The sequence below is a fragment of the Mesorhizobium sp. M0870 genome, assembly GCF_040319775.1.
Classification (GTDB): domain Bacteria; phylum Pseudomonadota; class Alphaproteobacteria; order Rhizobiales; family Rhizobiaceae; genus Mesorhizobium.
On sequence record NZ_JAMYOI010000040.1, the window covers coordinates 1 to 52,515 of the forward strand.

The 52,515-nt window shown below is 63.4% G+C and carries 34 protein-coding genes and 1 pseudogene; 8 read left to right on the forward strand and 27 right to left on the reverse strand.

From position 1 onward, the window contains the following. A partial coding sequence (locus NKH97_RS30200; RefSeq protein WP_502897104.1) for an Ig-like domain-containing protein occupies nt 1-2,146 on the reverse strand: 2,146 nt, incomplete at its 3' end. Between the two features lie 324 nt (nt 2,147-2,470). On the opposite strand from NKH97_RS30200, the gene NKH97_RS30205 reads away from it, so the two are divergent. Further along, the gene (locus NKH97_RS30205; protein WP_352441935.1) at nt 2,471-3,403 is read left to right on the forward strand and encodes a transglutaminase-like cysteine peptidase; all 933 of its coding nucleotides are present in this window, start codon (nt 2,471-2,473) and stop codon (nt 3,401-3,403) included. Between the two features lie 23 nt (nt 3,404-3,426). Here NKH97_RS30205 and NKH97_RS30210 read toward each other — a convergent pair whose 3' ends face one another. The 12 genes from NKH97_RS30210 to NKH97_RS30265 all read right to left on the reverse strand — a co-directional run bounded on the left by NKH97_RS30210 (nt 3,427) and on the right by NKH97_RS30265 (nt 18,490). Then, nucleotides 3,427-4,065: a ribbon-helix-helix domain-containing protein gene (locus NKH97_RS30210; RefSeq protein WP_128304952.1), complete on the reverse strand. Its 639-nt coding sequence runs from the start codon at nt 4,063-4,065 to the stop codon at nt 3,427-3,429. Next, nucleotides 4,055-5,344, reverse strand: coding sequence for an HlyD family type I secretion periplasmic adaptor subunit (locus tag NKH97_RS30215; RefSeq protein WP_352441934.1), 1,290 nt, complete (start codon nt 5,342-5,344; stop codon nt 4,055-4,057). Before NKH97_RS30215 ends, NKH97_RS30210 begins: the two co-directional genes overlap by 11 nt. A 42-nt stretch (nt 5,345-5,386) precedes the next feature. Continuing rightward, nucleotides 5,387-7,519 (reverse strand): type I secretion system permease/ATPase, encoded by a 2,133-nt coding sequence (locus NKH97_RS30220; RefSeq protein WP_023809953.1) that lies wholly within the window; start codon nt 7,517-7,519, stop codon nt 5,387-5,389. A gap of 39 nt (nt 7,520-7,558) precedes the next feature. Continuing rightward, a complete protein-coding gene (locus tag NKH97_RS30225; RefSeq protein ID WP_128304949.1) occupies nt 7,559-9,007 on the reverse strand; it encodes a TolC family protein in 1,449 nt (482 codons plus the stop codon). 419 nt (nt 9,008-9,426) lie between these two features. Next, nucleotides 9,427-9,990 (reverse strand): invasion associated locus B family protein, encoded by a 564-nt coding sequence (locus tag NKH97_RS30230; protein ID WP_196815310.1) that lies wholly within the window; start codon nt 9,988-9,990, stop codon nt 9,427-9,429. After that, entirely contained in the window at nt 9,960-10,421 is a 462-nt protein-coding gene (locus NKH97_RS30235) for a DUF4189 domain-containing protein (RefSeq protein ID WP_023809956.1), read from the reverse strand. Before NKH97_RS30235 ends, NKH97_RS30230 begins: the two co-directional genes overlap by 31 nt. 38 nt (nt 10,422-10,459) lie before the next feature. Continuing rightward, nucleotides 10,460-11,128, reverse strand: a complete 669-nt coding sequence (locus NKH97_RS30240; protein WP_023809957.1) for a hypothetical protein — start codon at nt 11,126-11,128, stop codon at nt 10,460-10,462. Nucleotides 11,129-11,141: 13 nt separating this feature from the next. Then, nucleotides 11,142-11,699, reverse strand: a complete 558-nt coding sequence (locus tag NKH97_RS30245; RefSeq protein ID WP_023809958.1) for an invasion associated locus B family protein — start codon at nt 11,697-11,699, stop codon at nt 11,142-11,144. Nucleotides 11,700-11,706: 7 nt separating this feature from the next. After that, entirely contained in the window at nt 11,707-16,386 is a 4,680-nt protein-coding gene (locus NKH97_RS30250) for a YadA-like family protein (protein WP_502897105.1), read from the reverse strand. 268 nt (nt 16,387-16,654) lie between these two features. Further along, nucleotides 16,655-17,170 (reverse strand): helix-turn-helix transcriptional regulator, encoded by a 516-nt coding sequence (locus NKH97_RS30255; protein ID WP_352441928.1) that lies wholly within the window; start codon nt 17,168-17,170, stop codon nt 16,655-16,657. Nucleotides 17,171-17,360: 190 nt separating this feature from the next. Beyond that, on the reverse strand, nt 17,361-17,633 hold the full coding sequence (locus NKH97_RS30260) for an AraC family transcriptional regulator (RefSeq protein WP_023809960.1): 273 nt from the start codon (nt 17,631-17,633) through the stop codon (nt 17,361-17,363). Between the two features lie 653 nt (nt 17,634-18,286). Beyond that, nucleotides 18,287-18,490 (reverse strand): hypothetical protein, encoded by a 204-nt coding sequence (locus NKH97_RS30265; RefSeq protein WP_352775862.1) that lies wholly within the window; start codon nt 18,488-18,490, stop codon nt 18,287-18,289. Nucleotides 18,491-18,795: 305 nt separating this feature from the next. Between NKH97_RS30265 and NKH97_RS30270 the strand changes: the two genes are divergently transcribed. The 3 genes from NKH97_RS30270 to NKH97_RS30280 all read left to right on the forward strand — a co-directional run bounded on the left by NKH97_RS30270 (nt 18,796) and on the right by NKH97_RS30280 (nt 21,616). Continuing rightward, on the forward strand, nt 18,796-20,259 hold the full coding sequence (locus tag NKH97_RS30270; RefSeq protein WP_352441926.1) for a phospholipase D-like domain-containing protein: 1,464 nt from the start codon (nt 18,796-18,798) through the stop codon (nt 20,257-20,259). 110 nt (nt 20,260-20,369) lie between these two features. Continuing rightward, complete coding sequence (locus NKH97_RS30275) at nt 20,370-21,218, forward strand: endonuclease/exonuclease/phosphatase family protein (protein WP_352722599.1); 849 nt, start codon at nt 20,370-20,372, stop codon at nt 21,216-21,218. A gap of 62 nt (nt 21,219-21,280) precedes the next feature. Next, nucleotides 21,281-21,616, forward strand: a complete 336-nt coding sequence (locus tag NKH97_RS30280; protein WP_128304944.1) for a hypothetical protein — start codon at nt 21,281-21,283, stop codon at nt 21,614-21,616. 288 nt (nt 21,617-21,904) lie between these two features. Here NKH97_RS30280 and NKH97_RS30285 read toward each other — a convergent pair whose 3' ends face one another. Both NKH97_RS30285 and NKH97_RS30290 read right to left on the reverse strand, forming a co-directional pair. Further along, nucleotides 21,905-28,585 (reverse strand): MBG domain-containing protein, encoded by a 6,681-nt coding sequence (locus NKH97_RS30285; protein ID WP_352799481.1) that lies wholly within the window; start codon nt 28,583-28,585, stop codon nt 21,905-21,907. A 10-nt stretch (nt 28,586-28,595) separates the two neighbouring features. Next, nucleotides 28,596-30,386, reverse strand: coding sequence for a ShlB/FhaC/HecB family hemolysin secretion/activation protein (locus NKH97_RS30290; protein ID WP_352631620.1), 1,791 nt, complete (start codon nt 30,384-30,386; stop codon nt 28,596-28,598). A gap of 367 nt (nt 30,387-30,753) precedes the next feature. On the opposite strand from NKH97_RS30290, the gene NKH97_RS30295 reads away from it, so the two are divergent. Both NKH97_RS30295 and NKH97_RS30300 read left to right on the forward strand, forming a co-directional pair. Further along, nucleotides 30,754-31,617, forward strand: coding sequence for a hypothetical protein (locus NKH97_RS30295; RefSeq protein ID WP_164893012.1), 864 nt, complete (start codon nt 30,754-30,756; stop codon nt 31,615-31,617). 151 nt (nt 31,618-31,768) lie between these two features. Further along, nucleotides 31,769-32,634 (forward strand): annotated as a pseudogene (locus NKH97_RS30300) (hypothetical protein). Between the two features lie 44 nt (nt 32,635-32,678). On the opposite strand, the gene amaB reads toward NKH97_RS30300, so the two are convergent. The 5 genes from amaB to NKH97_RS30325 form a co-directional block, all read right to left on the reverse strand. After that, nucleotides 32,679-34,193 (reverse strand): L-piperidine-6-carboxylate dehydrogenase, encoded by a 1,515-nt coding sequence (gene amaB / locus NKH97_RS30305; protein ID WP_502895910.1) that lies wholly within the window; start codon nt 34,191-34,193, stop codon nt 32,679-32,681. Between the two features lie 230 nt (nt 34,194-34,423). Next, nucleotides 34,424-35,698 carry an RNA polymerase sigma factor gene (locus NKH97_RS30310; protein WP_352613207.1) on the reverse strand — a complete coding sequence of 425 codons (1,275 nt, stop codon included), beginning with the start codon at nt 35,696-35,698 and terminating at the stop codon, nt 34,424-34,426. Further along, a complete protein-coding gene (locus NKH97_RS30315) occupies nt 35,695-36,069 on the reverse strand; it encodes a YciI family protein (RefSeq protein ID WP_023809971.1) in 375 nt (124 codons plus the stop codon). Before NKH97_RS30315 ends, NKH97_RS30310 begins: the two co-directional genes overlap by 4 nt. Before the next feature lie 107 nt (nt 36,070-36,176). Continuing rightward, nucleotides 36,177-37,283, reverse strand: coding sequence for a DNA topoisomerase IB (locus NKH97_RS30320; protein ID WP_023809972.1), 1,107 nt, complete (start codon nt 37,281-37,283; stop codon nt 36,177-36,179). Nucleotides 37,284-37,382: 99 nt separating this feature from the next. Beyond that, nucleotides 37,383-38,312 carry a glycosyltransferase family 2 protein gene (locus NKH97_RS30325; protein ID WP_352799490.1) on the reverse strand — a complete coding sequence of 310 codons (930 nt, stop codon included), beginning with the start codon at nt 38,310-38,312 and terminating at the stop codon, nt 37,383-37,385. On the opposite strand from NKH97_RS30325, the gene NKH97_RS30330 reads away from it, so the two are divergent. Next, complete coding sequence (locus tag NKH97_RS30330) at nt 38,230-38,406, forward strand: hypothetical protein (RefSeq protein WP_352799492.1); 177 nt, start codon at nt 38,230-38,232, stop codon at nt 38,404-38,406. The genes NKH97_RS30325 and NKH97_RS30330 overlap by 83 nt on opposite strands. A 56-nt stretch (nt 38,407-38,462) precedes the next feature. Here the strand turns inward: NKH97_RS30330 and NKH97_RS30335 are convergent, their stop codons facing one another. The 4 genes from NKH97_RS30335 to NKH97_RS30350 all read right to left on the reverse strand — a co-directional run bounded on the left by NKH97_RS30335 (nt 38,463) and on the right by NKH97_RS30350 (nt 46,436). Next, nucleotides 38,463-39,347, reverse strand: a complete 885-nt coding sequence (locus NKH97_RS30335) for a transglutaminase family protein (protein WP_128304937.1) — start codon at nt 39,345-39,347, stop codon at nt 38,463-38,465. 3 nt (nt 39,348-39,350) lie between these two features. Then, a complete protein-coding gene (locus NKH97_RS30340) occupies nt 39,351-41,762 on the reverse strand; it encodes a circularly permuted type 2 ATP-grasp protein (RefSeq protein WP_352736226.1) in 2,412 nt (803 codons plus the stop codon). A gap of 6 nt (nt 41,763-41,768) precedes the next feature. Next, complete coding sequence (locus NKH97_RS30345) at nt 41,769-45,128, reverse strand: transglutaminase family protein (protein ID WP_352799484.1); 3,360 nt, start codon at nt 45,126-45,128, stop codon at nt 41,769-41,771. A 111-nt stretch (nt 45,129-45,239) separates the two neighbouring features. Then, nucleotides 45,240-46,436: an acyl-CoA dehydrogenase gene (locus tag NKH97_RS30350; protein ID WP_023809977.1), complete on the reverse strand. Its 1,197-nt coding sequence runs from the start codon at nt 46,434-46,436 to the stop codon at nt 45,240-45,242. A 137-nt stretch (nt 46,437-46,573) separates the two neighbouring features. Between NKH97_RS30350 and NKH97_RS30355 the strand changes: the two genes are divergently transcribed. Further along, nucleotides 46,574-47,485 carry a LysR family transcriptional regulator gene (locus NKH97_RS30355; RefSeq protein WP_128304936.1) on the forward strand — a complete coding sequence of 304 codons (912 nt, stop codon included), beginning with the start codon at nt 46,574-46,576 and terminating at the stop codon, nt 47,483-47,485. Here NKH97_RS30355 and NKH97_RS30360 read toward each other — a convergent pair whose 3' ends face one another. From NKH97_RS30360 to NKH97_RS30370, 3 genes are all read right to left on the reverse strand, one after another. Continuing rightward, nucleotides 47,486-49,810, reverse strand: coding sequence for a Tex family protein (locus NKH97_RS30360; protein ID WP_352613213.1), 2,325 nt, complete (start codon nt 49,808-49,810; stop codon nt 47,486-47,488). Between the two features lie 128 nt (nt 49,811-49,938). Continuing rightward, nucleotides 49,939-51,120, reverse strand: a complete 1,182-nt coding sequence (locus tag NKH97_RS30365) for a serine hydrolase domain-containing protein (protein WP_352613214.1) — start codon at nt 51,118-51,120, stop codon at nt 49,939-49,941. 36 nt (nt 51,121-51,156) lie between these two features. After that, nucleotides 51,157-52,353 (reverse strand): serine hydrolase domain-containing protein, encoded by a 1,197-nt coding sequence (locus NKH97_RS30370; protein ID WP_352799487.1) that lies wholly within the window; start codon nt 52,351-52,353, stop codon nt 51,157-51,159. Between the last annotated feature and the right edge of the window lie 162 nt (nt 52,354-52,515).

A 52,515-nucleotide genomic window follows, 5' to 3' on the forward strand; every position in this document is an offset into this window, starting at 1 on the left:
CCGTCGCGCCGGCCGGCGGGACCACGTTGGGCAGGCCGTCATAGCTGTAGCTGCCGTTGGCGTTCAGTGTCAGCGTGCCGTAAGTGCCGGGAATGCCGGCGCCAAGCCCGCCGCTCACAGGAACCGCGGTGTTGCTCCCGGCGGCCACGCCGACAACCCCGCCGCCCGCCGCCGCGCCGTCGGCGCCGAACACGTCGTCCGTGCCGTCCGTCAGCACGTTGCCGCTCACGATGCCGCCCTCGACAACGCTGTTGGTGTCGGCATGTGCCGTCGGAATGTCGTCGATAATTTTCACGGAGAGCGTGGCGTTGGCGCTCTGCAGATCCTGGTCGGTCAGCGTGACGGTGAAGTTCTCGAAGAGGTTGTTGGTGCCCTGGATGGGGTCATGCCCCTCGTTGTCGAGCAGTGTGTAGGTGTAGCTCACCTCACCGGTGGCGGCATTGTAGCCTGTCACCGTCAGCGTGTTGCCGAGCGTCGTCGTGAACGAGCCGCCCGTGAACACGCCATCGGTGATGAAGGCGTTGCCGTCGATCGCCAGCGAGTGGATGCCGTCGGGCGAGGAGACGGTGAAGGTGCCGGCGCCGGCCTCGGCCGTGCTTGCCGGATCGGACCCAGGCCCGCCCGGCGTGCCGATATTCAACGCCGCCTCGTTGACGACGACGTCGCCGCCGGTGGCCTCCGGCGTCAGGTCGGTGATCACAGGCGTCGAGTTGCCGATCGAAATCGTCAGCGTGGTATGCGAGGTGTCGCCGTCGCCATCCTTGATCGTGTAGGTGAACACGTCGTTGACGCCGCCGGGCGTGCCGGCAGCGCGCACATAGCTGTAGGAGCCGTCCGCCAGCAGTGTCAGCGTGCCGTAGCTGCCCTGGATCGGCGCGTTCAGCGTGGCCGCATTGTCGACATCGGTATTGGTGTTGCCGGCCTGCACGCCAACCACAGTCGCGCCATCGGCGCCCTTGGTGTCGGCAACGCCGTCCGTCGCGTTGGCGTCGCCGGCATCGGTTCCGCCAGCCAGTACATTGCCTGTCGCCGGGCCGAACTGGCCGGCCGCGATGCTGTCGGTGTCGGCGTGCGCCGTTGGCACATCGTCGACGATGGCGACGGCGAAGGTGGTGCTGGCAGTATCGCCGTCGACATCCGTGACAGTGATGGTGAAATTCTCAGGAACCGTGTCGGTGCTAGGATCATAGCCGGGTGTCTGATCCGTATGGGAAACCGATTCGGTCACCGTATAATTGTATTCGATGGCACCGGTGCTCGGATTGAAGGAGACGATCGTCAGGTAACCGTACTGCCCTGGGATGTGCTGATCGACGCCGGTGACGGTGACACCGTTGATGACGATCGAGCCAATTCCATCCGGCGCGTCGATGCTGATCGTTCCAGTGCTGGACGTTTCTTTGTCGGTCGGCGCTTCGCTACCCGGAGTTTGCGCCCCACCGCCATCGAGGCCAGTTTCACTAGCCGCTTCGGTCGGGGCAAGCAGTGACGTGGCCGTCACTGAAACCTGCCTGTCGACGATCGAGGGAAACAGCTCGCGCCGCTCCAGAAGCCCGAACTGCAGAGCCGTCGGGGGCAACAGGGCCGACAGGTCGAACCCGTCGCCGATGCCGCCGGGGGGAACCGAGAAATCTCCGCCTGCGCTTGAATTCGAACCGCCCGGGCCGGCCGACATGGAGCCGTCGGCGCCGAAGGCGACATCGACATGGCTGGCTTCGAGTGCCGCCAGCAAAGCAACGCGCGGCACCTCGACGTCGCCGATGATGAAGGTCGGCACGTTCAGGGCGCCATCCTTGACCACGATTACCGAGCCGTCGGCCTGTTCGAGCAGAAGGTTTTGGCCATCGACCTTGATGTTGTCGATGGAGGCGTTGGCGGGAAGCCTCACCACATGGCTGGCGTCGGCTACGTATTCGTGCGGCGCAGCTGCCGGCGGTGCCTTTGCTTCCGCGGGGGCTTCTGGCTTGACAGGCGCTCCGCCGCCGACATCGACCGGCACCGGTTCGGACGCTGCCGGCGCGGGCTGCGTCGAATTTGCCTGTGCGACCCGGATCTCCGCCGGCGACGCCTGATCGGCGTGTTCATTGGACGCGGAATGCTCGTTCAAGGAAGCCGAAAAGCTGTCCAACTCGATATTGTTCGTCATGGCTGAAACCCCTCCGATATTTACCGGATAGAGACAGCGGCCACTTCTACTTTGCAACTGCCCCCTAATCTATTTCATATATTATGATATGCATTGCCCGGCATTTTTTACACGTGGTAAACCGCAACAATATAACCTGATATATGTTGGTTTCTGGAGGTCTGGTTGACGGATGACTAGTCGGCATCTTTTTGGTGAACCAAAGTATAAATTTGAATAAAATTTTAGACAAACTGGATAAAGACAGTTGCTGGATATTTATCCACCTTCCTTTCCAATAATTTGAGACAAGATTGGTAGCGTCCACAGTCAAAGGTGGGCGTTATGAAAAAGCAAAAAACAGTTCCGGGAAAAACCCGGCTCCAGATGCTCCTGCTGGCAATCGGGCTTGTCGGCCTGGCGGGGCCGTCATTCGCGAGCGATATCGCCGCATCCGGCTGGCCTCAGGAGAAGGTCCAGACGCCGCCCTGTCTCGGCGGTGTTTCGCTGGCGAGGCCCCAGCCCAGGCAGCCTGCGGGCGCTTACCGGATCGGTCAGGTCATCAGCAGCTATGGCCCGGCAGATGCTGACCGCGGGGATGGCTCGTCAACGGCGCGAGATGACGCCGGGATAGATCCGGTGCAGACCGCGTCGATCATTCCGGGGGTCTTCGGATCGGTTGCCTTGTCCATGCGCAATTTTCCCGTCGCGGCGCGCTGGGCGCCCGTGTACCGGGCAATCACCGCTTGTTCGGCGGGCAGCCCCTGCGAGCGCAAGAGCACAGCTTTTGCCGGCATGGTCGCCGCCGCTCAAGGCAAGGGATTCAGCGAGAAGCTGTCCTTCGTCAACAGCAGCGTAAATCGCCTGATCGCCTACAGGAAAGATAGCGTCGTCTACGGCAAGCTCGACTATTGGGCGAAGCCTTCGGAGATTCTCGAGCGGCGAGCCGGCGATTGCGAGGATTTCGCCATTCTCAAGATGACGGCCCTGCTGAGGGCCGGCATTCCAACGCAGAGCATGGCGCTTGTCGTCCTCCAGGATCGCAAGCGAGGCTTCTTTCACGCAGTGCTGTCGGTGAGCACAGGCAGCGGCACCTTCATTCTCGACAGCCTCAGCAACACTGTGGTGCGTGACAGCGATCTCCCGGATTATGTTCCGCTTTATTCGTTCAGCACGGACCGGGCCTGGATCCACGGTTCAAGACCGGGCGGAGCCCAGATGGCTGACATCAAAGGCGGTTTCGCAACCGTCGCACCTGGCGAAGGTTTTCAGCCATAAGTTCTCGTTGGATTGGTGGTGATTCAACCGCCGAAGACGAACGCCATCAGCAGCTCTGGCTCGAGCACCGGAGCCCGCACCGCATTCAATTGCCCCCGGTAACGACGGTCACCCGCACCGATGACAAAGCCGGTGGCCACCGGCGATTCGCCATTGGCATCGAGCCGCGCGAAGATGTCGGCTACGTTGAGGTCCAATGCCAGCTTGAGATCGTGCCGTGCGTCATCGCTTGGGGCTATCGGCAATTGACGTTTGACCAGTTGCTGGAACGGCGCGTTGAACGACAGGATCTTCTTCGACGATGCCAGGGCAAAGGCCGGGGACGGGCAAGCGACGAGTATGGCGTTGATGGTGTTGATCGATGCAAGCCTTCGCAAGGTCAGGTTTTCATCCGCCAATCCACGCATGCAGGCCACCCGGATCGCGGATGTCAAATTGCCTGTCTGTGCCTGGCTTTCGGCGATCTCGTCGATGAGCATGCCGATCGTGCATTTCCTGCGTTCGGCCATCTGCTTCAGCGACAACCAGAATGCCCGCTCCAAGCGGATGCCGCGTCTTATGCCGCCACGCGCCACGACCCGAAATTCAAGCCCGAAATCCTCGGCCGCGACTGGCGGAAGCAGTCGCTCGCCATCAGGATGAGGGCTGGCGCTACCGCTCACTCATCGCCTCCTCGCGCGCCTTGTTGATCGGCTTCAGGAGGTAGTGCAGGATCGTCTTGCGCCCGGTCTTGATGTCGACCGAGCAGATCATGCCGGGAATGATCGAATAGGCCTTGCCGTCTCTTTGAAGGGTCGATTTGTCCGTCGCCACGCGCACCTGATAGTAGGGTTCCCCCGTTTTCTGATCGACCAGGCTGTCGGCTGTGATGTTGGAGACCTTGCCCTCGATGCCGCCGAAGATCGAGAAATCATAGGCGGTGACCTTGATAAGGGCCTCCTGGTCGGGACGGATGAACGCGACATCCCGTGGCGAGACCCGTGCCTCCACCAGCAACGTCTCGGAGGTCGGCACGATGCCGGCGACGACGGCGCCAGGCTGGACGAAAGCCCCGACCGTGTTGAGCTCCAGCGTGTTGACGATGCCATCCACGGGAGACCGGATGTCGGTGCGCGCGACCTTGTCGGTGGCCCCCCTTATGGTTTCATCCACTACCGAAAGTTCCGCCAGCGCCTGGGTAAGGTCGTCCAACGCCTCCTGCTGCAGTTGCAAGCCGAGTTCCTCGACCTGCAGCTGGGCTTCCGTGATCGACGATTTGATCTTCTTTATTGTTTCGCCGGCCAGGTTCAGCTGGCCGTTGAGCTCGGTCTGTTCGCGCTCTACCCGGAGCTGCTCGGTCCTTGCCATCAGGCCTTTCTTGACCATCGCGTCGACCAGTTTTGCCTCCTGGTCGCTGACGACCAGGTTCTTGGTCAGACGGTCGGAATTGGCCACCGCCTCGGCCAGTTCCCTCTCGCGCTGATCGAGGCGTGACTTGAGCACGGACAGCTTGTTGTCGAAGTTCCCGCGCCGGGCAATGAGCAGCTTCTGTTCATTGTCGCAAATCTGCGGAGCGACCGACTGAATGTCAGGCGGGCACGGAAATGGGCCTGAGAGATTGCCGGCCTGTTCGTATTTCAGCCTTGCTATGCGCACTTCCAGCGCGCGCGCCTTGGCCTGCTGCTCGCCAAGGCTGGATGTGTTGAGCGTGTTGTCCAGGCGGATGATGAGATCGTTCTTCTTGACGATCTGGCCAATCGTGACTGCGATTTCCTGAACGACGCCGGCCTCGCTCGCCTGAATGATCTGGGTCTTGGAAGCGGGTATGACCTTGCCATCGCCGCGTGCGATCTCATCGACCTCGGCAAAGGACGCCCAAGCGACAAAAACGACGAAGAGCGCTCCGATGATGAATATGGACGCCGACGCAAACAGCGGCGGTCGATCTTCCCTGGCAAGCATTTCCCACGCCCCAACGCATTGGATGCAGCAATAATTGTTTTGTCAGGCGCTTGTTTTCTGCAACGCCTGTATGACTTGGTCCTTCGGTCCGTCGGCAACGATCTTGCCCCGTTCGATAACGATCAGGCGGTCGGCCAGCTCAAGCATGCTGAACCGATGTGTGGAGACGATCAGCGTCGTGTCGCGGTCGAAAGCGACTTTGAGCTGCTTGATCAACTGGCGTTCCGAGGCAAGATCCATCGAGCCCGACGGCTCATCCAGAAAGACGATTTTCGGTTTGGTCAAAAGCAGGCGTGCGATCGCCACGGTCTGCCTCTGGCCGCCGGAAAGATTGGTGCCGCGCTCGCCGACATTCATGTCGTAGCCGCGCGGGTGGCGTGAAACGAAATCGTCGACGCCGGCCGCCTTTGCAGCTTCGATGATCTGTTCGTCTGTAGCCTCGGGGCATGCCATCAGGAGGTTTTCCTTGATGGTGCCCGAGAACAGGTCGCCGGCCTGCGCAACGATGCCGACCGCGGCGCGAACCTCGGACGGGTGATACTGGCGAATGTCGATCCCATCCAGCAGCAACTCACCGGAAGTCGGCAGGAAGAGCCGGCCGATCAGCCGCCCCATCGTCGTCTTTCCCGATCCTATGCGGCCGATGATGCCGATCCGCTCCCCTGGCTTCACCGAGAAATTCAGGCCGGTCAGAACCTCGTTCTCCGAGCCGGGATAGACGAACCCGACGTTCCTGAACACCATCGCCCCCTTGCGAATGGGGCGGTTGACGAAACCCACCGTGTCAGGTCGGTCTTCCGGTTGAGCCATGATCGAATTCACCATTCTCAGCGAGAGCATGGCCTGGCGAAACCGGGACAACGTTATGGCGATCTGGCCGAGCGGCGCCACGGCCCTGCTCGCCAGCATCACCGTTCCTATGATTGCTCCTGTCGAAACATGCCCTTCCGAGAAGGCATAGGCGCCGGCCACGACCAGGGCGACGGTCACCAGCTGTTGTATGGACTGGGTGATGTTGCCCGCCGCCGCCGAAAGCTGCTTGATCTTCTCGGACGTGTTGGCGGCGTTCTTGGAGTGCTCCCCCCATTTTCGCAGCAGATACGCCTCGGCGCGCAGCGACTTGATCGTCTCCAGCGTCGAGATGGATTCGACCAGCAGTGCCTGGCGCTGCGATGCTTCGTTCATCGAGGCGGCGACGCGCTTGCCGATGCGGCGCTGGGTGACCAGGCCGACGATGACGGACATCACGAAGGCCAGCGCCGGTATGATCACCAGCCAGCCGCCAATTGCATAGATCACAAGGAGAAAGACGAAGACGAATGCCGTGTCGATGAACACGCTTATGGTGTTGGAGGTGAAGAACTCCCTGACGAATTCATATTGCGTGACCCTGTTTGCGTATTCACCGGTCGAACCGGGGCGCGCCGACAGCGACGAGTTCAGCACTTTCTCGAACAGCAGATAGGATATTCGGAGATCCGCCTTGCGCCCGGCATAGTCGATGAGGGAAGCCCTGGCCGTCTTCAAAAGCAGGTCGAACAGGATGACCGCACCGATGCCGAGAGCCAGCACCCACAGTGTCGATATTGCCTTGTTCGGCAGGATCCTGTCGTAGACGTTCATGGTGAAGATCGGCGAGGCTATGGCCAGCAGATTGATGAACACCGCCGCCAGGACGACTTTCGAATAGGTGCGCCAGAAAGCGCCCATCGTCCCCGTGAGCCAATGTCTCCGCTCGATCCTGGCCGCCGAGCCGACCGACATGGTCTCGGCGGCATTGGCGTAGGTGATCGAGAAGGAAGCGCCGCCGCTGATGTAGCTGGCGGCCAGTTCCGATCGGCCGATCGCGGTGCGGCCGTCTTCCTGGGGCGCGGTGATATACGCATCGTCTTCGCCTAGAGCGAGCAGGGCAACGGGCAATTGGCTGACGCGAAAGACGATTGCGGGCAGATCGATACGCCCCCTGAGAAAATCCCGGTGGTTGAACTCGGTGACTTCCAGGCCGATGCGTTCGGCAAGGTGCCTGATGTCGTCGACCGCAATTCGCGTGTCCGAGAGCGGCACGCCGGCAAACAGCACGGTCTCCGCGCTCGGCCTGCCGAGATATCCGGCAACGGCTGAGAAACAGGCCTTGAACGCCTCCTTGGGGGAGAGGATGTTGGGTTGCTGGTTCACGATCTGCCCGTCAGGACGCTCGCTGGACCTTGCGTCGTCTTATTTCTTCCTCACCGGAGCGAGGATGTCGAAAGGCAGGTCGCTCTTCTGCTCCGACGGCGTCCGCGCATAGGTCTCGGTGTCCGCGGTTTCCGGTGCTGCGAACTCGGTGCGTGCATAGGCTGTCGCCTGCTTTGCCGGCTGAAGGTTCATCGTTTTCAGCAACTGTCCGGTCGCGGCCAGAAGCCGGTACTGGGCAAACAGCGATGCGTAGGACGCGGTATCCGCCAGCGTTGCCGTGTTGAACCGCGTATTCTGCGCGTCGAGCACGTCGAGCAGCGAGCGCTGTCCAACCTTGAACTGCTCGCGATAGGAAGCGACCAGCTTCTCATTGGCGGCGGCTTGCTGCCTCAGGGTCTTCGCCAGATCGGCTTGTCGGAAACGACGATCCCACGACGTGCGAACGGCTTCCTCGATTTCGCGCTGCACCTGATGCAGCGCCAGACGCTGTTCGCTGGTGCGGCGGATCTGCTCCTGCTCGTTGGCCTTGTCGATACCACCGCGGTAGAGATTCCACCGCAGGACCACGCGTGCCTGCAGGTCGCTGGTGTCGCCATCGTCGCCGTCAATGTCAGTTCCCGCCCGGGCGCGACCTTCAGCGATGATGGAGGGGCCGAATTTAGCCCGTGCGGCATCCACGAGGGAAGCCGCCGCGTCGATGTCGCTGTTGGCCATGTGCACGCGCGGATTGCTTTCGCGCGCCAACCCTATTGCCTCGTCAAGCGATCGCGGGAGCGCAGCCGAGACATCGCCCGGCCTCGATGGGCTGGTCAGTGGCTTTCCGACGGTCTTGAAGAAGCGGATCTTGGCCGCTTCCAGTTCCTCGGTCGCCTCCTGCATGCGCGCCTTGGCGGCAAACAGCCGTTCCTCGGCCTGCTGCCGGTCGGCCTCGTTCAGCGCGCCGCCCGAAATGCCTTGCCGGATGTCGCCGAGAATTCCCTGGTGGAAGCCGAGATTTTTCTTCGCTTCGACAACGATCGAAGCCTGCAGCATGTATTCCAGATAGTCCTGGACAACGGACAGCCCGATGAATTCGGACCGTTCCAGCACCCGGAACGAAGCGCCATCGACGCGCGATGCCTGACGGTTCAATTCGGCCCGCCTTGCGCCGCTGTCATAAAGCGTCTGCGAAACGGTAAGATCCGTTTCAGCCGGATAGAGCGCGTCGTCTTCGATGGAAAGGGAGCGCCGGGATGAATTGTCGAGCCGGCGAACGCCGGCCGATGCCTCGACATCGACACTGGGAAGATAAAGGCCCTTGGCCTGCCGCAACTCGAACTCGATTGCTTCGCGATTTTCGATCGCCTGTCCAATCTCGGGATTGGATTCCACCGCGACAGCCATCGCCTCCTTGAGCGTAAGCGCATGAGCACTCCCGCAGGTCAGCATGGTGGCCGCCATCAAAAGACCAAGGCGCCTGCCTATGGTCGACATGTTTGTCGTATTCATCAATCCCACCCTAACGTTTCCCCAGCGTCCTTTTCAGAGCGCTAACCAAGCCAAGGCCTGCCCGTCGGTGGATTATTCACAAATTCACGAAATATGTGAGCGATTATTGATTTAGAGGTCGCTAAATAGCCTTTTTGGGCAACAAGGCTGCGAGATGTAGCAAAAATAGCACATAACGTCGGCTCGCTCCGGTTGTATCCGGACGCCGCACTCTGCGGGATAGCCCGAAAAACGGCAGGTCAGTGGGCCGATATGTCCAGAATCATGCCATGTGGGTATGGCGGCTGTTGATGACCCAACCTGAAGTTGAGCCATTTTCAGGTACGCCCTCTCGGCAGCCGCCCCAAAATACTCCGTCGCGGCGGCCGGCGTGCGCGTCATGTCGCTGATTGCGGCCAAAAGCTGGGTCAGCGCGCACCCTAATTTGCGCTCAACGCCACCATGCGGTCGAGCGCCGCGGTCAGGCCGCGAAGCGAGACCGGGAAGCTCAGCGGGGTCTCGGCGTCCGTCGTCACATTGAGCTTCAGCACCGAGCCTCCCCTCAGCTTTCCAAGCGTCGGCCGATCGACGGTAAAGACCGAGACGCAACCCGTCGGCAGGCAGGTCCTGAAGCGCTGCGGGGACAGTGGCGGCTGATCGTCGATCTGCAGCGTCACGCCCGGGTCGAGCAGGATGCCGAAGGGCAGAAGCAGGGTAGCCGTCGTCGAGCCGTCCGGGCGTGCCGCGATCTCCACGGCAAGAAGCCTCTGCCCGTTCTGCTGGACCTGATCTTGCGCGAGCGAGCACACTCTCGCCTTCTCTCGAACCGAGCAGGTCACACTCCAATCCTGATAGACTTCACGCAGCGATGAGGGTCCATCCGGGACAGCCGCCACCTGTTGCTGGGCAGACACCGGCGACATCAACGAGAATAGAATTGCCCCACATGCGGAGACGGCCTTCGGGCCAGGCTTCATGTGCAGACCCACTCGCGGATCTTGCATTTCTCTCCCGCCGCCTCGCAGGCCTGCAAAGCGAGATCCTCCGCTTCGCGACGGGTCTCGGCCGAGTTCACGCCCCAGGGCGTGAAACGGTTCTCCACCTTGTCTGCCACGGCGAGTGCACCGCAGTGCTTGTAGGGAAAGCCGGTCTCGTCGTCATCATTCCAATGGCGGTGGTTGCGGAAGACGGTGACGACGTTGCAGGCCTTTCCGCCCGCGTTCTCGCAATATTTCTGTGCGATGTCCTTCGCTTCCTGCCGCTTGTCGGCGCCCCAGAAGAAGCCGTATTTGCTATCGGCCTGCGAATAGGCAATGGCCGCCCAGATGCCTTTTTCCTCCTGTTGCGGTTCCGATGGGGCCACAAGGTCGGCCGAGACGACTTGTCCGCTCCACAACAGGGTCAAGCCCAAAACTGCCAAAGCCTGCAATCTCATGGTCGGCATCCTTTCCTTAACCTCAATCGCTTCGCGTCCTACTTCGCCGCCGAAGCGAGGGAGATCACCACACAGCTTTTGCCCGTCGGCAGGAGAAGCGCTTCACCGGCATTGCCGCCGAGCTCGTAGACCTCGACCTGCCCGAGATGGTCGGTAATCTTGCTGCCCTGCGGCAGGATGGATGCGATGTCGGCGCACGGGCTGGCGAATGGCGCCACCCGCACCATCGCCCCTTCGCAACCCGTGGCGGTGGGCGATGCGAAGACGATGCCGGCGGCCGGTCCGCTATAGCGTTCCGACGCATAATCCATGCCGACAAAGGCCTGGATGGCGTGCTTGTCGGCGGCCTGGTCGTTCCACAGGGATTTGACGCTGTATTTCGTGCCGTTCGTCAGAATCTGTCCGAGCGCCGGATAGACGGTCGAGCAGGCCTGCACTCCGGCCTGCTTGACATGCTCGAGGAAGGGCGTGTCCGGAAGCACGGGGGCCGCCGCAGTTTCTGCGGGTGCGGCCGTCGCGCCGCCGACCAGATTGGCGATGGCGGCATAGTTCCCTGCGGCGAAGCCAAGGCCCGCCACGACCAATCCCAGAAGTGAATATCCGGCCACGCGTGGCCAGCGCCGCCTTGGGGACTCGGCCCGCCTCTGCCGATCCGCCTCGACGGTCGCAGTGCGTTTCGCGGACGTGAACTGGTCCTGCTGGCTCATGGTGATGCCCCGGTTATTTGAGTGGTGAAAGGGCCTCTGACAGCCCCTTGAGCGTTGCGGTCACGGTGATCGTCTGACCGTCGACCGTCGAATAGGAGATCGCCGGTGTCGCATTCTGCGAGATCTGTCGGCGCATGACGGGGCCTACCGGCAACATGCCGACGCAGACCATTTCGTTGCAGCCGTTCAGGTGCACGTCGATCGGCTGCTTCTGTCCATCGAACTTCAGTGACACCAGGCCATCGCTCCTGGCGTTCGGAGCGGTGCGCAGGATCATATACGGCTTGCCGTCCTGGGTGGCGGCGAGCGACCAGCTGAAAGCCATCTTGCCTGATGCGTCCTCGATGATCTGCGAGACGTTGCAGACCTTCTTGCGAGCCTTGAGGTTCTCGTCGCAGATCAGCGTCCAGTTATCGAATGGGCGGATGGTGCGCTGATAGTCTCCGAGCTTGACCTCGGGCGGCACCACTACGTCCGATGGCTTGATCCTGTAGGTCGACGCGACCTGCCCGGCGGACGGCACGAGGCCGCCGCAGAGCGCCAGGCAGGTCAGGGCAACAAGTCCTTTCATTCCTGCCTCAGTTCAAGGTGAAGCTGATGCCGGCGCCGACACCGACATGCCCACCCGCGGCCGTGCCCGACAGATTGCCCCGGATGCGGCCGTCTTCACTGGTGTAACCAGCGCCGAAGGCGAACGCGCCTGCGTCCCGCCACAAGCCGCCACCCGCCGCGACGCTCAGCTTTCCGGGCCGGTCGTCATAGCGCAGCGAGGCGGCCGCAAGGCCTATCGCGGCCGCCTGCCGCGCCTCGTCGCGGATGCCGCTGATGTCCGAATTGAGCTGGCTGAGCTTCTGGTCGGTATAGTCGTTGGCCTGCTGCAAGGTCGTGACCGCCACCTTGTCGGTGTAGTCGTTGGACGTATCGATAGCGTAGGCCACGCGGTTGTCCGTATAGCTCTTGCCCGCGGTCAGGCCCTGGTTCATCTGGTCGACGTTGACCGCATCGGTCCCTTTGACGCCGGGGCCGACATTGGAGATGACGACCGGCGCGTTGACGTCGCCACCTTGCAGCGTGATGGTGTTCGTCTTGTTGCCGCCCTGGGTGTCATAGGTCACCGCGTTCTGGGTAAGGTTTCCGACGCCGGCTTTCAGATCCTCGATCGCCGTGTTGGTGGCGTAGAGCTGCGAGCCGTTGATCGCATCGGTGCTGCCGGCATCGACGCGGCCGGCGGCGACATTGGTGATCGTCCGCTCGGCGCCGGCGTCGCCGACGCTGACGGTTCCGGTCGGCGTCGTCCCGCCATAAGTGTAGGTCTTGCCGTTGATGACGGTGCTGGAGGTCCCGACGGCGGTCTGTGTCACCGAACCGGAACCGAGCGCCACATCGTTGGCGTTGTTGGCCTTGGCGCCTTGGCCGAGCGCGACGGCGCCCTGCCCGGTGGCCGTCGAGCCATGTCCCGCAGCCAGGCTGTCGGTGCCGCTCGCCACACTCTCCGGCCCGATCGCCACGGCGTTGGTGCCGCCGGCGATGCTGTCGGCCAGCGTCGAGTTGGCGTGGAAATATTTGATGCCGCCGCCATTGCTGATGCTGGTCAGCGCATTGTCGACGGCCGTGAAGCCGTCATAGACGGTGGAATAATTGTTGCCCTGGATGGTGTAGGTCGGGCCGGTGATGGAGCCGTCGGGATTGACGGTCGTGCCGCCGCCGAACAGGTTGCTGACGTTTTGCGTCACGCCGCGCAATTGCGAGACGTTGACGCCGTCGGTATCGGCCGAGCCCGCCGCGACGTTGGTGAGCTTGCGTTCGGCCCCGGCGGCGCCGATCGACACCTCGCCGACCGAGGTCTGCGAACCGGCGAGCGCAAAGGCCGTGTAGCCGGCCTGCGCGCCGACGCTGGTGATGGACTGCGCGCCGAGCGCAACGCTGTTGATGAAGGTGCTCTGGGCGCCGGCGCCGAGCGCCACCGACTGGATGCCGGACGCCAGCGAATTGGTGCCGAGCGCCAGGCCGTCGGCCAGCATCACGTGGGCGCCTTGGCCGATCGCTGTGCCGCCGGGTGCATCCTGCTCGACAGTGGCGCCATTGCCGATGCCGATGCCGTTGTCGCCGTTGACGACCGTCGTCGGGCCGACCGCGACCGATTCCGCGCCGACCGCCAGCGAGTCGCCCGCCGCCGAATTGGCATGGAAGTATTTCGTCGACGTCACCGAGACGGAGGCGATGGCGCCCTGCAGCTGCCGAAGCGTTACCGCATCCTGAGATTGCGTGCCGTCGGCCACATTGGTGATCTGCCGATACGAGGTAGCGTCGCCGACCGAAACGGCGCCGAGCAGCGTCTTGTCGGTCGTGTTGTACTGGATGAAGTTGGCTGGGCCGGCGGGCAGTTGCCCGGTAAGCGGAGCGATCGCGCGATCGGAGACCGAACCCGAGCCAAGCGCCACGCCGCCGTCGATGCTGACATTGCTGTCGCGGCCGAGCGCCAGTGCGCTGACGCCGGTGGCGGTCGCCTGGTAGCCGACGGCGGTGGAGCCGACGCCTTGTGCGAAGGAATCGGTTTGCGCCAAGCCTGCCTCGTTGGTGCGGGCGTAGCGGATGCCCACACCATTGGCGTCGGTATAGGCGGTCGACGTGTCGCCGGCGATGTTGTTGATCGTGTTGCCGAGATCGGTCACGCCACTGCCGATATTGGCGATATCGGTCGTATTCTGCGTGACCTGCTGGTTGGTGGCGAAGAGCTGCGAACCATTGACCGCATCGGTCGAACCGCCGTTCAACTGCCCGGCCGCGACATTCTGGATCTGGCGTTCGGCGCCCGCCGAGCCGACCGAGAAGGCACCGGCCGGTGTGGCGCCGGCAAAGGTGTAGTTGACGCCGCCGATCGTTGTGCCACCGACGGCGGTCGTTGCGCCCGATGTCGAATTCAGGCCGATCGCCACGTCGCCGTCATTGTTGGCCACGGCGTTCGGGCCGACCGCGACGGAATCCGTTCCGAGAGCCTGTGAATCCGCCAGGGTCGAGTTGGCGTGGAAATACTTGATGCCGCCGCCGACATTGATGTTGCTGAGCGTGACGCCAATGGCGTCGACGGCCTGGTTGGTGGCGAAGAGCTGAGAGCCGTTGATCGCATCGGTCGAGAGCGCGCTGACGCGCCCCGCCGCCAGGTTGGTGAGCGTGCGTTCCGCACCGACCGCGCCGATGCTGACGGTCGAGAGCGGGTTGGTGCCCTGGAAGGCGTAGGTCGTGCCGTTGACCACGCCGCTCGCCGTGCCGACGGCCGTGGTGGTCACCGAGCCGGAGCCGAGCGCCACGTCGCCGGAGCTCGCCGCCGCTGTCGCGCCATTACCCAGCGCGACATTGCCGGCGAGGCCGGCCGCACCCGCGGTCGAGCCGTTGCCCAGTGCCACCGAGCCCTGCCCGATGGCCTTGTTGTTGTTGCCGATGGCGACGGCGCCGTTGGCCGTATTGGCCGCGGTGGCGCTCGCCGTGCCGTCACTGTTGGCGATGTTGTTGGCGCCACCGGTGAAGGCGCCGGTGCCGCTGGCATAGCTCGGATCGCCTATGGCGACCGCGCCGTCGCCATAGGCAACGTTGCCGTAGCCGATCGCGACCGCCTTGCCGCCATCGGCGGTCGCGCCCGTGCCGATGGCGACGGAGTCGGCGGAGATAGCGCCGGCGGCGGTACCGATGGCAATCGCATTGACGTCTTGTGCCACAGCGCCCGCTCCAACTGCTGTCGAGCTCGCCGCTGTCGCGATGGATGTCGTGCCTATGGCAATGGAGTCGTCGCCTCCCGCAGTGGACGAACGGCCACCGGCGAACGCACGGGCACCGGTGGCCTTGGATGTGGAACCGAGCGAAGTGGCGTACACTCCGCTGGCCGTGGCGCCCAATCCCAGCGCACTGGCATTTGCGGCGGTCGCCGCGGCGTTGTTACCCAAAGCCGTGGTGGAGACGTCCGTGGCCTGGGCTCCAGAGCCCGCCGCGACCGAGCCTACTCCGCTCGATACGGCCGAATTGCCCAGGGCCAGCGCGAATTGGCCCGAAGCCGTGGCGACGTTGCCGAACGCTGCCGAGTTTATCGCCGATGCATTTGCCTGGGGACCAACGGCTGCGGCATTGGTGCCGGCGGCCTGGGCCTGGAAGCCCACGGCTGCCGAACTGGCGCCGCCGGCCGACGTACCTATGCCGAGCGCGGTGCTGCCGACTCCGCCGGCGTTGGCACTGACGCCGGCTGCGAGAGAATTGTCTCCTATCGCATTTGCACCCGTCCCGAATGAGGAGGCGTTTATGCCGCTGGCAGCGGACGCGTTGCCGACCGCGGTGCTGGCAGAGCCGCTCGCAATCGAGGTCGCGCCCATCGCTATGGCGGACGTTCCCGTTGCCTTGCTCGCGCGCCCGATCGCGGTGGAGTCAACCTGGGACGCCGTCACATCCGTACCGATGGCGATGGCACTCTGGGCCAGCGCGCCCCCTCCCGCAACAGTTCGGTTGCCAAGATTGACGGCGTTGATCGCGGTCGCGGTCGCCTGGAATCCGATGGCGATGGCATTCTGGTTGGTTGCGGTGGCGCTGTTACCTTGGGCAAGCGAATCCAGCCCGGATGCAGTTGCCCCGAACCCGAGAGCGGTGGCGCGCAGCCCGGTCGCCCGGGTAACATAGCCGATCGCCGTCGAGTTCAATCCGTCGGCACGCGCGTTCAGGCCAAAGGCGGCCGCGCCTGTGGTTGCAACTGAGTTGACGCCAATGGAGCTTGCTCCGTCCCCGTTGGCCTTGGCGTTACCGCCTACAGCGAGCGCGTTGACGCCGGTTGCGCCCGCGAAGACACCTATGCCTATGGCGTTGAGGCCATTGGCACTCATCGTGTAGCCGATAGCGATCGAAGCGTTGCCCGTTGCCGTGGCACCGGTGCCCAGTGCCACGCCGTCGTCGCCATTCACTTTGGCACCATCGCCGACGGCGGTTGAGGCGGACCCGGTGGCGGTGCTGGCACAACCGATGGCAGTGCTTTGTATCCCTGCGGAGGGAGTCGTGCAGTTCGCGACGTTGGTCACAGTCCCGTTGCCAATGGCGAGCTGCGCGAAAGCCGTTTGCGGGATCATGATCCCCATCACGGCAAGCGCCGCCGCCGACATCCCGCCGACGCCCAGCGTTCCCAGCCCCAGGCGCTTGCGCCCCATGCCCAGCACGCAATGAGCCATGCGCAGCACCGCCATTAGGCGGCGGCGCGTCGAGCGTGAGCCATGATCGGCCCCCGCGATCCAGTGCCCGGCGAAATGCGCCGCGCGACGCTGAACAAGAAGCGAGCCGTTCGAAATCTGATTGTCGGTCATGGTTCCCTCTCCGCTGGCCGGCACGAAATGTCTGACAATTCCGCTCCACCGCAGGAAGACATGATTCCTGCCCGCGGTATTTCACGAAATTGCTGCCTTGTGAGAAAAGAGCGCAGCAAGCCTACAGAGGTTAACGGCTTGTTACCTTAGCCAATGCTTTAAAACCAAGAAACAAAGCAATGAAATAAGCGTCGCCTCACCTAACCTTGGCGTTAAGCTTTCCCACCCGTGCCTGCAACGGGGTCCGCTGCCGGTATTTCTTCATCACGGTGGTAAAATGGCTCTGACTTGAAAACCCGCTCGAGTGGGCGATGTCGGTGATCGTCATGCGGCTGTCTGCAAGCAGTCTTTCAGCGAAATCCAGCCGCAGGTCGAGGACGTACTGGTGCGGCGGCATTCCGAACGTCCTCGAGAAAGCCCGCACAAAATGATAGGGGGAAAGCCCGCAAACCGCGGCCATATCAGCCAGCGCCAGCTTGCGCGTAAAGTTCTCGTCCAGGAATTGCTGCACGCGGCGCGCGGCGCGGACGGAAAGCCCGCCTTTCGCGTTGAGCGTCGGCTGTCGCGAGTTGGTTCCGGAAACCGGTCCGGGGAAACCATCATCGCCCGGCATTTTTCGGCCTCCCGATACGTCCCAGATGAGGTTCAACCCAAGGCTTCCTTCCATGTTCCCCTGAAAAACAATTCGTGATTGATCGAAGCTGACCGGCATCGCCACTCATCGGATCGTTCCGGCCGGACGGCGAACAATGCGCGGACTGCATGACATTCCAGAGGACTCCTGCGGAGCTTGGGGCAGATTTGCAGCGGGATGTATTTTGAGAAACTCAGCAAGCCTTGTAGAAAATTCCGGTCTTGCGTCGCGGGTGAGCAGGCGTTGCCATTTTGCCATGGCCGGGCCCTCAGTTCTTGAGGGAAGCATGCGCGGCCCCGGTCGGCGTTCTCGCAGGCAGATGGCTCCGATCCGAAGAACCGGCGAGACAGGCGACTTCGGCAATCGGCAACTCACCGCAATGCGGCGGCACGCCGAACGTTGCTATGATATGGTTGGATGAAACCCCTGCGAAGGATGCCAATTCGGCGATGACTTTTCGCACGACGTTTTCGTCGAGATATTCCCGCACGCGTGGCGCGCCGTATTCCGTGATCCTGTCGCTGCCGAGCGAGGCTCTCATTCCGCGTGCGGGCCTCAGCACAATTCCGGTGGAATGCTTCTTGGCCAGGAATTTCTGCGGGACGGGATCGCGGACGGAGTATATGACACTCCTCCGCGTGGTGGCCCTCCTGGGACCTGCGCTTTCAGGAATTATGTCCAGGACATATCGAGCTGTCCGTTCTCGATTGACGCCCCAGGAATCGCCGCTGTCCCGAGCATCGTCCGTATTTTTCATGCCTGGCCTCTGCCGCTTTGTCCGCTGCCTGAAATCCCCCTTAGCCCGACCCGGACCCAGCGTAACGCACATGCCGCGGATAGTGAATAACATCCGTACGCAAAGAAAAAATTTTGTTCGGGATAAGAGGAACCAGTCACAAGGGAGGGACTGGAACATTTTTTGACACCTTCGCCGGCGCATTGGCTGACGGAGCATCAACGAAAAACCCGCCTGCGCGGCGGGTCACTGGCGCAAATCAGCACCATGGGCGAATATGTACTATAGCTGAGGTCACCGAGTCAAGAAAAAATTCCTATCGTGAAAAGCTGCGTGCGCAAAAGTTGCCAACTGCCGCGAGGCCTCTGGTTGACCTGAATTCGGAGCCCTGCTTCAGGGGACAGTTTGGCCATTTCGGCGGCCATTCAACAATGTAGAGCTACCGGATTTGCCGCCGGTCATTGCAGATCGTCGCGACGATTCTCATACAAATCCCATGTAAGTTCCACAAAACCCAGAAGAACGTCTTCCTCGCTCCACCCGGCAGCGACGGCTGCCTGAACGATCTCACGGACGAGAGGCAGCAATTGGCGTTGGCATTCTGCCGACGTGTCGGCAGCTACGTCATCGCCAGGAGGTCCATCGAAGTTGAATTTCATCATTCGGCGCCCCCCTCGCCGTCAATCAAAGTGTTTATATCATTAAAATCATTCCTCCTGATATACAATAGAGGTGGTACCAAAGCATAAGAGGCTTCGGAGGGCCCGGGCAGAACAGGACGATGCCAGGCTCTATGCTTCCCCTGGGTCAGGTTTGTCCTTCTGGACAGGATCTATCGGGGTGCTTCAACCCATCGATCTCTGCGGCTGGTCGAACTCTTCAGCCAGGGCCGCATGCCACCATCCGGCGAATGCGCGGCACGAGCGGCTGCATTGCCTTCTGCAACCGCTCGCTGGATAGTCTCGGCATGTTGGAGACCCTGGCGACTCACTGGCCGCAAATTCTGGCGATCATCTCCGTGGTGATGGCGACGGTCGGCATCGTCCATGCCGTCATGACCAAGGAAGATGTCCGCGCCGCCACCGGCTGGGTCGGCGTGATGGTGCTGTCCCCCATCCTTGGCGTGCTGATCTATGCCATCGCCGGCATCAACCGCATCCGCCGCGCCACGATCACCGCCCAGCGCCCGTTTGCCGACGGCGCGGTGTCCGCCAAGCACGAGCGCAACGTCGCTGTCGAAGAGGCCCTGATCGTCGAGCGCTACGGGCAACGGTTCACGGGCTTGCGGACACTGGGCGACAGGGTGGCGCGGCGCACGCTCAATCCTGGAAATGCAATCGATGTGCTGGAGACCGGCGACGAGGCCTATGCCGCCATGTGCGCGGCGATCGATGGCGCCGAGCGCAGCGTCCTGCTCGAGACCTATATTTTCGACAATGACGCCGTCGGCCTGCTCTTCGTCGAGGCGCTGGCCGGCGCCGTCCGGCGCGGCGTCACCGTCCGCGTGCTGATCGATGCCGTCGGCGCCCGCTACTCGGTGCCGAGCATCCTGGGGCATTTGCGCGAGGCCAACATCCCCGCCGATGTCTTCAACGGCAACATCGTCATGGGCCTGCGCCTGCCCTACGCCAATCTGAGGACCCACCGGAAGATCCTGGTGGTCGACGGCATCGCCGCCTTCACCGGGGGCATGAACATCCGAAAAGGCTTCTCAGCCGAATTCGCCGGCTCCAACAGCGCCAGGGACACACATTTCCGGGTGACCGGTCCGATCGTCGCCGACCTCTTTTCGGTCGCCGCCGAGGACTGGCGCTTCGCCACCAACGAGGCGCTGAAGGGCGACGCCTGGCGCATCGCCCCGCTGTCGCCACCGCCAGGCGCACCGATGATGGTGCGGGCAGTCGCGTCCGGCCCGGATGCCAGCAACGAGACCAACCACAAGCTGCTGATCGGTGCATTCTCGGTCGCCCGCAAGTCTATACGCGTGATGTCGCCCTATTTCCTGCCGGATCGGGAACTGATCAGCGCGCTGATCACCGCCGGCAGGCGCGGGGTCGAAATCGACATCGTGGTGCCGGCGGTGAACAATCTTTTCCTCGTCGACCGCGCGATGATGGCGCAGTTCGATCAGGTGCTCAAACACTATTGCCGTGTCTGGCGAACCGAGGGACCGTTCGACCATTCGAAGCTGCTTTCGATCGACGGCGTGTGGGCCTATGTCGGATCTTCCAATCTTGATGCCCGATCGCTGCGGCTGAATTTCGAGATCGACCTGGAGGTGCTCGATGCCGGCTTTGCCAGCGAGATCGAGACGCGGATCGGGTCGGCGATTGCCTCCGCCGTGCCGGTGACGCTGGAAGCCTTGCGAGCCCGGCCGTTTCTTATCAGGCTGTTCGACCGGGTACTATGGCTCGGTTCACCCTATCTCTAAGGCGGAGGTGTGCTTGAGGAACTCGTCTGTCATGGAACATACGCCGAAATTGCCTATTTTCACTTTATCCCGCTTCTGAATTGAAACCAGCGAGGACGAGCAGCACAGAGATGCACAGAATTGGACGCAGCCTCCCGGCAAGCATGCTTCTGTCCCTTCGTGACCGCCGGATGCAGAAGGCTAACGCCGCAGCACTCAAGACGACAGCCACCACCGGCACGCTGGTTGCCTCCTACAATGTCCACAAATGCATCGGCGTCGACAGGAAATTCGACCCGGAGCGGATCATCCGCGTCATCCGCGAAATCGATCCGGATGTCATTGCGCTGCAGGAAGCCGACAATCGCTTCGGCGACCGTGTCGGGCTTCTCGACCTGCCCCGGCTCGAGCGGGAAACCGGCCTGATTCCGGTGCCGATTTCGGCCACCGGCAAGGGCCATGGCTGGCATGGCAACGTCCTGCTGTTCAAGAAGGGCGTCGTTCGCGACGTGCACCAGATCAAGCTTCCGGGACTGGAGCCGCGCGGCGCGGTGGTGGCGGAAATCGACCTCGATGGAAGCCGGACGCTGCGCATCATCGCCGCCCATCTTGGCCTGCTGCGCCGCTCGCGCTCCCAGCAGGCGCGCGTCGTGCTCGACCTGATGAACAGCCCGGACGAAAGACCGACCTTGCTGCTCGGCGACCTCAACGAATGGCGGCTCGGCAACCGCTCCGCTCTCAACACGCTGCATGCGACGTTCGGCCCGCAGCCGCCGGCGGTCCCCACCTTCCCGTCGAACCTGCCGCTGCTGGCGCTCGACCGGATCATGGCCAACAGGCACGGCATGATTGCCGCCATCAACGCGCATGACACGCCGCTTTCGCGCGTTGCCTCCGACCACCTGCCGCTGACGGCCTTCGTGCGCCTGGAGCGGGTGGACGATAACGCCTTGATGTCTTCCGCGTCGCAAAGCGTGTAAAATTAGGCGGAACGCCCGGTTCTTCCGCGAGTTAACATGTCTTGAATATGCAGGAGGACGAGATGAAAAAGCTGATTCTGGCTTCCCTGTTGGCATTGGCCGCGACCGCGGCGATCACTGCGCCGACGCAAGCGGCAAGCGTGACCATCCAGTCCGACGACGGCGACCGATATTTGCCGGATGACGATTCCGATAGTGGGATCGTTATTCGCCGTCATCACCGCGATCGCTATTATGACGATCAGTATGATGGCGACCAGAATGTTCAGTATGACAATGGCGAATACCGGTACGGCGAATATCGCCGCCATCACCGGCATCATCGCTGCCATATCGAACTGGTCAAGCATTGGCGCCACCACCACAGGGTGATCGAAGAGGTCCGCGTCTGCGGCTGATCCCGATCGGAGCAACCGGCCGGCGAAAGCCGGCCGGTTCATCGTGCATGATCGGCTGACGAAATAGCGCCGATGTGAGAGGTGATAATTGACCGCGTCAAATCGTGGTCGCCCGCACGCTCACCGGACCGTGGCAAACGCGGCAAGGACGGCCGCGTCCCAGGCGGCCATGGCATTAGGTCATAGGTGATATCGCCGTTCGGATTGGCGGCGTTGGTGATGCCGCCCTGGCGATGGGATAGCTGCCCGACAGTCTCGCCGGCAACGCGGTCAAGGCGTCCCCATTTTCTACCGGACCGAGGCAACGCTGCAGACGGAAGCTGCGTCCGCCACGCCCTGGCAGAAGGCGGGACCGTCAAGCCGCGGGTCTTCGACCAGCGTTTGCGCATCGCCATCCACCGGCTGCCCGGTGAAGAAAACCCGAGCCGGCCCGCCGGCAGTATGGGCATCGGCGTTGTACGCGACCGTGCTGGCCGCATCCGGTGCCGGCACGGTGTTGGGCGGCGAGACCACCAGATCGGCACCGACATAGGTCAGCTCATAGTTGGCCGAGAGGGTCAGGCTCCCCTGTTCGATGGCATAGTTGCCAGCAGGGCTAGCGGGTGTCGCCTCAGTCGAGAGCGCGCCAAGGAATGTATCCCCGTTGACCAACCCCAGACCGCCGATCGAATAGGTGAGTGGCGGATTGGGCATGCCTTGGGGCCGGCTCTGCGCATCCGCCACCACAGTGATCGCCCGCTTGCCGATGCTGAAGTCGGCACCGGCATAGCTGATCTCGTAGTTCGCATTGGCGTTGTCGGTGAGCGTGCCCTGGCCGATCGCGTAGGCTCCGGCGTTCTCTCCCAAGGCGCGATCGAGAGCGCCGACCAACGCCACACCACTGCCGAGATCGGTGCTGGTGTAGCCATAGGAGGACGGGTCGGCATCGCCGTAAATCTTGCCCTGGCCCGAATTGGCCGTGACTGTCACGGCACGCCTGCCGATGCTGAAATCGGCGCCGACATAGCTGATGTCGTAGTTCGAGTTGGCCGCGTTGGCGAGTGTGCCCTGCCCGATCTGATAGGCGCCGACATCTTCGCCGGTCGTGCGGTCGAGAGCGCCAACCAGCGCCGCACCATTGCCGAGATCGGTGAAGGTGTAGCCATAGGACGACGGATCGGCATTGCCGTAGGTCTTGCCCTGACCCGAGCTGGCAGTGACGGTCACGGATCGCTTGCCGATGCTGAAACCGGCACCGACATAGGTGATGTCGTAATTGCCGTTGGCAGCATCGCTGAGGGTGCCGCGGCCAATGTCATAGGTCCCGACATTCTCGCCCTCGGCGCGATCAAGCGTGCCGACCAGCGCCGTCCCGCCGCCAAGACCGGAAACCGCATAGCCGTAGGACAGCGGATCACTGTCCCCATAGATCTTGCTCTGGCCCGCATCGGCCGTGACCGTGATCGCGCGCTGTGTCACCGAAAGGTCCGCGCCGATATAGCTGATGGCGTAATTGCCGTTGGCAAGCGTGCCTTGCGTGATGCTGTAGCCGCCGACATCGGATGATGCCGTGGCGGTCGTTGCCAGCGCACCGCTCAGACTGTCGCCATTGGCGAAATCGCCCGAGGTCAGCTGATAGGTCAGCGTTGGATTGTCATCGCCATAGACACGGCTCTTGGCATCGGCCGTTAGCGTAATGGCGCGCTGCGTCACCGCCAGATTACCGCCGACATAGCTGATCGCGTAGTTGCTGTTGGCGAGCGTGCCCTGCGTGATGCCGTAGCTGCCGACATCGGATGCTGTCGTTGCCGACGTCGCCAGCGCACCGTTCAGGCTGTCGCCATTGACGAAATTGCCTGATGTCAGCTGATAGGTCAGCGCCGGGTTGGCATCGCCATAAATGCGGCTCTTGGCATCGGCCGTCACCGTGATCGCGCGCGGGGTCAACGCGAGATTGCCGCCGACATAGCTGATCGCATAATTGCTGTTGGCGAGTGTGCCTTGCGTGATGCCGTAGCTGCCGACACCGGATGCTGTCGTGGCCGTTGTAGCGAGCGCACCGGCGAGACTGTCGCCATTGACGAAATTGCCCGAGGTCAGCTGATAGGTCAGCGCCGGATTGGCGTCGCCATAGATGCGGCTCTTGGCATCGGCCGTCACCGTGATCGCCCGTTTCGTCACCGACAGATTGGCGCCGGCATAGCTGATCGCATAGTTGCTGTTGGCGAGTGTGCCTTGCGTGATGCCGTAACTGCCGACACCGGATGCTGTCGTGGCCGACGTCGCCAGCGCGCCGCTCAGGCTGTCGCCATTGACGAAATTGCCCGTGGTCAGCTGATAGGTCAGCGTTGGAATGGCATCGCCATAGATGCGGCTCTTGGCATCGGCTGTCACCGTGATGGCGCGCTTCGCCACCGACAGATTGGCGCCGACATAGCTGATCGTATAGTTGCCGTTGGCGAGTGTGCCCTGCGTGATGCCGTAGCTGCCGACACCGGATGCCGTCGTCGCCGTTGTTGCCAGTGCGCCGCTCAGGCTGTCGCCATTGACGAAATTGCCTGATGTCAGCTGATAGGTCAGCGCCGGATTGGCGTCGCCATAGGCACGGCTCTTGGCATTCGCCGTCACCGTGATCGCGCGCGGCGTAACCGACAGATTGGCGCCGACATAGCTGATCGCATAGTTGTTGTTGTTGAGTGTGCCCTGCGCGATGCCGTAGCTGCCGACACCGGATGCCGTCGTCGCCGATGTCGTCAGAGAACCGCCCAAGCTGTCGCCACTGACGAGGTTGCCTGTTGTGAGTTGATAGGTCAGCGTCGTATTGGAGTTGCCATAGGTACGGCTCTTGGCATCGGCCGTTACCGTGATCGCGCGCTTGGCGATGGTGAAATTGGCGTCGACATAGGTGATGTCGTAGTTCGAATTGCTGGTGTTGGTGATGCTGCCCTGGTTGATGGCATAAGTCCCGGCGCTGTTCCCTGCCGTGCGGCTAAGGCTACCGACCAGAGCCGTGCCGGCGCCGAGATCCGAAACGGTGTATGCATAGGATGATGGATCGGCATCGCCATAGATCTTGCCCTGGCCCGGCGTCACCGTCACCGTCACCGCGCGCTTGCCGATGGTAAGCAGGCCCGCGCTGTTGTAGGCGAAGCCATAGCCGCTCAACGCCGCGAGATTGCCGGCGCCGACGGTGATTGCATAGGATCCTGCTCCGACCTGTGTATTGCCCGGCGGGTTGACGGACGTGACGCTTGGGCCACCGCTGAAGGTCGTGGCGGCGGTGTCGCCGAGATAGGCGCCGATCGCGCCCGCCTGGTAGCCCGCCACTGAATAGGTCAGTGCCGGCAGGGCGGTATCGCCATAGGTTTTGGTCGCATTGCTGGACTTGAAGGTCAGTGTCGGCTGATAGGCAAAGACATAGCGGTTGCCTGTCGCACTCACCGGACCATCCGCCGACGTGTTCCAGACGGCCGTGTTGCCACTGTCCAGATTGCCGAATGTATTGCCGGTGGGATTTGCCGCATAGATCAGCCAGCGTCCGCTGGTGGCGGTGACGGCGTCACTGCCCCGGTTGTTGACGAACAGGCCAGCGGCTGAGAGCACCGGATCCGTTCCGCTGATTGTCGCATTTGCCGCAATGGTCAGATCGCCCGCCGTCTGAAGCCTTACCGAACCGGTGGTGTTCACCCCGGTCGCCGTAACCCCGCGGGCGCTGGAAGCACTGGCGATCGTCAGGCTTGCGCCATCGCGCAGATCGACGGAACCGGCGCTGCCGGCGACGTTGCCGATCTGGTTGCCGGCGTTGGTCAGGGTGAAGCTACCCGTGCCACCGAGAACCAGCGACGCCGCCGTTAGGCCACTAGTCTGCGTCACCACGCCATTCGACGACAGCGCCAGCGTGCCGGTGCCGACCGACAGCGCCTGGTTGAGGGCGAAGGTGGCTGCTGCGGTTTCAATCTGGCGATTGGCGAAGGACAGGCTGCCGACAGAGGTTGACCCAATCGCCGCGCTATAGGCGCTGCTCAGCGCCGATAGCGAAGCGATCGAGCCATCCGTCTCGTCGAGCCGCCAGTCGCCATAGACGTTGAGGTTCGAGACATTGCTGCCGGACAGGCCGGTCCGGAAGGTCACGCCATTCCTGGCGCCCGAGTCCGCTTCGGCAACGGTGTAAGCGAGCACCGAGTTCGAGACCGCGCCGGCCGGCAGAGCGAGATAATAGTAGCCGTTGACGCCGGTCGAGACTGTGCCGAGGTTCACGCCGCCGGAGACGACGGACACCAGCCCGGGATTTTTTGTGTAATAGGGTTGGCCGGTACCGGAAATCAGTGGCGTGTTGCCGGCATCCTTGTAAGCAATTCCGGAGATTGCCTGGACGCCATTGGGGTAGAAGCTCTTCAGATAGGGATAGAGGCCGCCAGTCCCGCCGCCAAAGGCGGTACTCAGTCCGTTGGCGCCGCCATTCTGGAAGCTGGGGGTCGACAGGCCGACGACATTGACATTGGGGCCGGTCGTGCCGCCGCCGATCGCAGGCTTGGCGATGGATGTGGTGTTGTAGGGGCCGGATGTCGACGTGTCGTACGCGCCCGTGACCACGCCATCGTAAAGGTTGTTGCCGATGAACGCGCCGACATTCCATCCGCCGCTGACCGCGCCGGTCGAATAGCTGTCGGTTATCCTGCCGCCCTCGCCGACAAACGAATAGCCATAATTCGATCCGACGAGGCCGCCGACGGCCGCGCCGCCGCTGCCGATATCGACAGCGCCCATGGCATAGACGCGATCGATGGTGCCGAAATTGTTGAAGCCTACCGCGCCGCCGGCGGTGTTCGTGTCGCGTGCGTTGATGACCACCGTCGAGAAGCTGTCGGAGAGTGCGCCATCGTTCTCACCGATCAGACCACCTGAGGTGGACCCGTATTGTGTGGTGAACAGCTGACCAGTCGAATAACTCTGGGCCACCGTGCCGGCATTGAACCCGGCGATCCCGCCGAGGGTCCTGAACCCCCGGACCGTCACATTGGTGACGCCGACATTCTGGACCAGGCCGCCCGCGCCGATATAGCCGAATAGGCCGACATATTGGGCGGCGGACTGCGTCACCGACAGGCTGTCGACGGTGTGGCCTAGCCCGTCGAACGATCCGGTGAAGCCGTTGCCGCCATTCTGGACATTGCTGTTGCCGTCGGTGCCCAGCGATATGAAGCCGAGACCGCTGTTCCAACTGGACGTGGAACTGGCCTCGATGTTGTTGGCCAGCGCATAGCGTTCGGTCAGGCCGCTGTTGATCGCCTGCAGGCCGTTGACATCGTAGATCAGCGTGTAGCTCTGGCCGTTGACCGACAGCGCCTGCGCGCCCTGCGTGCCGGTGAAGGTGGCCGATGCGCCCAAGGCATAGGAGATCGTGCCGCCGGTGCCGCCATTGTTGGTGACCAGCATAAGCCCACCGACGCCGCCGATCGTGGCGTTCGCATTGAAGACGATCGAATGAGAGGCGCTGAGCGTCAGCGTGTTGGTGTTCCAGGCGATCGGCGCGGCAATGGTGATGTCGCCGGCCTGCGAACCGCCGCTGCCGGTCGAGATGGTGACGTTTGCCGTTGCAAGAAGGTTCTGCAGCGTGGTGACGTTGATGACGCTGTCATTGGTGTTGGCGGACATGCTGCCGCCGGTGTTGCCGGCAGCGTTCGATATAGTGACGTTGTAGGGATCGAGCAAAAGGTCGCCGGTGTCGCCGAAGCGGGCGCGCAGATCGACCTCACCGGTGAAGTCGAGGCGCTGCTTGCCGGACACTTCCGCGAAGCCGCCATTGCCGCCGTCATCGCCGCCGCGTGCGGAAATTTTGCCGGCGAACTTTGTTTGCTCGTCCGACCAGACGATGACCGTGCCGCCAGTGCCGTTGCCGGTCGCATCGGCACTGATTGTCGTCTTCGCATCGATCTCGGTTGCGACCGCGCGTTGCAAGGTGCCCTTGCCCTGCTTGTCACCGCCGATCCTGACCGTGCCGCCGCCATCCTTGCCCGAGGCATCGATCTTGGCGGCCTTGAGCTTCAGTTTGCGGCCGGTCACCGTGACCTTGCCGCCCTGGCCGCCGGTCTTGGCCGAGGCATCGAGCGTGCCGGAGATTTCGACCGAGCCTTCATCGCCGCCGAGCACGATGGCACCGGATTGGCCAGACACCGTGCGTGCCTCGATGACACCGGACATGTTGACGGCTTGGCGTGCGGCATCGCGCACCGCAGCCGCCTTGAGTTCGACCGGCCCGCCATCGGCACTGATCAAGCCGGAATTGCTGACCAGCGCATTGCTGCCGTCAGCCTTGCTCAGCACGGAAACCTGCAGGAAGCCGTCGCCGGACAAATCAAGTGTTGCCTTCTCACCCGATCCGAGCCCGACCTTGCCAAGCGGCACGGTGATCGAGCCGGCATTGTCGACGCTGCCGCCGATCAATGCGGCATAGCCACCACGCCCGATGCTGATCGCACCCTGGTTGGAGACGGCGGCTGAAGCTCCCTTGCCTTCGAATTCCAGCTTTCCGGCCCCAAAATCCTCGTCGCTGATGCCCAGCGAGGACGCGACGAAGCCGGCGGCACTAACCTTGCCGGTCTTGGAGATGGCAATGCCGTTGGGATTGACCAGGAACACCTGGCCATTGGCATTGAGCTGGCCTGCAATGGTCGATTTGGTACCGCCGGTGACGCGGTTCAGCATCGTTGCCGAGGATGATGGCTGGTCGATGTTGACTGTCGCGCCGGCACCGATCGAAAAACTCTGCCAGTTGACGATCGCCGAACTGGTCGACTGCCTGATGTTCAGTTGCGACGACGATGGGTTGGCGATGGTGACGCCGCCGGATGCTACGCTGCCGCCGGTCGGCAGTTCCTGTGCCCGCGCCGACGTGAAGCCGACAAGCGCCGTCGACGTCAAAAGCAGCGCCATCAACGGCGCGCCGGTGCGGTTCAGGTGCCGCCGTGGGAGGTGGGCTTTGCGCTGCATGGTCATCTCTCTAGAATTGGACGGCGCCGCTGAGCGAGAAGCGATCGCTTGTCGGCAGATGGTCGTCACGATGCTGGCGGCCCCATTCCAGCGTCAGGCTGGCGTTGGTCGCGTCGCCCGCCAGCGCGGTGCCGACCTTCAGGCCAAGCCCGTATGACGCGCCGACGATGTTGGCCGTCTCGAGCGCGGTCGGCATTTCGAGATGGACCTGGCCGACAGCGCCGAACACGTAGGGCGACAACGAAACGATGCCGCCAGTGAACGGCACGTACCAGGGTGAGGACAGCTCGCCGCGCAGCACATAGCCGGCATCGCCCTGCAGCGCGCCCGCGTCGAAGCTCGACAGACCGTTCGTCCCGACCAGCCCGATCTGTTCGGACTGCAGCAGCGGCTTGCCAAACGAGGTTTGCGCGCGGGCGTAGAGATCGAGGCCGAGATGGGTGGCCAGCGGCTGGCTGTAGCTGGCCGAGACCTCCAGTTTCTGGAACGCCGCGTTTGCACCCTGGCGCGACAGGGGCAGCAGCGGCGTCGCATCGGCGGCCGAGCGCGCGCCGAGCCCGTCAATACCGAACGAGGCCACGACATTGCCGATGAAGACGCCGCCAAGCGGTGTGAACCAGATGCCGTCGAGACCGAGCCGGGCAATGCGCAGCCGGTCCTCGGCGATCGGCAGCGAAATCGGCGTCACCGCGTCGAGCGTGTCGTTCTGCACGTCGAAGGACAGTTCGGTGCTGATCGTAAGCGCACGGCTGCGGATCCAGGGATAGCGAAGCCGCGCCGAATAACGCTCGAAGGCGCTGCCGAAGCCGAGCGTGCCGGGCTCGGCTGTCGGATTGGCCCGCGTGCGGCTGGCTTCCAGATTGAATGTCAGCCCGTCATGGCCGATCGGCACGACGATGCCCGCGGCATAGTTGCGATTGCGTGGGCCATCCGTGAACAGGCCACTCTCGCCGCCATCGGGGTAGCCGCCTGCCCTGACATAGACGAGTTCGCCGAGGCCGAGCAATGAGTTGGAATCGACGCCGACGCCCGTAGACCAGCGCTGCAACGACGGCGATAGCGAGTTGTCCCCGGTCGCCTGGCCGCCGATCGGGCGATATTTGCCATCGATGACCAGCACGCTGGCGCCTTTGGCTGTTCCGGCCTGCAAGGTTGAGCGCAGCCGGGCCCCGGGCGTATCGCCAGCCAGCAGCAGCTTGCGTTCGATCGCCGACAGCTTGATGCTCTTTTGTCCAACGAGCGGCGCCAGCGTTGCCTCGACCCGCCCGCGTATGAGCTCGGGCAGATTGCTGGTGTCGATCCGTTCGAGAAAGCCGTCGACGACGACCAGCCGGAGCCCTGCGCCGTCGTTGAGCTTCTGCGCCGGCAGCACCACCCGCACCAGCGCATAGCCGGCCCGTCCATATTCGGTTTCGAGTTTTCGCGCCGCGGCAAAGATTTCCGCCGCCGTCACCGTGCGGTGCGCAAGGCCGGCAACGATCTTGCGTGTTGCGTCAGCCATGTCGGGCAAGCCGCCTTCGACCCTGACATCCCCGAGCTTGACCTTGAGCTTCCTGGCGCCCGCCGGCGCCTCGAGGCCCTCACCTTCGGGAATGGAAACACCTGCCGTGTTGGCTGCCGGCGGCGGCCGAAAGCTGGGCGGCGTGATCTGGCTGGCTGTCTGGGCAAACGCGCCGGCTTGAAGCCACAGGCACGCCGAGACGGCAAACAGGATCAACCATCCCTCACGGGCTGCCAGCCCGCCGAAAACTGGGTGACAGTCGTTATCCCTGCCAACCGCGATCTTGCTTGTATACTTCACTCAATCACTCGTCCTTCGAGGTATAATTCGGCAAAGCTTCGCCACCGCGCGAGATTTAATCGCTCGTTAATTGGCTTCTGCTTTCGAACTCACTTCCGGGAAGGCGTGCCCCCGCCGCTCGGATGTCGCGGAAACTATGCCCGGCTCTGGTGAACGTCAATTCAACGGGCGGCCCTCCGGCTGACTATTATTGGGAGGGGTTTTCCAAGCCATAGCAATCGGTTAGCGGATCCCATGAACCGGTCGTGGCCGGCCCATGTTCGGGTTGGGCTTGCTCTTCGCATTTGGTGCCTCTGGACACAGCTATCGAAGGCTGGAAAATGTGGACGCGACTCCGCTGTTGGAGTTAACTCGGAACATGAGGAGGATGGCGCTGAATCTGGAAGACATTGCCGGCCATCCGGCCCTGCATCGCTGTGTCCAGGCACAGTCGTTGGCGCTGATCAACATCTATGAAACGAGCCCGCGACTGGCTTCCATTTTCGCCACGCAGCAGCGTTGGCTGATGGGTCATGTCGGCCTTGCCATGCATTTCAGGCGCGATCCGCACGACCGCCGCAAGGAGCTGACGGTATCGCGTTTCATCGAGTTCGTACACCAGCACGCGGTGGCCAGCCGCAACACGGCGGACGCTTTCATCAAGGAGATGCTGCACTATCATGTCGCCGAGTATGTTTCGGGTGGCGACGGGCGCACGCACCCTTTGCAGCCAACGGCGGCAACCGTGCAGACTTTCACCGGCTGGGTCCTTGCCCATCTGCAGACGCTGGATCATCTCGACGGTGGCAACCGGCTGGCCAGGTTCCTGGAGCGGCCCGACATGGTTGTCAGGCTGCAGCCTCTGGTGGCGGACGGCCTGCTTGCCTCCAAGCCGGTGCGCGAGCCCAACCAGACTTTTTCCCTGTTCATCTGGCTCAACAATGGCGGCATCGTCATGGACTGGCTGATGTCGGGCATCGACCCCGATCATGCCGGCCTGGACCGGATTCCGACCAGCGTGGTTTCGATCGGAGATTTCGCCAGATGGCTCAAGCTGTCGCGGACCCACCTCGCCCGCAAGCTGCGCGCTGCCGAGGAACTCGGCAGCATCGGCTGGCTCGGCCAGCGCGGCCATTCGGTGATGTGGGTATCGAACACTTTCTACCAGGAGTACATGACCGTCCAGGCCGCTAAGCTGGCCATTGTCGATGCGGCCTTCGACGCCTGTTTTCCAGCTCCGGAAGACCGCTGAAGGATCGGCGCGATCGATATCTGCCCGGGCCGTGAACATTGTCTACTGGCGATCATAACCTGTTATAGAGCGGGCGCGTCTGGACACGGGCCTTGAAGGCTGAAAATGTGATCTGCGTCTTCGCGTGGGGGGCTTGACGCACGGGGGGAGAATGGCGCTGACCTTGGACCATATTGCCGGTCACCCGGCATTGCATCGCTGTGTCCGTGCCCAGGCGCAGGCGCTTATCCAGACCTACGAGACGAACCCGAGGCTTGCCTCGATATTTGCCACCCAGCAGCGTTGGCTGATGGCGCATATCGGCCTTGCCCTGCATTTCAGACGGGAGCCCGATGACACCGCAAGCAGTTGACGGCGGCGCGTTTCATCGACGTCATCCGGGAGAATTCCGTCGCCAGCCGCAACACCGCCGACGCCTTGCTCAAGGAGATGTTGCACTACAATTTCATCGAGCACCTCTCGGCAGCTCAGGATGGCCGCATCCGCCCCATACAGCCTACAGTGAACACGCTGGACACGCTCGCCGGCTGGATGATGGCTCATCTGCACACACTGGACAGTCTCGACGGCGCGAACCGTCTGGCAACGTTTCTGGAGCGGCCCTATGCGCTCGCCAGGGTGCAACCGCTGGTGGCTGACGGGCTGATCTCCTCCAGTCCCGTGCGCGAGCCCAAGCAGACCTTTTCGCTGTTCACCTGGCTTAACAATGGCGGCGTCGTCATGGACTGGCTGATATCGGGCGTCGATCCCGACCATGCCGGCCTCGCTGCAATACCGACTGGCGTCGTCTCGATCGGCGATTTCGCCAAATGGCTCAAGCTGTCGCGAACCCACCTGGCACGCAAACTGCGGGATGCCGAAGACCTCGGCAGCGTTGGCTGGCTTGGCCAGCGCGGCAATTCGGTGATGTGGGTGTCGGGCGATTTCTACCGGGAGTACATGACCGCCCAGGCCGTCAAGCTGGCTATCATCGATGCCGCGTTCGTCAAGGCCTTTGACTCGCCAGCAGGCAGCTGACCGGTGGGCATCCCCCGTGCGGGATGCCCAAGCCGGCGAGCCCTTCAGTCGATGTCGAACGACACGCCCTGGGCGAGCGGCAGCGCCTTGGAATAGTTCACCGTGTTGGTGGCGCGCCGCATATAGGCCTTCCATGCGTCGGAGCCGCTCTCGCGGCCGCCGCCGGTTTCCTTTTCGCCGCCAAAGGCACCGCCGATCTCGGCGCCCGAGGTTCCGATGTTGACATTGGCAATGCCGCAATCCGATCCGTCGACACCCAGGAAACGCTCGGATTCCTGCAGGTCTCGGGTGAAGATCGACGAGGACAGGCCTGCCCCCACGGCATTGTGCTCTTCGAGCACCACGTCGAAATCCGAATATTTCATCACGTAGAGGATCGGCGCGAAGGTCTCTTCCGTCACCGGGGATACCTGGCTTGGCATTTCGACCAGCGCCGGGTGCACGTAGTAGGCATCGGGGTGGCCGTTCTCGACCCGCGTGCCGCCGGTCACCTTGCCGTCATGGGCGGCGGCTTCCTTCAGCGCCTTCTGCATGGCATCGAAGGCCGCCTTGTCGATCAGCGGCCCGACCAGCGAGGAGGTCTCCAGCGGATTGCCGACAGACACACTCTCGTAGGCCTTTTTGAGGCGCGGAACCAAGGCGTCGTAGACGCTGTCATGCACGAACAGGCGCCGCAGCGTCGTGCAGCGCTGGCCGGCCGTGCCCATCGCTCCAAAGGCAATCGCGCGCAGCGCCATGTCGAGATCGGCGGTCGGGCAGACGATGCCTGCATTGTTCCCGCCGAGTTCCAGCACCGCGCGCGCAAAGCGCTTGGCCAGCCGCGGACCGACGTCGCGGCCCATGCGGGTCGAGCCGGTCGCCGAAACCAGCGGCACTCTGGGGTGATCGACCAGGATCTCGCCGACGGCGCGATCGCCGATCAGCACCGGCGCCAGGCCATCAGGTGCGTCCGCGCCGAAGCGCTTGACCGCACGTTTGAAGATGGCTTCGCAAGCAAGTGCGGTCAGCGGCGTCTTTTCCGACGGCTTCCACACCACAGCGTCGCCGCAGACCAGCGCCAGGGCGGCATTCCACGACCACACAGCCACCGGGAAATTGAAGGCGGAAATGACGCCGACGACGCCGAGCGGATGCCAGGTTTCCATCATTCGATGGCCTGGGCGCTCGGTGGCGATGGTCAGGCCGTACAATTGCCGGGAGAGGCCTACGGCGAAATCACAGATGTCGATCATCTCCTGCACTTCGCCGAGCCCCTCGGACGGGATCTTGCCGACCTCGATCGAGACCAGCCGGCCAAGCTCGGCCTTGTGCGTACGCAGCTCCTCGCCGAGCAGCCGCACCAGTTCGCCACGCCGCGGGCCTGGCACCATGCGCCAGGCCTGGAAGGCCTTGTGCGCGGCATCGATCACCTTGGCCGCGTCAGCCGGTGAGATCGTCTTCAGCGCCGCGATCTGCTCGCCCGTCACCGGGCTGCGCACGATCAGGTCGCCGCCGGCCAGCGTCTCCTTGGCCACACCCAGTTTCGCCAGCAGTTCGGTCGTTTCCTTGCCTATCGTCATTCTTGTCCCTTTCAGATCCAGTCGCTCATAATGCATGTCGCCCAAAAGTGCCCAGCGGTTTTGGGACAACGACATGCACAAAAGGCACGCCGGTCAAAGCCTGGCGCCATGCTGCCCGCGTGCACAAAGGCACCTAAGGCACGATCATCGCGTGGCATTACTCGGTTCAAGGGAAAATCACCACCCCGGCATGGTCTAAGCCCAAACTGCACGATTGAGCCAGATGGCGCTCAGTTTGCCTTCTTGGCCGCTGGGCGTACCGCACCGTCCTTGATCAGCCGGTCGATATGCATGCGGATATGGGCAGCTTCCGCCGCCGTGTTCGCAAGCGCTATGGCGCGGTCGAAGGCGACGCGCGCCTCGTCGCCCCGGTCGAGCTGCATCAAGAGGCCGCCCTTGAGGCCGAAAAAATGGAAATAGCCGGAAAGCCGTTCTTCCAGCGGCTCGATCATGGCGAGCGCCTCTGCCGGTCCACGCACCTTCGAGACCGCGACGGCCCGGTTGAGCGTGACCACCGGCGACGGCTGCATCTGCTCGAGCAAGCGATAGAGCAGGTCGATCTCGTTCCAGTCGGTGTCCTCGGCCTTTTCGGCCCGCGCATGCAGCGCGGCAATCGCCGCTTGCACCTGGTAAGGACCGGGCTTGCGATGGCGCAGCGCCTTGTCGACCAGCGCCAGCCCCTCATCGATCATCTTGCGGCTCCACAGGCTGCGATCCTGGTCTTCGAGCAGCACGATCTCGCCGCTCCCGTCGAAACGGGCCGGTGCGCGCGCATGCTGCAGAAGCAACAGCGCCGTCAGCCCCATGATCTCCGGCTCGGTCTGAAACAGCCGCAGCAACAGCCGTGCCAGCCGGATCGCCTCCTCGCACAGCGGTGCGCGGGCCGGCGCCTCGCCGCTGTTGGTCGAATAGCCCTCGTTGAAGACCAAGTAGACCATGGCGGCGACGGCGGCGAGCCGTTCCGACCGCTCGACCGCGCCCGGCGTCTCGAACGGCACGCCGGCGTCCGCAATGCGCGCCTTGGCGCGAGTGATGCGCTGCTCCATGGCACTTTCGCCAACCAGGAAGGCGCGCGCGATCTGCTTGACCGTAAGACCGGAGACGATGCGCAGCGCCACCGCGATCTGCTGCGTTGCCGGGAGATCAGGATGGCAGCAGATGAACAGCAGCCGCAATATGTCGTCGCGGTAGTGCGCCCCGTCCAGCCGCTCGGCGATATCGCTCTCGGCGTCTTCCAGATCGGAAACCTGGTCTTCCTCCGGCATCGGCGCCTGCTTGGCGCGCTTGCGCACCGCATCGATGCCGCTGTTGCGACCGACGAAGATCAACCAGGCCGCCGGGTCGCGCGGCGGCCCGTTCTGCGGCCAGTTCTTCAGCGCCCTGAGGCACGCGTCCTGGAAAGCTTCCTCCGCCGTATCGAGATCGCGGAAATAACGCAGCAGCGCACCCATGGCCTGCGGGCGGGCGGCGCTGATCGCGGAGCTTATCCAGGCCATTTCGGTCATGCGGAAACCCTTGTTGGGTTAAAGACCGAAACCGGCCGGATTTCATACGACCCACCGCTCGGGTTGACCTCGGAAAGCTCGCGGGCGAACTCCACCGCCTCGTCGAGATCAGCGCATTCGAGCGTGTAGAAGCCGAGAAACTGTTCCTTGGTCTCGGCGAACGGCCCATCGATGACGACCGATTCACCCTTGACCTTTCTCAGGGTCGTCGCGGCGGTCGTCGGCAGAAGCCGTGCCACCGGGCCAAGCCGGCCGGCCTTGGCATATTTTTCCTGAACGCCGAGGATATTGGCCATGACCTCGTCGTCCTGTGCCTTGCTCCAGGAGCAGACGACATCTTCGGAAGCATAGCAGAGGATTGCGTAGAGCATGGCTGGTCCTTTTCTCTGTCAAAGGACGAAACAGTAAGACCGATCCCGACACCACGTCGATAAAAAAATCCAGATGTGGCGGATTTGGCCACGGCCGGCCGCGCTGGTCAGCTTTCTCGCGGTTTCAGCCATCGCAGCACGAGAGCTTCCTCGTCATCGAGACCATCGATTGAGCGTTTGCGTTTGTTGGCTTGCGCCATTTCATTCAGCAACCGCCCCTCGGACCACGCTTCGAAGACCCGCGGGTGGATATAGCATTTGCGGCAGACGGCACGCGTATTGCCCAGCCGCTCGGCAACCTTGTCGATAACGCTGTTCATCGCCCTGTTTCGCTGCGCCCGGCTTTGCGGCAGTTCCGTTTGGGCAAACAGCGACGCGGCGTGAATGGTGCCGCCCCAGGTGCGGAAATGCTTCGAACTGAAGGCGTCACCGACCGCCTCACGGATATAGCGGTTGACGTCCTCGGAGCGGACCGGCCGCCTGTTGCCGTCCTCATCGAGATACTGGAACAGCTTCTGGCCTGGCAGGTCCTGTGCGCCGCGCACAATCCTGGCGATGCGGCGGTCGACCAGCTTCAGCTTCCACTCCTTGCCCGACTTGCCCTTGAAGGCAAAGCGCAGACTTGAACCGACAATATCCACATGCCGGTCGCGCAACGTGGTCAACCCGAAACTCTTGTTGTCACGGGCGTAGGCGGCATTGCCGACGCGGATCATCGTGTTGTCGAGCAGCCAGACGACCGCGGCGACGACACGCTCGAACGGCAGGCCACGACGGCGCAGATCGCTGTCGATCCTGTGCCGCAGGTCCGGCAGGCTCTCGGCGAAAGCAACCAGGCTCGAATATTTGGCACCATCGCGCTCTTCGGCCCATTGCGGATGATAGCGGTATTGCTTGCGTCCGCGCTGGTCCCTGCCGGTTGCCTGGATATGGCCGTCCGCGTCCGGCGAAATCCACACATCCCTCCAGGCCGGCGGAATGACGATCGCCTCGATGCGGGCCCTGGTAGTGTCCGAAACTGTCCCTCCGTCCGGTCCCTGGTAGGAAAACCCCTTGCCTGTTTTCAGCCGCCGGATACCGGGCTCAGCATCACTGACATAGCTAAGCGACGCATGGTCGGCCGAGCTTTGTGCCCCGTTTTTGGGCGCGCCATCTGGCGACACAGCATCCTGGCCAGCCGGTCGGCTGGGCGACAATCCGGATTTTTGCAACATGTCGGCTCCACGCGAATTCCGTAGATAAGCCACTGGCCGACCGCTGGTTCCACGCGCCGTCCGAAAAGCGTCTCGCGCCGATATCGTGTTGGCTGGCGCCTACAGAGCGCCTTCCAGCTTGATCGGCGGCGCGGACAAACGCCGCCGCGCCGCGAGCTTGAACCTGTAGCGCAGGCAGCGCCAAGCTTCTGAGCGCCGCTTTGGCGCGGCCGCGGCTACCGCCAGGAAGCGCGCCGCGGTGCCCAGATCGCCGCGCGCATAGTGGACCCGGGCGATCTTGAGGGCGACAAGGCCTTCCCTGGCCTTGAGGGCCGACAACGGGATGTTGCAGTCGGTGAGTGTGCGCAGTTCCCGGCGCCAGTCCAGGAAGCGCCGCACCGGGTTGATGGCAAAGCGGTCATCGGAACGTACCGGCGAAACCTCGTAGACCATGACAGGTTGCGAAACCATGGCGAGCGATGCCTTGCTCATCAGCCGTGCCCAGAACAGCGCGTCCTCGTCATAGGCCATTCCGATCGGGAACCGCGTCTCGCCGATCAGGGTCCGCGATGCCAGAACGCTGCCCACGGCGACCGAACGTATGTCGCCTTTGACATAGGCCGAAGCATTTGCCAGGCACGCAGCCTGGTAGCCGTTCGGCATCTTGATCTGCCGGTCCTGGCCGTTCACCCGTCGCCGGTAGGCACCGACGATCATGTCGGCCTCCGGCTGCTCCCGGGCCTTGCGGAGCAGTGCGCGCAACCCGCCCCGCAGATGCAGGTCGTCGGCATCGATCAGGTAGACCCAGGAATAGACCGCTTCGGCCAGCGCCAAATTGCGGGCACCGCCTGCATCGCGGCATTTGGCCGACAGCACGCGCAGCGGCAACGACAGTTGTGCCGCGGCCTCCCGCGCGATGGTTGCCGTCCCATCGGTCGACGCGTCGTCGACCAGCAAGATCTCGCCGATGATCTCGGCCTCGCTGCGTAGCGACGCCAGCGTTGCAGCGATGGTCGCCGCCGCGTTACAGGCAGGAATGACGACGCTGATTGCTCTCAATTACAAAACCTCGCGCCATGCGCTTGAGGATACAACTATCGTCACCCCGAAACGAATACAGACTAGCGGCGGCATCGGTATTTGAGAAGCAGTCTTGTCCATCCCGAATTGCAGCGCAAATACCTGCGTGTACGACCTGCTTCAGGCTCTTTCGAGCACGACCGGAATGACGTCGACAGCTTGCTCGCCAACCTGTCCCCCCGTGGTCTTGAGCACGCCGACGATCGGCGCCACGTCCGAATAGTCGCGGCCGTGGCCGACGGTGATATGGTCGTTGCTGGCCCGCATGCCGTTGGTCGGATCGAATTCCTGCCAGCCTGCATCGCGCCCGCACCAGACCTTGACCCAGGCATGCATGGCATCGGCGCCTTCCAGCCGGGGCTTGCCCTTCGGCGGGATGGTGCGCAAGAAGCCGCTGACATAGCCGGCCGGAATACCGAGCCCGCGCAGGCCGGCGATCATGATGTGCGAAAAGTCCTGGCAGACGCCGCGCTTCAACTTGAAGGCATCACTGGCCCGGGTCCGCACCGTTGTCGCTTCGCCGTCATAGGTGAAATCGCGATAGATGCGATTGCACAGGCTCATGACCGTGCCGGCGGCAGAGCCGGCGATGCTGTCGCGTGCGTAAGCGGTGATCGCATCGTCGATGCCGGCATGGGTGCTGGACGTCAGGAAATGGTGCGGTGCATCAGGTGCCAGAGACCGCACCGCGGCGAGCTCCTGCCTCAGCCGGGCGATATCGGGCGACACGTCGAGCCCGGGCTCGGGCCGAGACACCGACACGCGGGCGCTCATCCTGATGTCGAGCGCGTCATGCGCGTCGCGAAAGGCGATCGAGGTGACGTTGTTGCCGAAGAAATCGGAAAAGTCGGAACGCTCGTTGGGTGCCGGCGCAAAGGACAGGGATGCGGCGATGACACGCTGCACGCCTGACATCGTCGACGGCAGTACGCGCACCTGATGACGACCGCCGCCGGCCGCCGCAGCGTAATCGTAATGCAGATGAAGCCTGATGTCGTAGAGCATGCTTTATCCGAAATAGGCTTTGGCGAGGCTGTTGTAGAGGCCGCCGATTTCATAGGCGAGGTCGTCCAGCGCCTTTGCCGTCATGTCCGAAGGCTCCTTGATGGCAATCTGGGTGTTGAGCTGCAGGATTTCCTTCGCCGCCGGCGACATTTGCCCCTCCCCGCCGAGCGACGGCAACAGGCCGATTTCGGCCTTCAGCCTTTCAAGTTGGAACAGGATGGAGCGCGGGTTAAGCGGATCGAGCGCCAGCAGGTCGATCACCGTGCGCCGACCGGCCTGCACCGGATATTGGCGGCGATGGGTCATCACGCTGTCGCCGATTTCCAGCATCATGTCGAGCGCGCCGTCCGGCGCCTTGGCGCTGGTCAGCCGCGACAGCGTGCGGGAGATCTGGATACCGCGCTCCAGCCGGCGGCCAATCTCGAGGAAGCGCCAGCCGGCGAAGCGGTACATGTTCTCGTGCAGCAGGCCGGAAAAGCCGGCGAGCTTACGCAGGATGACTGTCATCGCCCGGGTCGCGTCGTCGCCGGGCGCGACCGTCGTTGCGAACTGATGGATGGTTTTCGACAGGTCCTTCAGCGCCAGCCAGCCATCGGGCGAGAAGCGGTCGCGGATCTGCCCGGCACTGTAGACCGCGCTATCCAGCGTGCCGATCAGCCCTGACGGGATCGCCGTCTCCACATCGATGCCGAAAGGTTCGAGATAATCCCTGATGTCGGCGAGCAGCGGCATATCCGGGTCGGAGGTTTCGGCCAGCCGCACATGGTAGGCGCGCAGGATGCGCACCGTGTCTTCCGAGCGCTCGATATAGCGGCCGAGCCAGGTCAGGTTTTCCGCCGCGCGACTGGGCAGGCTGCCGGGCCTGGTGCGGCTGAAACTGTCGCCTTCTTGCGGTAGCAGCGTCTCGCGCTCCACCGGTTTGTCGCTGACAACCCAGACATCCGCCGCCTGGCCGCCACGCTGCATGGCGATCGCCGTCGGGTCGAGCGACAGGCCGATACGGGCAAAACCGCCCGGCATCACCGTCCAGCCCTCCGGCGTTCGCGCCAGGTAGACGCGCAGGCTCGCTGGCCGCGGCTCCAGCCAGCCGCCGACATAGACGGGCGTCGTCGAAAGCGTCACCGCTTCCTGGCCGACGAAATCGCCGCCATCACGTTCAATGCGCGCCACCAGTTCCGCCCGCTCCCCGGCCGACAGAGCCGAGCCTAGCTTCGTTGAATCGTCGTCCTCGAAGGCAAGCCTCGTCGACAGCGCCGGCCCGATCACCATGCGATCGATATTGGCCAGCACATGCGCGCGCTCGGTAGCTTGCCCGCACCACCATGTCGCGACACTTGGCAGCAGCAATTCCTCGCCACGCAAGGCCCGTGAAATCTTGGGCAGGAAGGCAAGCAGCGCGCGCGTCTCCATCAGGCCGGAGCCCAGCGCATTGACGGTAGCAACCGCGCCCTGGCGGATCGCCTCGACCAGGCCCGGCGTTCCGATCTGCGAATCCGGGCGCAGTTCGAGCGGGTCGGCGAAAGCGGCGTCGAGCCGCCGCCACAACACGCTGATCGGCATCAGGCCGGAAACCGTGCGCACCATCAGCCGGCTGCCGGAGACGGTCAAATCCTCGCCTTCGAGCAGCATGATGCCGAGGTAGCGGGCGATGTAGGCGTGTTCGTAATAGGTTTCGTTGAGCGGCCCCGGCGTCAGGATGGCGACGCGGCCGTCGGTCTCCTTGGCCATGCCGATCAACGCATCGCGAAAACGGCGGAAAAAGCCGGCAAGGCGGTGCACATGCATCTCGCCATAGATGTCGGACAGCGCGCGTGTGGTGGCGACGCGGTTTTCCAGTGCGAAACCGGCGCCGGACGGCGCCTGCGTGCGATCGCCCAGCACCCACCACTGGCCGTCAGGTCCACGGCCGAGCTCGAAGGCGCAGAAATGCAGGAAGTGGCCGCCGGCCGGCCTGGTGCCGACGACAGGCCGCAAATATTCGGGGCTGGCGGCGATCAATCCCGCCGGCAGGATACCTTTCTCGACCAGCCGGTTCGGCCCGTAGATATCGGCGATGGTTTCCTCGAACAGTTCGGCGCGCTGCACGAGGCCGGCGCTGATCGCCGCCCACTCGCTCTCCTCGATGAGAACCGGGACATGCGCCAGCGGCCATTCGCGCTCATTGGCACCGGCCTTGTCATAGACGCGGTAATAAACGCCGGCATCGCGCAGATACTGGTCGGCGCGGGCAAAGCGCTGGCCGAGCTTTTCAGCGCCAAGTTCCTCGAGCGCCTCGACAAAATGCTTCCAGGCCGGGCGAGGATTGCCTGACGCATCGACCATCTCGTCGACGACGCCGTCGATCGGCTGGTAGTGCTCCAGCAGGCTGTGGGTCCGCGGCTTGCCGTGTCCTCTCTTGTGATTCCCCTTTGCCATCGCTGATCAGAGTCTTGCCGGCCGCCGAAGGTCAAGGGTCATCGGGAAATCTTCCGCCGGTTGTTCTTCACGGATCACATAGGCGGATGGCGTATGGCCGCGCGGTTCGAAGCGGGCGAGCCGCCGAGCTTCCGCCTCGTTGCCATTGACCGGAAAGGTGTCGTAATTGCGCCCGCCGGGATGGGCGACATGATAGACGCAGCCGCCGACCGCACGTCCCGACCAGCGGTCATAGATGTCGAAGACCAGTGGCGTGTTGACCGGCAGCGCCGGATGCAGGCCCGATGCCGGCTGCCAGGCCTTGAAGCGGACACCCGCCACCGCCACTTCGCGATTGTCAGTGACCTTCATCGGCACGATGCGGCCGTTGCAGACGACTGCGTGGCGCTCCGGGTTCAGCCCTTCGGTCTTGACCTGCAGCCGTTCGACCGAGGAATCGACGAAGCGCACGGTGCCGCCGATCGCGCCTTGCTCGCCCATCACATGCCACGGCTCCAGCGCCTGGCGCAGCTCCAGCTTGATGCCGGCATGCTGAACCTCGCCGCAGAACGGGAAGCGGAATTCGAGCTGGGCGTCGAACCATTCGGGCCTGAATTCGAAGCCGTTGAGCTTGAGGTCGTCGAGCACGTCGAGGAAATCGGCCCAGACATGATGCGGCAGCATGAAGCGGTCGTGCAGCGATGTGCCCCAGCGCACGAAACGGCCGTCGAGCGGGCTTTTCCACGCGCGGGCAATGATCGCCCTGACAAGCAGTTGCTGCGCGAGGCTCATGCGTGCATTGGGCGGCATCTCGAAGCCGCGGAATTCGACCAGCCCCAGCCGACCGGTCGGTCCGTCCGGCGAAAACAGCTTGTCGATGCAGATTTCCGAACGATGCGTATTGCCGGTGACGTCGGTCAACAAATTGCGGAACAGCCGGTCGACCAGCCATGGCAAGGGTGCGTTGCCCTGGTCTGGATGCGGCACCTGCGCCATCGCGATCTCAAGCTCGTAGAGCGAGTCGTGACGCGCTTCGTCGAAGCGTGGCGCCTGGCTGGTCGGCCCGATGAACAGGCCAGAGAACAGATAGGACAGCGACGGATGGCGCTGCCATTGCAGCACCAGGCTCTTCAACAGGTCCGGCCTTCGCAGGAACGGGCTGTCATTGGGTGTCGCACCGCCGACCACGACATGGTTGCCGCCGCCGGTGCCGGTGTGGCGCCCATCGATCATGAACTTGTCGGCGCCAAGCCGTGTCTGCCGCGCTTCCTCATAGATCGCCGTCGTCGTCGCCACGCAATCCTGCCAGTTGGAAGCAGGATGGATGTTGACCTCGATGACGCCGGGATCAGGCGCAACGCGGATGACGTTGAGGCGCGGATCGTGAGGCGGGCCGTAGCCCTCGATATGCACGGGAAGGCCGATCGCCTTTGCCGCGTTCTCGGCCGCCGCGACCAGTTCGAGATAGTCTTCCAGCGCCTCGACAGGCGGCATGAACACGCACAGCCGCCCGTCGCGCGGTTCGACCGAAAGCGCGGTGCGCACAGCGCCGCCAATCTCGGTGATCTCCTGCTCGACCCGCTCCTGCTGGCCGGTCGCAGCGGTGAACGATGCCGCCTGCTGGCGGCGCGCCATCTCGTCGGCGCCTTCGAGTTCGGCTGGAGTCGGTCCGGCCAGTATGGCTTCACGCGCGGGCAGCGGGCCGCGTGGTAGCGACGGGTCGACCGGCACGATATAGGGGAATTGCTCGGGCGGCACATAGGGCAACGTGCCGAGCGGCAGCCGGTAGCCGACCGGTGAATCGCCTGGCACCAGGAACAGCCGGCCGCGCCGCGTCTTCCATTTTTCCGAGCGCCAGCGCGGATCCGATGCCTGGCTGTTCCAGCGCTGGACGGGCAGCACATAGCCGGACGGTTTGGTCAGCCCGCGTTCGAACACTTTCGCCATGCGGCTGCGTTCTTCCGGATCCTCCAGCCTGGAGTTGGACGGATCGACATTGTCGGGCAGCTTGCCTTCCTTGAGCAGCCATTCGGCCGGATCCTCATAGGCTTCGCTGACCATGGCCTTGTCGATGCCGAGTTCGCCGGCAATCGCGGTGAGCAGGCTTTCGGCCTGCTTCGGGCCGATATCGGCCTCGCTCTTTTCGCGTGCGATCAGCGACGGATCGCTCCACACCGGCTGGCCGTCGGCACGCCAGTAGAGCGAAAAGGTCCAGCGCGGCAGGCTTTCGCCCGGATACCATTTGCCCTGGCCGTAATGGAGAAAGCCGCCGGGCGCGAAGCGCTCGCGCAGTTTACGGATCAGTTCGTCCGCCTTTTCACGCTTGGTGGGACCGACGGCGGCGGTGTTCCACTCGGCCGACTCGAAATCGTCGATCGACACGAAAGTCGGCTCGCCGCCCATCGTCAGCCGCACGTCGCCGGCAGCAAGCGCTGCATCGACCTTGTTGCCCAACGCGTCGAGCGCCTGCCAGCTTTCGTCCGAAAACGGCTTGGTGATGCGCGGATGCTCGGCGATGCGGTCGACCCGCATCTCGAAGCCGAATTCGACATTGGCGAAGCTCGCCATGCCGGAAATCGGGGCCGCGTTGCGGAAATGCGGCGTGGCGGCCAGCGGCACATGGCTCTCGCCGGTGAGCAGGCCCGAGGTCGGATCGAAGCCTATCCAGCCGGCGCCGGGAAGATAGACCTCGCACCACGCATGCAGATCGGTGAAGTCTGTCGCCGTTCCCGGCGGACCGTCCAGCGCCACCAGATCGGGCTTCAACTGGACCAGATAGCCGGAAACGAAGCGTGCCGCGATACCGAGATTGCGTAGGATCTGCACCAGCAGCCAGCTCGAATCCCGGCAAGACCCCTTTTTCGCGGCCAAGGTCTCTTCCGGCGAGAACACCCCGGTTTCCATGCGCACGATATAGGCAATCTCGCGCTGCAGCCGCGCATTGAGGTCGACCAGGAAATTGACGGTGTTGGCTGCGCTGCGATCGATGGTCTTCAGCAGCGCCGACAGCAGCGGTCCCGCCGGTTCCGGGGTGCGATAGATGGCGAGATCGTCGCGGATTTCTTCCGGATACTCGAACGGAAACGCCTCGGCCGACGGCTCGACGAAGAAATCAAACGGGTTGTAGACCGTCATGTCGGCGACGAGGTCGACCTCGATCTTCAACTCCGTCACCGGCTCCGGAAAGACGAAGCGGGCGAGGAAATTGCCGTAAGGATCCTGCTGCAGATTGACGAAATGGTTCGCCGGCTCGACCTTGAGCGAATGACTGAGCACCTTGGTGCGGGAATGCGGCGCCGGCTGCAGCCTGATGATCTGGGGCCCGAGAACCACCGGCCGGTCATATTTGTAATGGGTCAGGTGATAGACGGCTGCCAGAATTGCCATGAAGCCCCGGAATTCAGCGTTTCAACGATTTCGCCGAACCCTGACACATCAGGCCGCCATTCTCCAAGCAGAGATGTTGCGGTGCACCTAATTTAAGCAACGGTTGCCGGCTCAGAAAAACGCCTGTATCCCCGTCTGCGCCCTTCCCAGGATCAGCGCATGCACGTCATGCGTGCCTTCATAGGTGTTGACCGTCTCCAGGTTCTGCGCGTGGCGCATGACGTGGTAGCCGATCTGGATGCCGTTACCGCCATGCATGTCGCGGGCCTGGCGGGCGATGTCGAGCGCCTTGCCGCAATTGTTGCGCTTGACGATCGAGATCATTTCCGGCGCCATCTTGCCTTCATCGAGCAACCGCCCGACGCGCAATGATGCCTGCAGCCCAAGCGCGATCTCGGTCTGCATATCCGCCAGCTTCTTCTGGTAGAGCTGCGTTCCGGCCAGCGGCTTGCCGAACTGCTTGCGGTCGAGCCCGTATTGGCGGGCGCGGTGCCAGCAATCCTCGGCGGCGCCCATCGAGCCCCAGGAAATGCCGAAGCGAGCCCGGTTGAGGCATCCGAACGGTCCGCCAAGGCCCTTTGCGTTGGGCAGCAGCGCGTCCTCGCCGACCTCCACGCCTTCCATCACCACTTCGCCGGTGATCGACGCCCGCAGCGACAGCTTGCCGCCGATCTTCGGCGCCGAAAGCCCCTCCATGCCCTTTTCCAGCACGAAGCCACGGATCTCGTCCTTGCCGTTCTCGCCCTTCAGCTTCGCCCAGACGACGAACACGTCGGCGACCGGCGCGTTGGAAATCCACATCTTCGAACCGGACAGCTTGTAGCCGTTGGCTGTCCTCTCGGCGCGTGTCTTCATGCCGCCCGGATCGGAGCCGGCATCCGGCTCGGTCAGGCCGAAACAGCCGATCCACTCGCCGCTGGCAAGCTTGGGCAGGTACTTCTTGCGCTGCTCGTCCGAGCCATAGGCGTAGATCGGATACATCACCAGAGACGACTGCACTGACATCATCGAACGATAGCCGGAATCGACGCGCTCCACCTCGCGCGCCACCAGCCCGTAGGTCACATAATTAGCGCCAAGCCCGCCGAACTCCTCGGGGATATTGATGCCGAGCAGGCCGGCCTCGCCCATTTCGCGGAAGATCGCGGTGTCGAAAGTCTCGTTGAGGTAGGCGTCCTCGATCCGCGGCGCCAGTCTGTCGGCGGCGAAGGCCGCCGCACCGTCGCGCACCATGCGCTCGTCTTCCGAAAGCTGGCCCTCGATCAGGAACGGATCTTCCCAGACGAATGCATTCTTGTCGGCGGCCATGGCGTTCTCCCAACCAAGTGCATGTCGCTCAAAACGATGACATGCATGAAGCAAAATCTTGGCCCGTTCTATCGGCCTGCGCCTCGAAAAAATCAAACGAAATTGATTCACCGATCAATGAGCTATAGGAATGGATCATGAGTGTCCAACGCCGCCTTTTGCCCAACATAAGCGCCCTTGCCGCCTTCGAGGCTGTGGCCCGGCTGGGCAGTTTCACCGCCGCCGCCCAGGAACTCGATCTGACCCAGGGCGCGGTCAGTCGGCAGGTCAGGCTTCTTGAAGATCAATTCGGCCGCCGGCTGTTCGAACGCGACAGCCGCAATGTCAGGCTGTCGACATCGGGCGAAATCTACGCCGAGGCGGTGCGTTCGGCACTTGGGCAATTGCGTGATGCAGCCCTTGGATTGATGAGCAATCGGCATAGTGGCATCCTGAACCTTGCCATTCTGCCGACCTTCGGCACGCGCTGGCTGATGCCGATGATCCCCGATTTCGTCGAAAACAATCCCGATATCACCATCAATTTCGTCACCCGCATCGGCCGCTTCGACTTCGCCAGGGAGAGGCTGGATGCCGCCATCCACTATGGCCTGCCGGACTGGCCTGAGGCCGACTCGACACTGTTGGTGCGCGAAACGGTGGCGCCGGTCGTGTCGCCCGAATTCCTCGCCGGCCGCGCCATCGCCACACCGGCCGATATCGGCCGGTTGCCGCTGCTGCATATGGCGACGCGCCCTGGCGCGTGGACGGAATGGTTCGAGCATCAGGGCCTGAGCGCACCGACGGGGCCCGGCATGCAGTTCGAGCAGTTCGGCACCGCCGCCCAGGCCTGCATGGCGGGGCTCGGTGTGGCGCTGCTACCGCTGATCCTCATTGCAGGCGAATTGCAGCGCGGCCAATTGGTGCCGGCGCCAGGCCAGCCCATGCAAAGCCGCAGCGCCTACTATCTCGTCGTCCCACACGACAAGCGCGGCCATCCGCCAGTCGCCAGTTTTCGCGACTGGCTGCTGGGCCAGGTCGAGAAGGAGCCGGCCGTTCTGGCGTGGTAACTACTTCCGCTTCAGCGCATCCGCCAGCGCCGCGCCGAACGCGCCTTGCTGTGCCGGCCGCTCCGGCTGGCGCTGAGGCGCCGGCGAACGCGGTGCCGGCCTGCCGCCTCCGGTATCGCGCGGCCCACCTTTCGACGCGCCCCCTTCGCCACCATCCTTGCGCATGGATAGCGCGATGCGCTTGCGCTTGATGTCGACATCAACGACGCGCACCTTCACCACATCGCCGGCCTTGACCACCTCGTGCGCGTCCTTGATGAACCGGTCGGCCAGCTGAGAGACATGCACCAGCCCGTCCTGATGGACACCGATGTCGACGAAGGCGCCGAAGGCGGCGACATTGGTGACGGTGCCTTCCAGCAGCATGCCGGGCTTCAGATCCTTGATATCGTCGATGCCGTCGGCAAACGTCGCCGTCTTGAAGCCCGGACGTGGGTCGCGGCCCGGCTTTTCCAGCTCTGCCAGGATATCGCGTACCGTTGGCAGGCCGAAACGCTCATCGACGAAAACGCGCGGATCGAGCGCCTTGAGTGCTGCACTGTCGCCCATCAACGACCGCACATCGCGCCCGCAGGCGGCGACGATCTTCTTGGCCACGCCATAGGCCTCCGGATGCACCGACGAGGCATCGAGCGGCTCGCTGCCATTGGCAATGCGCAGGAAGCCGGCGGATTGTTCGAATGCGCGAGGTCCGAGCCGCGGCACCTTGAGCAGGTCTTTGCGGCTGGCGAAGGGGCCGGTCGCATCGCGATGCGCGACGATCGCGTCGGCCAGCGACGCGCCGAGACCTGAAACGCGCGCCAGCAGCGGCGCCGAGGCGGTGTTGAGATCGACGCCGACGGCGTTGACCGCGTCTTCCACCACCGCTTCCAGCGAGCGGCCGAGACGGTACTGGTCGACATCATGCTGGTACTGGCCGACGCCGATCGATTTGGGTTCGATCTTGACCAATTCGGCCAGCGGATCCTGCAGCCGCCGGGCGATCGAGACGGCGCCGCGCAACGACACGTCGAGGCCGGGGAATTCCGCCGCCGCCGTCGCCGATGCCGAATAGACAGAGGCGCCGGCCTCGCTGACGATCACTTTCAAGGGCTTCGGCCCGCCATCCGCCGGCATGTCGGACAGCATGTCGGCGACCAGCTTTTCCGTCTCGCGGCTGCCGGTGCCGTTGCCGATCGAGATCAGCTCGACCTTGTGCAGGCGGATGAGCTTGGCGAGTTCGGCCTGGGTGCCGCGCACATCGTTCCTCGGCGGAAACGGATAGACTGTCGTTGTTGTCAGCACCTTGCCGGTGCCGTCGACCACCGCCACCTTGACGCCGGTGCGGATGCCGGGGTCGAGCCCCATCGTCGCGCGCGAGCCGGCGGGCGCCGCCAGCAGTAAATCCTTCAAATTGCGGGCAAAGACATGGATCGCCTCTTCCTCGGCTCGCTCGCGCAGATCGCGCATCAAATCGAGTGTCAGGTGCAGTGACAGTTTTATACGCCAGGTCCAGCCGGCGACGTCCATCAGCCAGCGGTCGCCGGGCAGGCTGCCGCCGATGGCATAGGCATTGGCGATCATCCGCTCGACCGGCTTCACCGGCGAGGTGTCATCGGCATCGACCTCGATGTCGAGCGACAGCACTTCCTCGTTGCGGCCGCGCAGCATCGCCAGCGCGCGGTGGCTCGGCACATTTGTCCAGCGCTCGACATGGTCGAAATAATCGGAGAACTTCGCGCCGGCCTCCTGCTTGCCGTCGACCACCCTGGCCCGCATGAAGGCGCGCTCCTTCATGTAGCTGCGCAATTTTCCGACCAGATCGGCATTCTCGGCGAATTGTTCCGACAGGATGTCGCGCGCCCCTTCGAGCGCCGCCTTGGTATCGGCCACCTCTTCGCTGACATAGGCCAGCGCCAGTTCGGCAGGCACCAATGAGCGGTTCGCCAAGATGGCCTCGGCCAGCGGCCCCAGCCCGCGTTCCCTGGCGATCTCGGCCTTGGTCCGGCGCTTGGGCTTGTAGGGCAGGTAGATATCTTCCAGCTCAGCCTTGGTGGTGGCGGCGACGATCTTGCCTTCAAGCTCCTCGGTCAGCTTACCCTGTTCGCGGATCGAGCCAAGGATGGTGTCGCGGCGCGCGTCGAGCTCGCGCAGATAGGCAAGCCGTTCGGCAAGATTGCGCAATTGCGTGTCGTCCAGGCCGCCGGTGACTTCCTTGCGGTAGCGCGCCACGAACGGCACTGTCGCGCCCTCATCGAGCAGTTCGATCGCCGCGGCCGCCTGTTCGGGCCGCGCGCTGATCTCGGCCGCGATGATGGCTGCAATGCGCTTGATGTCGGATGCCATGTCGTACCTGCTCTCACCCAAAGAGCGGCGACCATAGGCGCAGACGTCCGGCCCGCCAACCGCCGCGCTTTGATCAGCCCGGCGGGTCCACAGGAAAGCGTGCGCTAATGTGGCGGCTCGGGCCCAGTCTAGACCATGCGGCTCAGCGCCTCGAAGAAGGCGACGATCTCGACATCGAGCGGATCGTCGACCGGCTCGGGCTGCGACGACATCTTGGCGATCACCACTTCGGTCCTGGGATCGACATACAGCCACTGACCATGGATGCCGATGCCGCAATAGGCGCCGCTCGGCAAACCGGTCTGGTACCATTTGTTGCGGTAACGACCTTTGGGAAACAGTGGCAGCATCGCACCGCGCTGCCAGGCGTCCGCACTGCCGCCGGTGCTGGTCGTGTCGCGTACCCACACCTCGGGCACGATGCGGCGGCCATTGGCCACCCCGCCTTGCCGCATCATCTCGCCGACACGCGCCAGGTCGCGCGGCGTCACCGAAATGCCGCCGGCCGTGCGCGCCGTGCCTTCCATGTCGACGCCGATCGAGGCTTCGCTGACAGCGCCGAGCGGCAGCCACAGCTTCTCGCGCATCAGGTCGGCAAAACGCTGGCCCGACGCACGCTCGAGCAGCAGGCCGAGCAGGTCGGAATTCGGCGAGCGGTAGCGGAAGGTCTGGCCATGCGGCTCTGCAAGGCGTTGCAAGGTCAAAATGAATTCGCGCAGGCTCTCCGTGCCGCCGCCCGGATTCCACAACGTGGCGCGACGATAGCGGGCGAAAGCGCTCTCCGGATCGAGATAGGCCTCCTCGAAATCGAGGCTGACGCTCATGTCGAGCACATGCCGCACGCTCGCATCGCCATAGGCAGAGCCGGCGGCTTCAGGGATGTAGGCCGTCACAGGCGCTTCCGGGTCGAACATCCCCTCGCCTTGCAATATGCCGGCGATGATGGCTGTCACCGACTTGCTGATCGAGAAGATGATGTGGCGGGCGCCGAAATCCATATGCGGGGCGAACCAGTCGCCGACGATCTTGCCGCCTTTCATCACCGTCAGTGCGTCGGTGCTCGAACGTGCGAGAAATTCAGCCACCGTCTCCGGTGTGCCGGCGATCGCGACCTTTCCGCCGAGTAGGCCGCCCATATCGCGAACGGGGGTTTCGACAACGCCCGACGTCGCCGCCACGCGGGCGGTCGGCACCAGTTCGTCGAGATTCTGGAACGACCACCGGTTGAACGGGTTCTCGCGCCAGTTGGCGAGCACCACCTGGTTGCGCCGGAAGCCATAGCGGGTCTCGAACACGGTCTTGCCGGTCATGGCGTTTCCTTCCGGGTCGTTTCTTCTTTGTGGGGCTCAGCGAAGTGCCGTGGCGATAGCGTGCACGGCCTTCAGCGTCGCTATGGAATAGCCACCATTGGCGAAATCCGGCCAGGTCGAAAGCTTCACCACGACCATTCCGGTGTTCCAGTCGATATGGATCATCTGACCGAACACGCCGCGGCACATCAGTGCGCGCGAGCGCGGGTCCTCGATCCAGAACTGGTTGCGATAGCTGCCCTCCGGCAGGCTGGGGCTGAAGTCCGGCCCATGCCTGCCGTTGCGCGTCGCCTCGACCCAGCCGGACGGCACGACGCCGCCACCATTGTCGAGGATCAGCTGGCCGAAGCGGCCATAGTCGCGCAGCGTCGCGTTGAAGCCACCGTCGGCCACCGCATAGCCGGCGCTGTCGACCGTGAAGCAGGCGCTTTCATCAGCGCCGAGCTTTTGCCAGAGTTCTTCCGAAACCAGCTGCGGAAGCCGTTTGCCCGTCACCCGTTCCATGATGAAGGCAAGCACGTCGGTCTCGATCGAGCGGTATTCGAATTGGGCACCGTGCGGGCGGATCGTTTCCTTCAAGCCCAGGATCAGCTCGAACATGTGCGATGGCCAGCGAAAGGCCGGATCGCTGCCCGGCGGCACCGGCTTCCAGCCGGTGGCGACATCGACCTGGCCAATGTCCGAATAGCGGTCGGTGTACTCCTCGGAGAAGCGGACGCCGCTGGTCATGTCGAGCACATGCTGCACACTGGCGCCGGCCCAGCCGGTAACGCCGAGCTCCGGCAGGTAGTCCGTTACCGGTCTGGCCGGATCGATCAGGCCGCGCCCAACCAGTATGCCGAACACCGAACCGGTAAGGGACTTCGCCATTGACTGCGACAGGTGCAGCGTGCGCTCATCCATGCCGTTGAAGTAGCGCTCATAGGCGACCTTGCCGTCCTTGAGCACCAGGAAGCCGTCCGTATAGGTCTCGTCGAGCAGCCCGGCGAGCGTCGTCGGCGCGCCTGTGCTGTCCTCGACCGTCAGCCCGTCGAGATCGGCCTCGGCGCGTTCGAAGCGGTGGCGATGGCCATTGCCGCGCCAGACTTCGGCGGTCGGCAGAATTTCACGGATGTTCTGGAACGCCCAGCGGTTCCACGGCGGCCGGTCCCAGTCGAGCTTCGGCGGTACCATGGCGGGCGGCGAGCCCTGCATGATCGGCGGCCGCGGATCGGAATTGCGATAGGAGTCCATGACGGCCGAGTCCTTTGAACATGAAAACGGACCCGGGGGGGGGGGCCGCCCGGGGCGGGGGCACCCCGTTTTTTTTTGGACAAGGGGCCAAAGGTTGTGTTAATAATTGTGGTTTAAAAAAAAGACGCGGGCGCCCCTAATGCAGGGGTTTAAATGGGGGGG

Coding starts and splice junctions, on each gene's coding strand:
- NKH97_RS30350 (WP_023809977.1), bottom strand. CDS start 46,436: ATGGCCGCCGACAAGAATGCATTCGTCTGGGAAGATCCGTTCCTGATC.
- NKH97_RS30295 (WP_164893012.1), top strand. CDS start 30,754: ATGGCGCTGAATCTGGAAGACATTGCCGGCCATCCGGCCCTGCATCGC.
- NKH97_RS30335 (WP_128304937.1), bottom strand. CDS start 39,347: ATGCTCTACGACATCAGGCTTCATCTGCATTACGATTACGCTGCGGCG.
- NKH97_RS30230 (WP_196815310.1), bottom strand. CDS start 9,990: ATGCAAGATCCGCGAGTGGGTCTGCACATGAAGCCTGGCCCGAAGGCC.
- NKH97_RS30330 (WP_352799492.1), top strand. CDS start 38,230: ATGATCTCGGCCTCGCTGCGTAGCGACGCCAGCGTTGCAGCGATGGTC.
- NKH97_RS30240 (WP_023809957.1), bottom strand. CDS start 11,128: ATGAGCCAGCAGGACCAGTTCACGTCCGCGAAACGCACTGCGACCGTC.
- NKH97_RS30255 (WP_352441928.1), bottom strand. CDS start 17,170: ATGCCGGTCAGCTTCGATCAATCACGAATTGTTTTTCAGGGGAACATG.
- NKH97_RS30275 (WP_352722599.1), top strand. CDS start 20,370: ATGCACAGAATTGGACGCAGCCTCCCGGCAAGCATGCTTCTGTCCCTT.
- NKH97_RS30365 (WP_352613214.1), bottom strand. CDS start 51,120: ATGACCGGCAAGACCGTGTTCGAGACCCGCTATGGCTTCCGGCGCAAC.
- NKH97_RS30215 (WP_352441934.1), bottom strand. CDS start 5,344: ATGCTTGCCAGGGAAGATCGACCGCCGCTGTTTGCGTCGGCGTCCATA.
- NKH97_RS30315 (WP_023809971.1), bottom strand. CDS start 36,069: ATGCTCTACGCAATCCTCTGCTATGCTTCCGAAGATGTCGTCTGCTCC.
- amaB (WP_502895910.1), bottom strand. CDS start 34,193: ATGACGATAGGCAAGGAAACGACCGAACTGCTGGCGAAACTGGGTGTG.
- NKH97_RS30310 (WP_352613207.1), bottom strand. CDS start 35,698: ATGACCGAAATGGCCTGGATAAGCTCCGCGATCAGCGCCGCCCGCCCG.
- NKH97_RS30205 (WP_352441935.1), top strand. CDS start 2,471: ATGAAAAAGCAAAAAACAGTTCCGGGAAAAACCCGGCTCCAGATGCTC.
- NKH97_RS30265 (WP_352775862.1), bottom strand. CDS start 18,490: ATGATGAAATTCAACTTCGATGGACCTCCTGGCGATGACGTAGCTGCC.
- NKH97_RS30245 (WP_023809958.1), bottom strand. CDS start 11,699: ATGAAAGGACTTGTTGCCCTGACCTGCCTGGCGCTCTGCGGCGGCCTC.
- NKH97_RS30345 (WP_352799484.1), bottom strand. CDS start 45,128: ATGGCAATTCTGGCAGCCGTCTATCACCTGACCCATTACAAATATGAC.
- NKH97_RS30370 (WP_352799487.1), bottom strand. CDS start 52,353: ATGGACTCCTATCGCAATTCCGATCCGCGGCCGCCGATCATGCAGGGC.
- NKH97_RS30270 (WP_352441926.1), top strand. CDS start 18,796: ATGTTGGAGACCCTGGCGACTCACTGGCCGCAAATTCTGGCGATCATC.
- NKH97_RS30235 (WP_023809956.1), bottom strand. CDS start 10,421: ATGAGATTGCAGGCTTTGGCAGTTTTGGGCTTGACCCTGTTGTGGAGC.
- NKH97_RS30225 (WP_128304949.1), bottom strand. CDS start 9,007: ATGAATACGACAAACATGTCGACCATAGGCAGGCGCCTTGGTCTTTTG.
- NKH97_RS30355 (WP_128304936.1), top strand. CDS start 46,574: ATGAGTGTCCAACGCCGCCTTTTGCCCAACATAAGCGCCCTTGCCGCC.
- NKH97_RS30360 (WP_352613213.1), bottom strand. CDS start 49,810: ATGGCATCCGACATCAAGCGCATTGCAGCCATCATCGCGGCCGAGATC.
- NKH97_RS30285 (WP_352799481.1), bottom strand. CDS start 28,585: ATGCAGCGCAAAGCCCACCTCCCACGGCGGCACCTGAACCGCACCGGC.
- NKH97_RS30320 (WP_023809972.1), bottom strand. CDS start 37,283: ATGTTGCAAAAATCCGGATTGTCGCCCAGCCGACCGGCTGGCCAGGAT.
- NKH97_RS30340 (WP_352736226.1), bottom strand. CDS start 41,762: ATGGCAAAGGGGAATCACAAGAGAGGACACGGCAAGCCGCGGACCCAC.
- NKH97_RS30260 (WP_023809960.1), bottom strand. CDS start 17,633: ATGAGAGCCTCGCTCGGCAGCGACAGGATCACGGAATACGGCGCGCCA.
- NKH97_RS30280 (WP_128304944.1), top strand. CDS start 21,281: ATGAAAAAGCTGATTCTGGCTTCCCTGTTGGCATTGGCCGCGACCGCG.